This is a genomic window from Rhizobium sp. FY34 (assembly GCF_005222845.1).
Classification (GTDB): domain Bacteria; phylum Pseudomonadota; class Alphaproteobacteria; order Rhizobiales; family Rhizobiaceae; genus Neorhizobium.
The window spans coordinates 230,687-288,357 of sequence record NZ_STFZ01000005.1; the positions used below are offsets into that span (position 1 = coordinate 230,687).

Genomic DNA, 57,671 nt, shown 5'->3' on the forward strand with positions numbered 1-57,671 from the left:
CGAAACTCGATGCCCGCACCGGGGCCTGTGGTGACAGGATCGATCGGCTGGGTCGCTCCAAGCGCTGCAAAGCCGCGACCGGCGCGCATGACGATCCATTTGCCGAAGCGCTCGACCGTGTCGAAGGCCGATGTCTCGACATAGGCATGGGTGAAGCCAATGCGCGGATTGTCACCCAGATCATATAGCATCAGGCCGGTGTTTTCATATTGCGCGGCCCGCGGCATGGAACCATTGCCCGCCCAATAGGATGGTCGCTGGCTGCCCCAGGGATCATCCTCGCCCGGATGGTTCACCCAGGCGCGGGCAAAGGGATCGGCGGCAAGACGCAGATCGATCACATGCTGCTGATGGCCACGCCCGCCGGGCTTACCGTCCATCATAGAAGACAGCTGTACCGCTGCCGTCTTGTAGAGCACCAGCCGCGCTGCCTCGTCATGGCCCTGCACGTAATGCGCCGTCAGCGCCTTGCCCGGTTCCGGCTTCACGACGGCTGCCGCCTTCGCAGGCGGCACATAGGAGCCGGCCGCCAACATGGTCAGCGATGCAACGCCATCGTTCAGCCAGCCTTCACCGAAAGCAACCGTCGCAAAAGGCGCAAGCTCGGTCAGCGGCCCGGCGCGCAATTCCTTGTCATAGGCACGCCCCATCGTGCCGGCTGGAACACCGGCCAGCGTGTGCAGGCCGATCATCAGGAACAGGCGATCGACAAGCGCACGGGCGCGCGTCTGGATAACGCCCTCGCCCAATTGCTCGAGCGCCAGAAGACCGATGAAATCCACCGGGTAATAGGCAGCCGAATTCCATTCCGCCAATCCGTGGTGCTCGACACTGTCGAACCATTTCAACAGCCGCTCTTCGCCCAGCCGCGCCTGTTCTTCACCGATACGGCCCGAGCAGGTGAAGCCGGCACGCGGCAACAGGCGGCCCGCCAGATATTGCGAAACGTGGAAGCACAGAACATGGTTCTCGCTCCAGAACCACATCACGTCATTGCCCGGCTCATCCACCCAGTAACGATAGCTGAGGATTGCCTCGCGGATCTCACTCTGCATGTCGTCCGGCAGCCGGTCCTTGTATTGCGCATAGAGCCAGAGCAGCGGCACGAGAACGAAATCCGAGCAGTCGCGCCGCTCGTTGATCGCCCCCAGCGTATTGGCGATAATCTCGCGGAACACGGTATCCACCGGCAGGCCGGCCGCCATCATCGCAATCGCCTTGCCGGCGCGCTGTTCGCCATTCTGGGCAGCGAAGGCAATGGCCTCAGCCTTGCGCTGCGCCAGCGACAGGCCGGAAAGATCACGCAGCGGCTCGGACAGCGTGGCAAAACCGATATGGCGGGCAAGCCGCGTCTCGCCGATCGAGAAGGTCAGGTTGAGCGCATGGAAGCCATCGGGAAGATGCTCGGCTCCCGAAAGGCTGACGCTGGTTTCACCAGCCTTCAACAGGCCCGTCACGTCGAGCAGCGGCGGCTTGTCGCGCATATGCACGCTCGGCAGGATCTTTGCCGAAACACTCACATCCACATCGACCGGTCGCTCGACGGCAAGCGTCAGCCGCCCGTCGCGCACATGCAAGGGAGTGGGGCGCACGGCAATGGCCAGATCCTTGAGGATAGCCAGTGTGGCATCCGAGACATCGACCGGCAGTTCGATGCGAAGCGGCTGATCGTCCAGTAGGCTCAGTTCGAAATACCAGAGCGCATCGCGCTCGGCGAGTTCTTCCGTCAGCACCACCACATCGCTGCCGCCGGCCTTCAGCTGCAACGTAATCTCGGTCGTGGATTCGCGGTTGCGACGGAAGGGCTCGAACACCGCCTGTTCCACGCCGTCCACCCAGATGCGCACGCCACCGCAGGTGGTCAGCCGAAACCTAAAGGCGCCTGCCCGTTCAGGCACCAGCCGCGTCTTCAGCCAGCGGGAAAGCCGCGTCGGCCGGTGCCAGAAGCCGGAAAATTCCACACGACGGTTGAAGCCCGGCAGGTAGAGACCCTCAACGGCAAAATCAGCCTGGAGCGTGACCTGTCGCGTCTTGATCTCGTTCCACAAAGCGACCCGGCAGGGCAGATCGCCCACATCGACAAAGCCGTTGATGAAGCGATAATTCACCCGGTCTTCAGCCAGCGCCGACTGGCCGGGGTAAAGCACGGCACTGACCGGTGACATGGCCCAGGCGGTGATCGACTGACCCTGCTCGACCGGAAAGCCACCCTGGCTTTCGCTGATCTCGATGCTGGAAAGGGAGGATGCACGCATTGTGTCAGTCTTTCGGTTCGGCAGAGATAGACGCCACAGGCAGGGGCAGGCTGAGCTCGATCTGCTCCAGCAAAGCAGGCAGTTTCCAGATATGCGAAATGGAAAGCAGCGGTCGCTCGCGGCGAAGCCGGTGCTTGTGGCTGCGGCGCGTGGACCAGGCGAGGAATATGCTGATAAGGCCGAAACGGTTGGCGCCCAGAATGTCGCGCTGGAGATTGTTGCCGACCATGACCGTGCGTGCGAGGTCTTGGCCCGTCAGCTGAAGCGCCTCACAGGCCGTGGCAAACATCTTCGCCGAAGGCTTCAGCTCCCCGACATCGCCGGAAATCACATGCGCCTCAAAGCAGTCCCAGAGCCCGCGGGGCTTCAGGATGTTTTCAAAGGTCGCGCGCGGGCCATCTGCCACCAGTGCCAGCCGATAGCCGCTCTTGACCAGCTGGTGCAGCATGTCGCTGGCACCGGGGATCATCTCGGCCTTCACCACCACCTCGGTGCCGGGGATCTTTTCCTCGGTCGCCTCGTCGGCCAGCGTATCACCGCAATCGAGAAACACGGCGGCCAGATGCGGAACGGTGGAGGGCAGATCCTTTACCAGCCGTGCGACACGCTGCGGTATCCAGGCTTCCAGCTGCACCCAGGGCACCAGCGTGATCCCCTGCCCTTCATCACCGGTGCGGGTAAACTCAAAACACGGACCAAAGGCCGCACGCTTCATCTTGAGCCGCGCCAGGCGAATGTCGAGCTGGGATGCCGAGATCAGGCCACGGTCGGAAAAACGGTTGGAGAGATGAATGCCCTGCTCGCCGGCAAAGGCTCCACACATGGCCTCGATCAGCGTGCCGGATTTCACATGCATTTCGCCATTATCGGCCCAATGCGCATGCTTGCCGGGCTCAACGAAGAGGACCGGTCTGCCCTCCTCCACCGGCACGGAACCATCCGGGCGGCGCATGACAAGCCGCTTGCCATGGCGGGAGGCTTCCACCTTCACCACCTGCTCGTCAGCATCCAGATGCACCCAGACATGCTCCAGATCATAGAGATGCTGGATATCCCAGTCATACCAGATTGCATATTCCACCACCGTGCCGGCCATGGGGCGGATGGTGAACTTCGACGATACCGACGGCGATTCCTGGCCGTAGACGGCAAAGCCAGCCGCAAGCGGCAGAAAGGGCTCGCAGCCATCAAGCCGCAGAAGTGGCAGATGGCGGGCGGCAAGCTGCGTATCGGCATCGCCCTTGACGGCCATCAGCTCACGCAGGTCACCGGATCGGATCGTCATGCTGTTCATTGGGCTGTAACCCCCACGAGATCGAGGCTTTCCGCATGGTGACAGCGCACCTGCCTTCCGCCTTCGACGACGCGCAAGGCGGGCGTTTCGGCCCGGCATTTGTCATCGGCATAGGCGCAGCGCGGGTGGAAAGGGCAACCGGTCGGGATATTCATCGCATCGGCGATTTCGCCCTTCAGGGCCACGCGCTTGCGGGTGCGGTTGCCACGCGGATCAGGCTGCGGAACGGCGGCCAGCAGCGCTTCCGTATAGGGGTGCTTGGGCTTGGCAAACAGCTCATCGGTCGGCCCGACTTCCATCAACCGGCCAAGATACATCACGCCGACGCGGTCCGAAATATGCTCGACCATGCCCAGATCATGGGTGATGAACAGATAGGTCAACCCGAGCTTTTCCTGCAGGTCCTGCATCAGGTTGATGTTCTGCGCCGCGACCGACACATCCAGTGCCGAGACAGCCTCGTCGGCGGCGATGAAGCTCGGATTAAGCGCGAGCGCACGGGCAATGCCAATGCGCTGGCGCTGGCCACCGGAAAAGGCGTGCGGATAGCGCATCACATATTCCGGCCGCAGGCCCACAAGCCCCAGCAGTTCCGACACCCGGTCCTTGATCTCCGCCGGCGTGCCCATGCCATGGATCACCAGAGGTTCGCCCACCAGTTCCAGCAGCGTCATACGCGGATTGAGCGAGGAATAGGGATCCTGGAAGATCATCTGCATTTCGCGGCGGATTTCGCGCATGTCGCGATCGCCCAATGTGGTGATGTCCACAACATCGCCGCTCGTGCGGCGAAACAGGATTTCGCCCTCCGTCAGATCATAGGCGCGCAGGATGAGGCGGGCGATCGAGGATTTGCCCGAACCGCTTTCACCGACCAGACCAAAGGTCTCGCCCTTGCGGATATCGAAGCTGATATCGTCCACCGCCTTGATGGTCGCCACCTGCCGGTTGAACCAGCCTTCGGTCACCGGAAAATACTTCTTGGCACCGCGTACGGAAATCAGCGTCTCGGCATCCATGGATTTCTGCTGGAAAGTGCTCATTGGGCGGCCTCCGAGATTGCGACCTCTCCGGCGAAATGACAGCGCGCACGCTGCCCGCTCGCAAACACGACATCTTCCGGCGTCTTGACATCACAGACCCCGCGCACGCCATGCAGACAGCGTGGATGGAAGGAGCAGCCGGTCGGCACATTGTAGGGGTCCGGCACCATGCCGGAAATGGTGCGCAACCGCCGTCCATGGCTCTTGCCCAGACGCGGGATCGATTGCAGCAGCGCTTGCGTATAGGGATGCTTCGGCTCGTAGAAAATTTCATCCACCGTGCCGGTTTCCACCACGCGTCCGAGATACATCACGGCGACACGGTCTGCGATATCCGCCACCACGCCGAAATTATGGGTGATGAAGACGATCGCCATATTGAGTTCCTGCTGCAGCGATTTCAGCAGTTCGAGGATCTGCGCCTCGGTGGTGACATCGAGCGCCGTAGTCGGTTCATCGGCAATCAGGAGAGCCGGATCACAGGCCAACGCCAGAGCGATCATGGCGCGCTGACGCATGCCGCCGGAAAGATGGTGCGGAAAGCGGTCCACGATATCGTTCGGGCGTGGCATCTGCACGCGCGTCAGAAGTGCGATCGCCTGGGCACGGGCTTCCGCCTTGGAAACCTTCCGGTGCAGCATGACCGTGCGGATAATCTGGGTGCCAATCGTATGCACCGGCGAGAGCGCCGTCATCGGCTCCTGGAAAACCATGCCAATCTCGCCGCCGCGCAATTGCCGCATGGTGCGTGATTGCCGGTCCTGCGCTGAAATCAGCACTTCTTCACCGCTTGCCCGGCGAAAGCGGATCGTGCCGCTGGCATCGAGCGCAGTCTTCGGCTGCAGGCGCATGATGGAACGCGCAGTGACCGACTTGCCCGAGCCGCTTTCGCCGACAATCCCGAGCACCTCGCCGCGATTGACGTGATAGGAAACGCCGTTCACGGCGCGTACCAATCCATCGCGCGTGGGGAAATGCACACCGACATTGTCGAGTTCGAGCAGGCGTTCCGGCGGCATGGGTGCCAAGGGGGCATGTGTGGATTTTGTCATGTTGATCATTCCGTTCAACTGCCCCTCACTGGCCATAGGGATCGGCTGCATCGCGCAAGCCGTCGCCGATGAAGTTGAAGGCCAGTACCACCAGCACCACGGCAACGCCGGGTGCCAGAAGCCAGGGAGCAAGAGAAATACTGCGCAGGTTCTGGGCATCCTGCAAAAGCACGCCCCAGCTGACGACAGGCGGGCGAAGTCCCAGACCCAAGAAGCTGAGCGCCGTTTCACCGAGGATCATTTCCGGCACGGCAAGGGTCAGCGATGCGATGATGTAGCTGGTCATGGCCGGCAGCATATGCTTCGTGACGATACGGTATTCGGAAGCACCGGAAAGCCTTGCGGCCAGCACATAGTCCTCCGTCTTCAGCGAGAAGAAGCGGCCGCGCACGACGCGGGCAAGATGCGTCCAGCCGATCAGCGACAGGATGACAGTGATCAGCACGTAGACGAAGAGCGGATCCCAGGCGATGGGAAGTGCTGCTGCCAGCCCCATCCACAGCGGGATTGTGGGGATGGAGCGGATGAATTCCATCAGGCGCTGGATGCCTGAATCCAGCCAGCCGCCGTAATAACCGGAGACGGCACCGAGCGCGAGGCCAAGCACGAAGGAGAAGGCAACACCCACGAGACCGGCCGACAGCGTGACCCGTGCGCCATAGAGAAGGCGGCTAAAAAGATCACGACCAAGCGAATCCGTGCCGAGCAGGTTGATCTGCTGACGGCGATCATCCACCCCGAAGAAATGGGTCTTCGTCTCGACAAGGCCGAGCAGGTTATAGGTCTCGCCCTCTACGAAGAACCGCACCGGCAGAACCTTGGTACGATCCTCCTGATAGATGACGCGGGCCGTTTCCATGTCGCGGGTGCGCTTCATCGGATAGATGAACGGCCGCTGCAACTGGCCATCATGGATAACGCGCACCACGGAGGGCGGCGCAAAGGTGTTCAGCTTGTTGAACGTGCCGGGAAGATAGGGCGACATGAAATCGGCAAAGATCGCCAGCAAGGTAAGCGTGATCATGAAGCCCAGCGAGACCACAGCAAGCTTGTGCTTGCGGAAGCGCCACCAAATCAGCGTCCAGGGCTTTGCGGTATAGACGTTCTCGTCGCGGGCCGCTTCCTTTGGCGCCAGTGGTGGGGTGGCGGGAAGTGCGCTCAGGCGATCAAAGGTTTGAATATCGGTCATGGCGCTCCTCACGAGAACCGGATGCGCGGATCAGACAGCGCAAGAAGGATGTCGGACAACACCGTGCCAATGACGGTGAAGACGCTGAGAATGAGAATGAAGCTGCCGGCCAGATACATGTCCTGCATCTTCAAGGCCTGCAGCAGAAGCGGGCCCGTGGTCGGCAGGTTCAGGACGACGGCGGTGATGACATCGCCGGAAAACAGCGCCGGCAGCGCCCAGCCAACGGTGGAAATGAACGGGTTCAGCGCCACGCGCACCGGATAGCGCCAGACGACCGTGCGTTCACCAAATCCCTGCGCATAGGCGGTTTCCACATAAGGCTTGCGCAACTCGTCCAGCATGTTGGCGCGCATCACACGAATGAGGCCGGCTGCACCGCCGGTTGCCAGAACCACCAGCGGGATCCAGATATGCGAGAGCATGTTGACGATCTTGTCGAAATCCCAGGGCTTGCCTTCGAACTGCGGCGAGACAAGCCCACCGACATCGAGATTCATCCAGATAAAGGCAACCCACATCAGGATCAGGGCCAGCAGAAAATCGGGAATGCCTTTGCCGAGAAAGCCGAACACGGTGAAAATATAGTCGAAGGCCGAATATTGCCGCGTAGCGGAATAGACGCCGACGGGGATGGCAATGATCCATGTGAAGACGAGACTAATCGTCGACAGCACCAGCGTCAGCGCCAGGCGCTCCCAGATCAGCTCGCTGACCGGCGCGTTCCACTCGAGCGAGCGACCAAAATCACCATAAAACAGGATATTGGAAATCCAGCGCCAATATTGCACCAGCAGCGGGTCGTTCAACCCGTAATCCTCGCGCAACAAGGCTTCCTGCATGTCCGTGATATATTCGCCGCCGTTGCGCAACTGGGCGACATAGGCGGTCACGAAGTCGCCGGGCGGCAACTGGATGATCACGAAGGAAATGAAGGATACGAAGGCCAGCGTGGGAATGGCCCACATCAAGCGTCGGACTATATAGCCGAGCATGGTTACTCCTTCCGCTTCACAGCGGCAAAGTTCTTAAAGTCGCAGAGGCGCTCACGCCGCTGTCGTCATAGTTGATCCGGAATGGAAGGGTTCGCCCGCGCATCCGCGTCTGGTTGCGAGCGCGGGAGAACCCCAGCTGGTGTCTGGCCTACTTCTTCATCCACATCTGCTGTGTCTGGCCAAGGCCCTCGCCACGGGTGGTATCGTCTTCGATCAAGCCGTCACGGAAGTTCTTAAAATTGGTCTTGACGACGGAAATTGCCGGCACTTCGCCCACGACACCAATCACCCAACCCTCAGTCACGAAGGTCTTGATCAGATCAGTGAGCGCCGCATCGGCTTCTTCACGGCTGGCGGCCTTTGCGGCCTTGTCCCAATCACTGAAGACGCGACGAATGGCATGGTTTGCCGGCGGCTCGATGCCCGATGCGCCCTTTGTCGAATACCAGACATAATACTGATGCGCGTAGCTGTCATTGCCCATCATGATGCGCGGATCAGCCGCGACCACCGAGAGACGGTCGAACGGATACCACTGCATCTGGAAGTCATTGTTGTCGCGGCTGGCATCCCACTGGGTGCGGTCAATCAGACGCGGAAGCAACTCGATACCGACTTCCTTATAGTTGTCGGCAATGATTTCAACGGTCTTTGGACCATTGGGATGCTGCATTTCCACGACGATCGAGAGTCGCTTGCCATCCGGGCGCAGGCGATAACCCGCGCTGTCACGCTTGGCAAGACCGACCTTGTCGAGCAGCTGGTTTGCCTTGTCCGGGTCAAATTCCGCCCAGTGCGTTTCCAGTTCCGGGTCGAAGTTCGGCGAACCGGTAACAGGCGATGCCTGACGGGCTTCGGCCAGACCGGAAAAGACCAGTTCATTCACGGTCTGGCGATCGATCGCGACATTGAGCGCCTGACGGAAATCGGGGGTCTCGTAGAGCGCGCGCAGCACGTCATCCTTGACGTTGAGGTTCGGCACCAGCGACCAGGTCTGCGCCTGCGTCCAGCGGGTTACCTTATAGTCACCCTTGCTCTGGTTTTCCTTGTAGAATGTAAAGTCCTGCGGCTCGACATAGCGCATCTGCATGTCGATCTGCCCCTGCACAACCATCAGGTTGAAGGCTTCCTGATCGCTGAACAACCGGTGCGAGATCCGGTCGATATAGGGCAGCTGGTTGCCGGCCTGGTCCACGGCATAGTAATAGGGATTGCGCACCATGGTCACGACATCGGCCGGCGCCGGCTTTTCGATCTTCCAGGCGGTGATGACCGGCAGATCCGGGTTCTGCCACCAGGCGGTTGCCGCACCCTTGGAACCCCAGAGATCTTGCCACTTTGCTACGCCAAACTTGGCGGTCGCCGCCTGCAACTGTTCAGGCGTCGCATATTTGTTGTTGAACTGCTTCAGATAGTGCTTTGGGAAAATGAAGCTCGGGCGGTCAAGGCTCGGCTCGCCGGTGGAATCCTTGGCGAGGATTTCAAGGAAATAGACGTAAGGCTCATCAAAGCTCACCTTGAAGGTCTGGGCATCGATAACCGTCAGCTTCATCGGCTTGCCGCGCGGCGCCAAGGTCTGATCAATCGACTTCAGGAGATCTTTGTTCAAGAAGACATCATTGTACCAGAAGTCCACATCTTCGGTCGTGACCGGATGGCCGTCGGACCATTTCAGGCCCTTGAGCAACGTGAAGGTAAACTCCCTGGAATCCTCGCTGACCGAGTAGGACGAGATATAGCCGGGAATGAGACCGAGTTTGCCATCGGCATTCTGCGACCATTTCACCACACGCTCTTCCATCAGTTTCGTCGGTCCCCAGCGATCGCCTGGCCCCTTGAAAGCGCGCTGCCAGTTACCGCCATACTGACCAACTTCAACCGCCGTGATGACAGTCGGCTTTTCCGGGAGCCGCTGATCGACAGGCGGCAGCTTGCCGGCCTTCACCTGCTCGGCGAGCATCGGAGATTCCTGAAAAGCAAGCGCGGATCCTGCCAAACATGTCGCCAGCAGAATACCGACAGATGCGGTGAAAATATTTTTATGAATTACCATGCTATCCTCCCAGATTAGCGATGAACTGGCTTCTTACCTAAAATAATCCCTACAGAAGCGCTGAAACGGACGATCTGGTAAAGAAGCTCAAAAATCAAGCTCTAAAAAAATTTTCACTACTGGCGCTGTGCAAAGACCGAACCGCCACTCTCTCGCTCCACCAACTGGCAGCCAAGCTCCACCCGGCAGGCGGGATTGCCGAAGCCGGACACCGAGAGGCGTCTCTCGAGAACCTGCACGGTGTTGGAAGCGAGCGCCTCCAGAGGCACCCGCACAGTGGTCAGCGACGGCACGGTCAGATCGCCAGGCGCCACACCATCAAAGCCAACCACGGCGATATCCTTCGGAATATGAAAGCCTTGCGCCTGCAATTCGCTGAGCGCGCCGATGGCCAGATTGTCAGCCGCACAGAACACCGCCGTGAAGCCATCCAACCCGCCACGCTCAGCGATGAAGGTCTTCAAGGCGTCGCGCGCATGGGCGGGCTCATAGCCCTTGGCATAGAGCACCTCCGCCATATCCTGCGGCAGGTCGCGCTCGGCATAGGCATCATGGAAACCGTCGACACGGCGCATGATGGTGCTACGCCCCCGCCAAGTCAGGTGCAGAATGCGCCGATGCCCCTGCGACAGCAGCCATTCCGTGGCAAGCCGTGCGCCGTAGCGATTGGCTGGCGCGACCGTGTCGATATTCATCGTCGGATCTTCGCCATTCAAAAGCACGACACCGAGATCGGAAGCGGCAAGCGCGCGCAGCAAGGCCGGGTTATCGTCGAACACCAGGGCGATACCTTCCGCGCCGACGGCGCGTGCGCCTGAAATGATCTCTGCGGCATTGAGTTCCGGCGCGCCGGTATGGGCGACGACACGGATGCCGCGCCGCTCGCATTCGCGTGAAAGCGCCGTCAGCAGGGTCCAGGACACCAAGTTGATATCATTATGCGGCAGGTTACCGGGCGGCACGGCGAGATAAAGCGTCGTCAGTGATGCTATCACACCCTTTTGCTGGCGCTTGGCGAGATAGCCAAGCCTGCGGGCAACCTCAAGCACCCGCACCCGCACCTCCTGCGAGATCGGTGCGGTTCCATTCAACACATGGGAGACGGTGCTAAGCGCGACGCCGGCCTCGCGGGAGACATCCTTGATGCCGACTTTGCGGTCCAACCGTCTGTCCAAGCCAAGACTCCTATTCTGCGTAGAAGGGATTTGTGAAGAGCCTCGGTTCCTTACCATGCCAGACCTCGTAACGCACGAATGCTCCTGCAAATGGCTGATGAAGGCACAGCGTGCCCTTTGGCGGCGATTGCACATCGACCGTGCCTGCCTCCGTCACCGTGCGGATCTCGTCGCCGGCCACCAGACCTGTGAAAGTGACGCCGACTTCAGCGCCCGCCGCCACCTGCGTGCCGAACATCGGCAAGTCTTCATCAGAAGGCTTCGCCATGGTCTCATCCGGCGAGAAAGTCACGACATTACGCCCTTTTCGCACCGCCTCCAGGATGCCGCGGATCGAGGTGGTTTCCACCTGCATCCGGTTGGCGGGCCGCCCATGCCGGCGACGGTTCTTCAGATGGAAATCGCTGCCGCCAGTGGCCGGAATGCGCCGGCCGGAAACGAGAAGTTCCTGCCAGAAGGCCAGCCCCTGCTCGTTCATCACCGACCAATTGCCGTTCCAGATCTCATAGGCATCGAAGGCAACATCGAAGCCGGACTGCCAGCGCCCGCCGGCCGAATTCTGGAAGGGATGATTGATGACGATGGTGGCACCCTTGGCGCGCGCTTCTTCCATCTTTTCCGCGACATCCTGCGGCGAACGGCAGCGCCAGTCTTCGACCGGCCGTTCGACACCCAGAAAATTCGTGTGGCCGTAATAGGAGGTGAGTTCCATGGCCGGAATGACGAGGATATCAGGATCATCCGGCCGGATGATGTTCTGCGAGACGGTGTTGTGATCGGTGATCGCCACGAAATCCAGTCGGGCAGCGCGTGCCCGTTGAATGGCATCAAGCACCGTCACGCCGCCATCGGAATGTTCCGAATGGCTATGCAACTCGCCGGCCAGCCAGCGCTGGGTCTTGGCAATCAGCCGGATCTGCAGATCGACCTTGCAGGCCGGACCGATCTTCACGATGCCGAGCACGACATGCCAGCGACCGGCAATCGGTCCAAGATCATAGCCCGGCGTGGCGCGATCCTCTTCCAGCGTGATATGGCCACGCTCAGCGCCCGTCCAGCCGCGCATGCGACCATTCTGGGCGACGCCCAGATCAATGACGCTGCCGCCACCGCCAAACGGGAAGTGGTAGCTGACCTCGATGCGCTCGATCTGTGGCCCCACCTCGAAAGGAACCTCGACAAAGGATTTTTCGCCATCCGGAAAGCTGTCGATGACATAGGTGAATGTCTGGTCGCGTTCCGTCATTTCGTTTCGTCTTTCAGCTTCAGCGTGATGATTTCAAAGGGCTTGAAGGCAAGCGTCAGCTCGGCCCCGTCAAGCGCCAGGGGCATGGCACTCTCTTCGAGAAGGTCGGTCATCTCGACGGCGCGCACATCTGGATGAAGGGCCACGCGGGCATGGCGCCGCGTGCCGGTCGTCTCCCAGAGACGCAGGATCACGCCGTCGCCGGCCTCCGCCTGCTTGACCGCTTCCAGCGCAATACCCGGTGTGATGATGGAGGCGAGCGGCGAGACAGATGCTTTCGCCTCTCCGCGCACCACCGTCAGCGGCAGGTTGAAATCTTCTGCGGCCTCATGCACGGCCACCTTGTCGCCACTATGCGGCATCAGCGCATAGCGCATGCGGTGTTCGCCCTGGTCTGCCTCGGCCCAGGGATAGGTCGGCGAGCGCAACAGCGTCAGGCGAATATCGCTGCCCTTGGCATCGTAGCCGTATTTGCAATCATTCAGCAAAGCGACGCCGAAATCCTCTTCGCTGACATTGACCCAGCGCTGCATGGAGCATTCAAATCGGGCGCGATCCCAGGATGTATTGCGATGGCTTGCGCGGCGCACATGGCCGAACTGGATTTCCGCCTCCACAGCCGCTGCATTGACGGCAACCGGAAACGCCGCCTTGACCAGCGTATTATGTTCACGCCAGTCAATGAAACAATCGACCTCCACCCGCTCGGCACCCGCGGCAAGCGAGACGATCTGCACCAGGGTGGAGGCCTCATAGCGCCATTCGAAACGGATCGCGGCCCGTAACGGACCGGTTTCCACCACCTTGGCGCTCACCAGATCATCGATCTCATAGGACTGGTCCTCGAAATCCGCATCGATATCCCAGGCATCATATTGCGCCGGCATATCGCGGAACGCCTGCAGGCGATTGCCCAGCGCACCCGGTGGCAGGATCTCGCGATCGCGCTTGCGATCATGGATCGAGACCATGCGACCGGCCTTGTCGAAGCGGATCGACAGGTTCTCGTTTTCCAGATGCTCCGGCGAAACCTGAAGTGCATTTGCTGAAGGTGCGATGCTGCACTGTTCCACAAAACTGAAGGATAGAGGCACTAGGTTTTCAACCGCCACCACGCATGCCATCGTGCCATCGGCCTGGTGGATTGCCTGCCCTTCGCCTTCCAGCCCGAAGGCCAGGCCGGAACGATGCCGCCCCGTGGCATTGAAGATCGAAAGGCCGGAGGCCGGCGCAAGCTTTTGCATCAGCTTCCGGCGCAAGGCATCACTGCGTGCAAAGAAGTCCGCATAGTCCCGGTCGCTGTCGTCATAGACGGCGCCGATCGACGAGCCCGGCAGGATGTCATGGAACTGGTTGAGCATGACGATATCCCAGAGGCTGCGGATCTCGCCTGCCGGATAAGCGTGACCCGTTTGGCGCTCGGCCAGAACCGCCAGCATTTCGATCTCGCGCAGTGCGATCTCCGCCAGCCGGTTGGACCGCTTGTTCTTGGCAACCGAGGTCAGTGTTCCGCGATGGAACTCGGCATAAAGCTCGCCCACCCAGACCGGATAACGCTCCGGCTCGGCGCGCATGCGGGAAATCAGCCGATCGAAGAAGGGCCGCATCGTCTCGTGGCTGACCTTCGGGCAGCCGGGAATGCCGCGTTCCATGCGCCGGATGTTCTGCAACATCTCACGCGTTGGGCCGCCGCCGCCATCGCCAAAGCCATAAACGAGAAATAGTTCGGAATTCAGTGCCTGCTGGCCGTGCCGCCGCCAGGTACCCATCACATGCGTGGGCTTCAGGTTGGGGCAATAGGTCGTGCCAAGGCTGGTCGAATCATAGGGCTGCGTCGTCAAGAAATAGGCAACCACCTTGGTGCCATCGATACCCTGCCAGAACATGGTTTCGTCCGGCATGCGGTTGGTATCGTTCCAGGACAGCTTGTGGGTGACGAAACTATCGAGGCCAGATTTTTCCATCAATTGCGGTAGCGAGGCGGAATAGCCAAACGTATCCGGCAGCCAGATCATCCGCGGGCGCACGCCAAATGTCTTCTGATGATAATCGACTCCGTAGAGAATATGGCGCACCAGCGCTTCACCGCCGGCAATATTGACATCCGGCTCCAGCCACAGCGCGCCTTCGATTTCAAAGCGGCCGGTCTTCACCTCGGCTTCGATCCGCTGGAACAGTTCCGGATAGTCCTCGTTCAGGTGATCGAGAAGGACACACTGGTTGTACATGAAACGGTAATCGGGAAAATCCTCCATCAGCGACAGCGCTGTCGCCATGGAGCGGGCCATCTTCTGGCGCGTTTCGCGCACCCGCCATAGCCATGCGACATCGATATGCGTGTGGCCGGTGGCAACCACCGTCGGCTTATCCTCGAAATCCTGCGCCTCATAGATCGGCTGAACGGCCGCACGCGCCTTAGCCATGGAGGCACGGAAACGCGCGTCATTGCCGGGCCGCAGATCGATGTGGTCGATAGCTGCTTCCACATGGTTGAGAATGAAATGCCGGCGCGGATCGTCCAAGGCCAGCAGGCGCGCCACATCCAGCGGCACGCGCAGATCGTAATAGAGATCATCGACCTCCAGATCATGCAGCTTCAGGGCACAGCCGAATCCCAGCTGCCGGCGATCCTCAATGGTCCCGGCTTCGATGAGAATATCGAAGCTTTCGCCTGCCTTCGCCTCGGCGGTCAGCATAAATTCGCGATGATTGCCATCGACGCCCTGGCGGATCGCGCCATTGACACGAACCAGACATTGCGGATCGCTGCGCCCCATGACGCTGCCGAAGGCGGCATCCACGGCGACGACCACGCGCTGGCCGTCTGCCTGCGGCGGGACCGTCACCTGTCCGCCGAACCAATAATAGCCGTCCGGCTCGCCCCAGATGAGGTCGCGGCTGACCGGTGTCCAGCCTGTCCGATCGGAGGTGACCATGGCTGCCCGCCCGTCTGCGGCAGCCGGCGCATAGACGAGGGGAACCTGCACGCCGAGCGGCAGGAAAATCCGTTCCTGCAGGCGCGAGAGCAGGTGGTCGATTTTGCGGATACGCTTCATGAACGAGGCCCCTCCTCCGAGGCCATGGAATGGATTTCCCTCAGGACCAGACGCTTGGCTGGTCCTGACTGATCACGATCGCCTGCGTATTCCAGCCGGACGGTAGCGGCGACGGTCTGTCGAAGGAAATGTCCTCCAGCGCCAGACCCGAGACATTCAGCGCAAAGAGCGATGGCATGCCGCCGGGATAGGCCACAAGCCCGATGACCTGGCCATTTTCATCCTTCACCCAGGCATTGGCGCGGCCTGCCGCATCCGGCGATGGCGCCAGATCGAAATGGGTGGGACGCACATCATAGCGATGCCCCTTGAAAGGCCCGTCCACCTGCCGGATGGCAATGCGGCTGAGGCGCAGATTGGCAATGCCAGACGCACTGTCGGCGATCAGGTTGACGGCCCCCTCCATGGACCCATCGATGTCCTCGAAGGTGACATTCTCAACACGGCCAGCCGGTATTCCGGGATTGCGATCGACGACGGTGATGGTGATTGCCTCGCCAGAACCCCAGAAGCCCTCCGGCGTTTCATGGGCATCCAGCGTGATGCGCTGGCTCAGCACATTGCTGATGCGCCCGCCATCACGCGAGAAGATGCCGATGGCACGGTTGGACCGCAGGATCTGGCAGTCGCGGAAGGTGATATTGGTGACGTCGCCATGCGTTTCCGTGCCGACCTTCAGGGCGCAGCTGCGGCTTTCGATACGCGAATGCTCGACGAGGATATTGCGGCAGACGCCGACGGCCTTGCCATCAGGCCCCTTGCTCGTCTTCAGCACCACGCCATCATCAGCCGTTGCAATATCGCAATGGCGGATAGTCACGCCATCGCAGGCATCGATGACAATGCCATCGGTATTGGGCATTTCGCGATCGTTGTCGATGTTCAAGCCTTCGACGGAGACGTTGCGGCAGGCAATCAGATGCACCGTCCACATGGGCGAAGAGCGGATGGAAAAGCCCGAAAGCGTTACATTTTCACAACCCTGCATGACCAGCACGCGCGGGCGCAAGGCAGCCGGAATATGGGTTCCCATGTCTTCAAGCCGGCCTGTGATGAAATCAGGACCCGGCGCCTCGATCAATCCCTTGCCGGTGATGCGGATATTGGCGGCATTCTTTGCCGTCATCATGGCCGTATCGGAGGATTCGGCGATCACATCGACGCGGTTACCGGCATAGGCGGCATAATCGCTGGAAAAGCGCAGCACGGCACCTTCGGCCAGATGAAAATCAAGCCCGGCCGGAAGTTTCAATGCGCCGCAGAGGTGAAGACCCTCCGACAGCACAAGCCGAACACCATTGGTAGCCGCCTCCACCATCGCCTGCTGAAGCACAGCGGTACAATCACCCGGCATAGCGGAAAAAATATTTTCATTATTTGACAAGGCCAGCGCCTCCCGTTCGCAAGCTTTCACACTATGCGACGGAGTTTTAGCTAGAAAAATGCGTCAATCAAGCCTGGAAAGACGACAGGGGCATAAAAACCACGAAGCTTTCAGCAGAATGTTCATGCAAATATTTTCATATCCGAGCATGGCATCCGATCGAGACCTATTCGGCGGCCTTGAGCCGGCTTTCGATGAGAAGCCCGCTTTCATCCAGAATGGGATGCGCCACGGAGACGATATGTGCGTTGATGCGCTTCAGATCCCGCAGCATATCGAGATGCAGGGAACTGGTCTGCAGGCTTTCGATGCGCCCATCCTGCAACCGCTTGATATGCCGCTCGGCGGATTCCTTTTCCATCCGGCGCACCTCAACCTTGACCTCCATCATCTGGCGGGCAAGCCCGAAATCTCGGGTCACGAAAATGGTCTGGGCAACGCGCAGGTTGTCGATGGTGAGGTTCATCAGCCGCGTCAATTCCTCATACCCATCATCGGAAAACTTCAGACCAAGCGAGATCTTCTTGGTCACCTGCGGCAGCAGGCCCTTCTCGATGATATCGCCGATATGTTCGAGATTAATGGCATAATCGATGATGTGGATCGACCGCCTGCTGTTTTCATCGCTCAGGCCCACGCGTGACAGCATGGCAAGATAGACTTTGACCTCCTGCTGGAGTTTATCCACCCGCGCCTCCAGTTGCGCAATCTCGGCCAATTGCGCCATGTCGCTGCCGCGGAAAGCTTCCGCCGTCTTGAGCAACATCCGTTCGATGAGATCGCCAACGCCGAGCACCTCGCGCGTGGCACTGGCAAGCGCCACCACCGGCGTGGAAAGCTCTGTCCGATCCAGGAATTTCGGTGCCATGTCCGGCTGCTCTTCGTCTGCAATCAGCCCTGCCATGCGGTTGGAGAGCAAAGAGGAGAAAGGCCAGGCGACCAGGGTCAGCAACAGGTTAAAGGCCAGATGCGCATCGACCGGCAGCATGGCCGGCGGGGTGGGGATGAGGTCGAGAGCCATTCCGCCATAGCCGGCCACCGGCAGAACCAGCATGCAGCCGACACCACGCACGATAAGATTGCCAAGCGTAACGCGGCGGGCAGAGGCAGCACCACCCAGGGAGGCCATGAAGGGTGGGATCGCGCCGCCGAAATTGGCGCCCAGAACCAGAACCAGAATGAGGCCGGACGGCACGGCACCGGTTGCCGCCACCGAAAGGATCAGCACAACGGCCGCCAGACTGGAGGAAGAGACGAATGCGATAAAGGCTGAAAAGGCAAAGGCCACCGGCCAGGCCTGATCGAGCAACCCGATAAAGGCAATCAGCGCATCGGAATGGCGCAGCGGTTCAGTCGCGGCACTCATCAGATGCAGGGACAGCAGCATCAGGCCGATGCCGATCAGAGCGCCGCCAAGCCCCTGGCGGCTTGCCGATTTGCTGCGGTAAAAGCCGATGCCGATGAGGATGAGCAGTGGCGACAGCCAGCCAATGCCCAGCCCGACGATCCAGGCGGTGACCGCCGTGCCAACATTGGCACCGAGCAGAACGATCTGCGCCATACGTGGCTTGATCAGTTCACGCTCCACGAAGGAGGCGGTCATCAGGGCCGTGGCGGTGGAGCTTTGCAGAGCGATTGTGGCAAAGAAGCCGGAGGCAAACGAGCGAATGCCATTGCGGGTACCAGTCGCAAGCCCCGTGCGCAAACGGGCACCAAAGGCGCGCGACACGCCATTCTTAACCTGCGACAGCCCGAACAGCAGCAGGGCCACCGCGCCGAACAGGTTGATCATGATGGCCGTAGAACCCATGGCTGAAAATCTCCCGCGGCATCCTCCCCAATAGCGGAAGGTTCATCGGCAAAGTCGATGGGAATTCTCTCATCGTGTACTGAAACGCTCAAAAAACAGTTTCAGCATGGCCGAATATGGCCATGCCGTGCAAGTGTGCGCTCCTGATCGCGCCTTTCATGCCGCCATAGGCGACGCAGCATGAGAATCCCGCTCAGGCGCCGGTGATCCTCTGGCCGTCCGAGCCAAAGGCATGGATGTCCTTCAGATCTGCCGCAATCACCATCTGGTCACCCGGCTCGATCCTGGAACGGCCGGAGACGCGAAAGACGATGTCCTGGCCCGAAGCGAGCCTGCCATAAACGTAGCTTTCGGCGCCGACCAGTTCCACGGCACCCACGGTCACATCGGCCCGGAAGGCCTGATCCTGCGCGGAACCTTCGGGCACAAGCCGCAGATCTTCCGGCCGGATGCCGACAGTTGCGGCCTGCCCGCCGCCCGCCAAGTGAAATCCACCCTTGGCCTGATCCAGAAGGTTCATCGAGGGCGAACCGATAAAGGTCGCGACGAATGTCGTTGCCGGACGCTCGTAAAGCTCGATCGGCGTTCCGACCTGCTCGATCTTGCCGGCATTGAGCACCACCAGCCGGTCGGCAAGCGTCATGGCCTCCATCTGGTCATGGGTGACGTAAACGCTTGTCGTGCCCAGCGCCCGCTGCAGCCGCTTGATCTCGACGCGCATCTGCACGCGCAGTTTCGCATCGAGGTTGGACAGCGGCTCGTCAAACAGGAAGGCGGAAGGTTCGCGCACAATGGCGCGGCCCATGGCGACGCGCTGGCGCTGGCCACCGGAGAGCTGGCGCGGCTTGCGCTCCAGATACTGCTCGATTTCCAGCGTCGTTGCCGCCTTCTGGATACGCTGCTCGATGACATCGGCCGGCGTATTGCGGTTCTTCAATCCGTAAGCGAGGTTCTGGCGCACCGTCATATGCGGATAGAGCGCATAATTCTGGAACACCATGGCGATATCGCGCTCGGATGGTTCCAGCGTGTTGACCACGCGGTCGCCGATCGAGATTTCACCGGAGCTGATGCCTTCAAGACCGGCAATCATGCGCAACAGCGTGGACTTGCCGCAGCCAGATGGGCCGACCAGCACCAGAAGCTCACCATCGGCGATATCGAGTGAGACGCCCTTGATGGTTTCTACCGCGCCGGCATAGGTCTTGCGGATATTGTTGAGGGTTATCTTGGCCATTACTTTTCAGTCTCCACAAGGCCTTTCACGAACCAGCGCTGCATCAGAACAACCACGAGAATGGGCGGGATGATGGCGAGGATCGCGGTGACCATGACATAATTCCAGGGGGTAGACGCGTCGGCAAAATCCACCATCTTGCGCAGACCGATGATGATGGTTGCCATCTGCGCATCATTCGTCACCAGAAGCGGCCACAGATACTGCGTCCAGCCATAGATGAAGAGAATAACGAAGAGGGCCGCGATATTCGTTCGCGAGAGCGGCAGAAGGATATCCTTCATGAAGCGGAAGGGACCGGCATTGTCGATACGCGCCGCTTCCACCAGCTCTCCCGGTATCGTCAGAAAGAACTGACGGAACAGGAAGGTGGCGGTTGCCGAAGCCATCAGCGGCAAGGTCAGCCCGGTATAGCTATCGATCAGCCCGAGATCGACGATCACCTTGTAGGTGGGCAGGATACGCACTTCCACCGGCAGCATCAGCGTCACGAAGATCATCCAGAAGAAGACCATACGCAGCGGAAACTGGAAGAAGACAATGGCATAGGCCGAAACGAAGGAGATGACGATCTTGCCGATGGCGATCGCCATGGCCACCACGAACGTGTTCCACAGCATGCGCTCCAGACTGACGCCGGAGACACGCTCGACACCGCCATCAATGGCGCTCGCGTAGTTTTCAACCAGATGACTGCCCGGCACGAGAGAAATCGGCGGGCGCAGGATCTCGGCCGATGACAGACTGGAGGCCACGAAGGTGTAGTAGATCGGGAAGGCAACAATGATGATGCCAATGATCAGCATCAGGTGCCCGATGAGGCCGGCGATGGGACGTCTTTCAATCATGATCTGGCCTCACGCATAATGCACGCGCTTCTCGACGAAGCGGAACTGGAAGGCGGTCAGGGCAATGACGATGACCATCAGGATGACCGATTGCGCCGCTGACGAACCAAGATCGAGGTTCACGAAGCCATCATTATACACCTTGTAGACCAGCGTCTCGGTGGCCTTGGCAGGCCCACCGCCCGTCACCGCATGGATGATGCCGAACGTATCGAAGAAGGCGTAGACGGTGTTGACCACAAGCAGGAAGAAGGTCGTCGGCGCCAGAAGCGGGAATACAATCGTCCAGAAGCGGCGGGCACCGCGTGCGCCATCAATAGCTGCCGCCTCGATGAGCGATTTCGGAATGGCCTGAAGGCCGGCCACGAAGAACAGGAAGTTATAAGAGATCTGCTTCCAGGCGGCTGCCACGACGACAAGTCCCATGGCCTGATCGCCATTCAGAAGTGGGTCCCAATCCACACCATTGCGGCGCAGAATATAGGCAAAGGTGCCCATGGACGGGTTGAACATGAACAGCCACAGCATGCCGGCAACAGCCGGCGCCACGGCATAGGGCCAGATCAGCATGGTGCGGTAAAAGCCCTTGCCCTTGACGACACGATCGGCGGCCGTTGCCAGCATCAGCGCCACAACCATGGCAAGCACGGCTGTTGCCGCACTGAAGATCAGCGTCACCTGCAGCGAATGCAGGTAATTCTCGTCCGTCAGCACGAAGCGGAAATTATCAAGACCGACAAAGCCGCTCGACAATCCGAACGGATCTTCCCGTTGCAGCGACTGATAGAGTGCCTGGCTTGCCGGCCAGAAGAAGAAAATCACCGTCAGGATGATTTGTGGCGCAACCAGAAGATAGGGAAGCACCTTATTGGGAAACACAACGCGTTGCACGGCGATTGTCCTGTTCTGACATCAGCCCGCGATGGCTCGCATCACGGGCTGATGGTAAGGGTGGATTAACGCTGGGCCTGCTTGATGGCGGCATTGCCGCGCTCGACGATCTTGTCCATCGTGGCCTTTGCGTCCTGCTTTCCGGCCAGCAGCGACTCATATTCTTCGTTCATGATGTCGCGAACCTGCGGCAGGTTCACGAGACGCACGCCCTTGGAATTTTCCGTCGGCGCCTTGCCCATCATCTGCAGGATCGGCGTTTCGCGGGCCGGGTTCTTGTCGTAGAAACCAGACTTCTTGGTATCTTCGTAAGCTGCCATGGTGACCGGCAGATAGCCGGAAACCTGGTGCAGACGGGCCTGGATCGGCGTCTGCGACAGGAAGTTGAAGAACTGCGCAATGCCCTTGTACTCGGCATCCGACTTGCCGCCGAAGACCCAGAGGCTGGCGCCACCCGGAATGGTGTTCTGCGGACGACCCTCGCCCGGATAATAGGGCAGCTGGCCGATACCGTAATTCATGCCGGACTTGATGATGTCGCCAAGGCCGCCGGAGGATTCGGTGAGAATTCCGCATTCATTCGAGGTGAAGAGCTGCTTGGCTTCCGAGGTGCGGCCGCCATAGCGGAAAGTGCCGTCCTTGGCGAGATCGGCCAGCGTCTGAAAATGCTTGACGAATTCCGGTGAATTCACCTTCAGTTCGACCTTCGTGCCGGCAAGGCCGTTCTCGTTGCTGCCATAGGAAACATTGTTCCAGGCGGCAAAGTTTTCGGTCTGGATCCAGGTGAGCCAGGTGGATGTCAGGCCGCAGGGGCTTGCACCGCTTGCCTTGATCTTTTTGGCGGCTTCGAACACTTCAGGCCAGGTCTTCGGCGCCTCGTCCGGATTAAGGCCTGCCTTCTTGAACGTGTCCTTGTTGTAGTACATCACCGGAGACGAAGAGTTGTACGGGAAGGACAGCATGGTGCCGTCGGGCTTTGAATAATAGGCAACAATGCCGGCCAGATAGTCGGCCTTGTTGAAGGTAAAGCCGCCCTTCTTCAATACGTCGGCCACGGGCATGACGGCGCCTTCGGCACCCATCATCACGCCGCTGCCGGCATCAAAAACCTGCAGGATAGCCGGCGATTGCTTGGCGCGGAAAGCCGCGATGCCGGCATTCAGCGTTTCCGGATAGCTGCCCTTGAACACAGGCACGATCTTGTATTCGCTCTGGCTGGCGTTGAATTCCTTGGCCAGATTGTCGACGACCTCGTTATTGGCCCCCGACATGGCATGCCACCATTGCAGTTCGGTTGCCGCAAGCGACACGGAGGCGCTGGCAAGCATGGCGATGGATGCAACAGTGCTGCCCAGAATGATGCGTAAAGACATGAATTCCTCCCATTATGATTGGCCGATGTGGCGATGATCACGCCTATGCGGCGATCCTCCCCGACCACCAGCTGGATGTTTTAGACATTCGAGAGCTTGAGGAGAAGAGGAAGATTGCAAAGCTGTGCAAAATTCCTTGGATAAGGTTGAAGCCTCAAACAGGATGGCGTGGCACGGCTGAAAAAATGGGTGCAAGCGGGCACCTGAAACCAGCTTCAACTGAAACATGAACCGGGCGAACACAGCGCATTTTAAATTCGCTTGACGCGATGTTATCGATAACATAGCGTTACGTCATTCGATGCTTTGGGAGGAGCTGATGGATCAGAACACGCTTCTGGAATTTCGTGGAGTGTCGAAGGTCTTCGGCGGCACAAAGGCGCTGACCGACGTTTCGGTCGACCTGAAACGCGGCGAGATCCTGGCGCTGCTGGGCGAGAATGGTGCCGGAAAATCCACGCTCATTAAGACACTCGCCGGCATCTTCAAGCCGGATGCCGGTGAAATCCGCTTTCGCGGAACGCCCTATAGCCATCGCCCGCCCAAACCCAATGAGCGCCAGCCGGTCGCCTTCATCCACCAGGATCTCGGCCTCATCGAATGGATGACGGTGGGTGAAAATGTCGGCCTCGCCCAGGGCTTTTCCATGCGCGCCAAGCTCATTGACTGGCGCCAGACGGAGCGCCGTACCGCCGAGGCGCTAAAGCTGGTCGGCTGCCATTTTGATCCCTCCACCCGCGTGCAGGACCTGACACGCACCGAAAAGTCGCTTGTCGCCATTGCCCGCGCCCTGGCCGTCGAAGCCGATGTTCTGGTGCTGGATGAGCCGACCGCCAGCCTTCCCGCCGATGAGGTGGAGCGCCTGTTTGCCGCCATCCGTCCGCTGAAAGAGCGCGGCGTGGCGATGATCTATGTGTCGCACCGGCTGGATGAGATTTTCCGCATTGCAGACCGCGTCGCCGTGCTGCGCGATGGCCGGCTTGTCGGCCAGACGCCGGTTGCCGATACCAATCCCGACGAACTGATCCGCATGATTGTCGGGCGCAAGGCCGACCAGCTGTTTGCCAAGGCAAGCCGGCCTGTCGGTGATGTCATCGTCTCCGTCAAGAACCTGACCTGCCGGGGCGCCGGTCCCGTCAGCTTTGATCTGCGCGAGGGAGAATTGCTGGGTCTTGTCGGCTTGCGCGGTGCCGGCCAGGAGCTGATCGGCCGCGCCCTTTTCGGTTGCGAGCCGGCAAGTGGCGATGTGACGATCCACGGCGAGACACCGGATCTTCGCGATCCTGTCAGCGCGATTGCCTCCGGCATCGGCCTGATTGCCCGTGATCGCACCGAGGAATCCGTCGCCATGTCGCTGTCGCTGCGGGAAAACACCTTTCTCAACCCCTCGGCATCCGGCCGCAGGCTGGGCCATTTTCTCACACCGGCCAACGAGGCAGGTCTTGCCGCCGAAATCGGCGATCGGGTCGGATTACGGCCCAATGACCAGTCGCTTGCCATCGAAGCCCTGTCGGGCGGCAACCAGCAGAAGGTCGTTGTCGGCCGCTGGCTTGCCACCGGCCGCAAGCTGCTGATCTGCGAAGATCCAACCGCCGGCGTCGATGTCGGCGCCAAGGCCGATATCTACCGGCTGATTGCTCAGGCGGTGGTGAACGGCCTTGCCGTGCTGGTCATATCGACGGATTTCGAGGAAATCGCCCATATCTGCCACCGCGCCATGATCTTTTCCCGCGGACAGATCGTCCGCGAACTGGGTGGCGCCGATCTTACAACCACTGCCGTCATCGCCGCGGCCTCTGCGTCCGAAGCAGCCTGATCCGGGAGTTCAGCCATGCAATCCATCCGCTCAACCGCGCTCGAACCAACCAAAGCCGAACTGGCTGGCCTCAACCGGCTTGAAAAATGGCAGCGCCTCGTGCCTGTCTATGGCCTGGTAATCCTCACCGTGCTGCTGATCCTGCTGTTTTCGGCTCTCCTGCCGGATACGTTTCCGACGGTTCTGAACCTGAAATCTATCATTGCAGCAAAGACCATCATCGCCATCCTTTCACTTGCGGCAATGATCCCGATGGCCTGCGGGCGCATTGACCTCACCATCGGCTATGGCATCGTGCTCTGGCACATCCTGGCGATCAGCCTGCAGACCATGTACGGCTTTCCCTGGCCGGTGGCGGTTCTCGTTGTTCTGGTGCTGGGCGCACTGACCGGGCTCCTCAACGGTCTTCTGGTGGAAGTCGCCAAGATCGACAGCTTCATCGCAACGCTTGGCACCGGCACCGTCATCTATGCGCTTGCGCTTTGGCATACCGGCGGCCGGCAGATGATCGGCGTCCTGCCGGATGGCTTTTATGCCTTGAACAGCACCATGCTGTTTGGACTGCCGATCACCGGTTTCTACGTGCTGATACTCGCCATCGCCATGTGGATCGTGCTCGAATACCTGCCGATCGGCCGCTATCTCTATGCGATCGGCGCCAATCCGAAGGCTGCCGCCCTCAACGGCATTCCCGTTCGCCGCTTCGTCATGGGCGCCTTCATCGCCTCCGGCACGCTGTCTGCCGTGGCTGGCGTGCTTCTCGCCTCCAAGCTGCGCATCGGCCAGGCCAGTGTCGGGCTTGAATATCTTTTGCCGGCACTCGTCGGCGCCTTTCTCGGCTCCACGACCATCAAGCCCGGCCGCGTTAATGTTTGGGGCACGATGATCGGCGTCATCATCCTTGCCGTCGGCATTGCCGGCATCCAGCAATTCGGCGGCTCCTTCTTTGTCGAGCCGCTGTTCAACGGCGTCACGCTGCTGGTGGCCATCGGCATTGCCGGCTATGCGCAGCGCCGCCGCGGCATCGTCAAGAAACCGGTCCCGGCCGCATCCGAAACCGGTTCAATATCCAGCTAGTTTGCCATTTTCAGTCGCTCTCAGGGAGGAGAACATCATGAAACGCAGGAATTTTCTCACCGCAACGGTTGCCCTTGGCTCCGTTTTCATCTCGGCACCCGCCTTTGCCGATGCCATGGCGGATGCAAAGGCCATCGTCGAGAAATACGCAAGCAAGGTCGAGAAATGGGATGGCCCGACGACAGGCCCGAAGGCCGCGACGGGCAAGAGCATCGTCGTCGTGGCCGCCGACATGAAGAATGGCGGCATTCTGGGCGTCACAACCGGCATCGAGGAAGCTGCGAAGGCCGTGGGCTGGAAGGTCACGGTTCTCGATAGCGCAGGTTCCATCGACGGGCGCACCGCAGCCTTCGGCCAGGCGATGACCCTGAAGCCGGACGGCATCATCATCAACGGCTTTGATGCCGTGGAGCAGAAGCCGGCCATGGAAGCTGCCAAGGCGGCGAAAATCCCGATGGTTGCCTGGCATGCGGCGCCCAATGTTGGCCCGGTTCCGGATGTCGGCGTTTTCGCCAATGTCACGACCGATGCCATGGAAGTCTCCAAGGCCGCCGCCAACTGGGCCTATGTCGATGCGGGCGGCAAGCCCGGCGTCGTGATCTTCACGGATTCCACCTATGCAATCGCCATCGCCAAGGCCGACCGGATGAAGCAGGAGATCGAAAAGCTCGGCGGCACCGTGCTGGAATATGTCGATACGCCGATTGCCGAGACCTCGCAGCGCATGCCGCAGTTGACCACGACGCTTCTGCAAAAATACGGCGCGAAATGGACGTACTCGCTGGCCATCAATGACATCTACTTCGACTTCATGGGCCCATCGCTTGCCGCTGTCGGCATTGCCGGCGATGGAGCGCCGAAGAGCGTGGCCGCCGGCGATGGTTCGGAAGGTGCCTACCAGCGCATTCGCGCCAAGCAATATCAGGTCGTGACAGTAGCCGAACCGCTCAACCTTCAGGGCTGGCAGCTGATCGATGAGCTGAACCGCGCCTTTGCCGGCCAGAACTGGTCCGGTTACGTCTCGCCGCTGCATGTGGTCACCAGTGCCAATGTCGAATTCGACGGCGGTCCGAAGAACAGTTTCGACCCCGGCAATGGCTACCGCGACGCCTACAAGAAGATTTGGGGCAAATAAGACACGCAAAGGACGGAACGCTCCAGCCAGGGGCGTTCCGTTGCCAACTCTGGTAGGCGGCCTCTCGGCAGGTTAGGTTTGTGCCGGGTTATGCGAGCAGGAGATTTCAAAGCCATGTCGTTTTTCGAAGCCATCGATCCGGTCTTTTCAACCTTCGTTCTGGGCAATGCGCCGATAAAGGAAATCGCCTCCGGTTTCGATTGGGTGGAAGGTCCCGTCTGGTTCGGCGATCTGGATTGCCTGCTGTTTTCCGACATTCCCAACAACCGCATCCTGCGCTGGATACCGGGTGCTGGCACCAGCACATTTCGCGCACCCTCCAATTTCTCGAATGGCCATACCCGCGACCGACAGGGGCGGCTGGTCTCTTGCGAACACGGCACGCGGCGTGTGACCCGCACCGAGCAGGACGGTTCGATCACCGTGATCGCGGACAGTTTTGGCGGCAAAGCTCTGAACTCCCCCAATGACGTAATTGTCGCCTCGGACGGGGCGATCTGGTTCACCGATCCGCATTACGGCATCATGAGCGATTACGAAGGCAAGCGATCCGCGCAGGAACTGAACTGCAATGTCTACCGCGTCGATCCATCCGGCACGATGGAAGCCGTACTGACAGACTTCAACTGCCCGAACGGACTTGCCTTCAGCCCGGATGAGAAGAGGCTTTATGTGGCCGATACGGGCCGGATGTTTTCAAGCGATCCGCAGCATATCCGCGTCTTTGATGTCGGCCCCGACTGGCATTTGTCGGGCGGCGAGGTGTTTCACACCATCGAGCCGGGCTGCGCCGATGGCATACGCGTCGACGAGCACGGCAATCTCTGGTCCTCGGCAAGCGATGGCGTGCATTGTATCGCACCGGATGGCCATCTGATGGGCAAGATTTTCGTGCCGCAGACGGTCTCCAATATCTGCTTTGGCGGTCGCCACAAGCATCAGCTGTTCATCACCGCCACCACCAGCATCTACAGCATATCGCTTGCAATTCGCGGTGCGTGACGCTGGCAGGCCACCGCTTGGCTCAGGCATTCTTGATCAGCGACAGGCGGTGGCTGCGATGCGCCCGCTTCTGCTCATACATCATGGCATCGGCACGCCGCAGCACATTCTCGATCTTTTCGCCATCTTCGCTCGTGGCAAAGCCGAGTGAGATGCTGAGCGGCGCGTGGGAATAGAACTGGTTGTTGATCTTTAGCAGTTCCTGGATTGTATCAGCCATGGCAAGGGCGGCCTGCCGGTCGGCACCCGGCATCAGCACGGCAAATTCATCGCCACCAATGCGGGCAGCATGGTTCGGGCGCGATACGGCACCGCCCAGCACCTCCCCCAGGCGGCGCAACAGCGCATCGCCGGCATCATGACCCAGCGTGTCATTGGTATCCTTCAAGCCGTTAAGATCGATGACAAGCGCCGATACAGGCCGCAGGGGCTTGCGCTCCAGCCGGTTCATTTCATCGATATAGAAGGCGCGGTTATAGAGCTTGGTCAGCACATCATGCCGGCCGAGATATTCCAGATAGGCCTCGGCCTTCTTGCGCGCGGTAATATCGGTCAGTGCCACCTGCACCAGCGACCAGTCGTCTTCATGGCCGGGCAGCACGGAAAACTGCAGAAGCACATAGCGTTCCGAGCCATCGAGCGCATAATTCACAACTTCGCGCTGGTGGAACAGGTTGTTGTTCCAAAGGTCGATCAACTGTTCGCGGAAGTGCTTTTCCATTTCATCGCGGAAAATATCACCCAGCCGATGCAACAGCATCTGGCTGTTCTCGGCGCAGAACAGGTCAAGCGTCGCCTGGTTGATGTCAATGACGCGGATTTCGCTCATGCAATGGCGCACGAATTCCGGATGCACATCGGTAAAGATGCGCAGGTCCACGATGCCTTGGCGGCGCACCTCCTCCAGCATCGTCTTGATGCGGCTGAAATCCTCGACCCAGAGCGATACCGGCGAATGCTGGAAGATGCCTTCGGCATAGCGGCGGTTTTCGATTTCCGCTCTGCGAGCCGATTCGCGCTCCGTCACATCTTCCGTGGTCAACAGCAGCCGCTCGAGGCTTGCCTCATAGCCGGGCATGACCGAACCGCGCAGCTGGATATCCAGACGGCGACCCGACAGGGTATAGTTGACCGCATTGCCCACGAATTCGCTCTTGCCGTCAAACAGAGCGGACAATTCGTTGATATGGCTTTCCAGCATGTCATCGCGGAAAACCTGATCGATATTGGCAATCAGATGTTCCTTGCTGTCTGCTTCAAACAGCGACAAGGTTTTGGCATTCACATCCAGCACGCGGATCATGGCCGCGCATTGCGCGACGCGCGACAGATCTTCACACAGAAAGGCGCGAATATCGGTAATGCCTTGCGCGCGCCAAATGGCAAACTGCTTCTGGACGCTGCTGAAATCCTCGATCCACATGGCAACGGGCGCGAGATTGAAAATGTCGGAATTCAAATATTCGGTCATCAGTCTAAACCCGTCGAAACAAAAAGGCCTGAGCCGGCAGGGCTCTGCAGGCAGATGCGAATCAGCATCAGAAATTTAATCATGAATGAAGGCGCTACGCCGCAGGATTGTGTGCGCAGGGCCCATTATTCGTCATACGCGAGTCACACAACCGGCGGACCTCAGCCGGCAGTGGACCTTTTCTCGGCCACAAGCCTGTCTATAAGAGCGGCGGTCTGGCGCGCGCCGTCCAGCGAAAGCGCAAGCGCCGGGCGAGCCTTACCCGGCTCTGTCGCACGCCGGATGGCCAAAGCCAGGCTTTCACCGGTCAGCTCGTCCTCAGTCACCATTTCGGCAAAACCGAGTGCCTGCAGCTTTTCAGCGCGAACGGTCTGTTCTGTCTCTCCCCCGGAGGAGAAGGGCAGGAGCACGCAGGCGCAGCGCGCCCGCAAAAGATCGCCAACCGTATTATAGCCGGCCTGCGAGATGGACACTTGCGCATTCATCAGCAGGTTGGAGAAATCGCGGCGGAACCGTACAATGGTCACCGTTTCCGGGGCATCAGCATTCAGCCGCTCGAAATCCTCTGCCGGCATGTTCGGCCCGGCAATCAGCAGCCAGCTGCGGCGATCGGCAAGAATTTTGCAGGCCTCGAGCGACGCTTGCAAAACGGAGGCCCCGACCGCACCGCCGCCAGCCGAGACCACCACATCGAAGTGATCGGTAGCGGGCGCCGGTTCATCCGGCGCAACAAGACCGGTGTAATGCACGCGCTCGGCAATCTCACGTGCCAGCGGAAAGGTCTCTTCCAGCCGCACGAAGCTCTCATCGCCATGCACCAGAACGCCATCAAAATAGCGCTTGGCGAGCGTCACAGTCTCCTCGTCGCGGCCAGCCTTGCGATTTTCCTGCAGAATGTCGCGGACAGAGCTGAACAGAAGCGGACGCGGGTTTGACGCCTCGATCGCTTCCATCAGCGGCAGGAGTTCGAAATGCATCTGGCGGCGACCGAAGGGAAAGGCCTCGATCAGCACGGCATCGGGGGCAGCCTTTTCGAACGCCTCCAGCAGGCGCGCCTTGCGCATGGCCTTGAAAGCATCGTCGATCTTGTGTCCCTGCTCATCGGCAAGACCCGAAAATCCGCTGCTGGCGGCAAAGACCGGCGGAAGCTGCACATGGCGGACATTGGCGGCCGGAAATCCGTCGATCTTGTTGCCACCGGTCACCAGCGTCACATCCATGCCGGCCTCATTTAGGGCATTTGCAATGCGGCTTGCCCGCACCAAATGGCCGATGCCGAGCAGATGCTGCACGTAGAAGAATACCCGCTTTGGCCGAGCGCCGAGATGGCCTGATGTTTCACCCATATCCGTCATTCCTTCGTCCAGCTTGCGGTGAACAACCGATCCAGATCGCGGATACTGGCGTGATGATCGAAATCGCGGCGCACCCTGTCTTCCGCCCTGTCAGCAAGGCGATGGCGCAAAGCCGGATCGCGGATCATTCTGTTCAACGCGCCCGCCAGCGCATCGGCATCTTCGGAAGGTACAAGCAGGCTGTTTTCCTCGTTCTCGAAAAGCTCGGTGATGCCGGATACGGTGGTCGAGACGACGGGCAAGCCCTGGCTTACCGCCTCCACCATCACATTGGGCAGCCCGTCCCGGTCGCCATCGGCGGTGATCCGGCAGGCCAGCGTGAAGAGGTCGCTGTCGCGATAATGCTGCAACACGTCGCGCTGGTCGAGCGCACCTTTCCAGCTGATGCGATCCTCAAGGCCGAGGGTTTTCGCCTGCGCGCGCAAGTCCTGCAGCTCGCTGCCGCCGCCGATATGGACGAACTGCCAGGAAAGCCCGGCGGGCAGCTTTGAAAGTGCTGCCAGCAGCACGTCATAGCCCTTCTTCGGCACGGCGCGGCCAACGCTCAAGATCCGAACCGGATCGGCTGGATCTGATCCGTCGCGCGGGGCGCGAAGCTGATCAAAATGCGGAAACCGGTCGAGATCGAGACCGTGATAGCTCAGATGCACATTATTGCGCCCGCGCGACAGGCGCGTCAGTTGGTCATAGCCGACACGGGTGCAGGTAACGGCCCATTCCGCATGGGAAAGCTTGTCCTCAAGTTCCCAGTCCGGCGAGGTCCAGATATCCTTGGCATGGGCCGAGACCGTCCAGGCAATGCCGCTCATCATGCTGGCATAGCGGGCGACGGAGGCCGGAGTGTGGATGAAATGCACATGCAGCCAGCCGGCATCCGCCGGCCATTCGGCCACCAGCACGGCGGCCTGGCCGAAGCGGCGAAACCGGTTGCGCGAGATATCGCGGCCAAGATCCTTGAAGAACGCCCGGCGGGCAGCGGAAAAACCGGCCAGACCTTTGACCTTCCAGAGCGCCTTCAGCACGCGCCAGGGCTCTTCATGCAGATATTCCGGCAGATACCAGACAGGCGCCTTGATCTCGTCATGCACCGGATGGCGCTTCTTGTCCGTCGGGCGGCGCATGGCAACCAGTTCAAGCGAGAAACCGGCGCGTTCCAGCCCGAGCAGTTCCTGCGCGATAAAGGTTTCCGACAGGCGGGGATAACCCTTCAGGAGCACGAGGATTTTCGTCTTGTCTGCCACGTGTTCAGCCCTGCGCGAGCGACAGGGCGTGGCCGCTCTTACGCTTCATCCAGTCATCCACGATGCGCGAAATATTCGGCAAGCCTTCCAGATGCATGCCGGGAGCACTGACTGATGGCGGGTCACGCTTCAGCACATCCTTGATGGCGCTTGCGAATTTCACGGCATCGGCAGAATCCTCACCGGAAAGCATGCTGATCAGGCCAAGTTCCGAGGCGCGTGTCGCGCGGATCAGTTGCTCTTCGCGCGGCTGCGTGCGCGGTACGATCAGCGCCGGCTTGTCGAAGGAGAGGATCTCGCAATAGGTATTGTAGCCACCCATGGCGACGACAGCCTTGGCGCCGGCAATGCGATCTTCCATGCGATTGTCGAATTCGATGATCTCCAGCCGCGGCCGGCTCTCACAGGCCTCGCGGAATTTCGACCGCTGGTCGGCCGACATATAGGGGCCGAGCACGATCACCGCCTTGTGGGTCAGCGTCGGATCAACGTCATAGGCGGCAATCACGTCGCGCACCAGATCGGCGCCGTCGCCACCGCCACCGGTCGTCACCAGCAGGTAATCTTCGCGCCCGGGCTGCGAGGTGCTGGGCTCCAGCGAGGCCTTGCGCTGCAGAAAGCCGACGAAATTCATCTTCGAGCGCACGGATTGGGGAATATCGATGCCGGTCAGCGGATCGTAGAAATCTGGCGGCCCGTAGACCCAGACATCATCATAGAGATTGCCAATCTTGCGCAGAACATCGTGGCGCTTCCACTCCGCTTCCAGAAGATGCGGGGCATCCATCACATCGCGCAGACCAAGGATCAGCGTCGTGCCGCGCGTCTTCAGATAGGCCAGCGTATCTTCCACCTCGCCACGCAGGCCCAGCGGTTCCTTGTCGATGATGAAGATATCCGGCTCGAAGGTCTCCGCCGTATGGCGGATGATCGATTGGCGCATCTTCATCGTTTCCTGCAGATCGATATGCCTATCCATCGACGTGTATTCGCCGTTCCTGAGCTTGATGACGCTCGGGATCTTCACGAAATCGACACGGGCGCGGTAATCGAAGGCACCGGCAATCGTGGCGCCAGATATGATCAGCACGTTCAGGCCGCGATAATCCTCGACCAGAGAATGGGCGATGGTGCGACAGCGTCTGAGATGGCCAAGGCCGAAAGTATCATGGCTATACATGAGGATACGCGCATTTCCCAGGCGTCTCGGCATGCTGTGTCTACTCCTAAGAATTTTAATGCCGGACACGCCTCCCCGCGCAATCCGAATGTCTCATTTGTACGGGTCGGCGGCATCTCTAAGACCATCGCCGAGGAAATTGAAGGCGAGGATGACGAAAATGACCGGGATGACGGGGAACAGAAGCCAAGGATAGAGCGCCAATACACTCACCGTTCGCGCTTCCGTGAGCAACACACCCCAACTGGTGATGGGCGGGCGAAGACCAAGGCCAAGGAAGCTCAGCGTGGTTTCACCCAGAATCATGCCGGGAATCGTCAGCGTGGCGCTGGCAATCAGATGCGACATGAAACCGGGCACCAGATGCCGTCCGATGATGCGCGCACTGCCGCCGCCCATCAGCTGGGCCGCCAGCACATAATCCTCTTCGCGCAGGGCCAGCAGCTTGGAACGCACGGCGCGGGCAAGACCCGTCCAGTCGAGAAGCCCTAGGATGAAAGTGATTCCGAGATAGACGAAGAGCGGGCTCCAATCGACCGGCATGATGGCGGCAAGCGCCAGCCAAAGCGGAATGGTGGGGATGGACTGAAGCACCTCGATGACGCGCTGGACAACCAGATCGAACCAGCCGCCCCAATAGCCGGCAAGACCGCCGATCACGATGCCGAGAACGAAGCTCGTCATGACGCCGAGAAGGCCGATGGTCAGCGAAATGCGGGCGCCATAGAGAATGCGCGAGAAGATGTCACGCCCCAGCCGGTCGGTTCCGAGCAGGAAGACATGGCCGTTTTCTGCCGGGCAGACGAGGTGCAGGCTGGCTTCCACCATGCCCCAGAAATGATAGGTCTCACCCTGACAGAAGAAGCGCAGGCGCTGCACGTCGTTTGTATTGTCGGTATAGACGCGCCGCAGCGTCTGCATGTCGAGGTTCATCGTCTGGCCGTAAACGAAAGGCCCGACAAAGGATCCCTCATGGAAGAGATGCACGGCTTGCGGCGGCGCATAGATGAAATCCATGTTGCGGGTATGCACCTTGTAGGGCGCGACGATCTCGACGATGGCGATCGTGATATAAGCGATCAGGAGCGCAATGCCCGAAATGAGTGCCAGCCTATGCCGCTTGAACCGCCACCACATGAGCTTGATCTGCGAGGCCTGGTCCAGCATCGCATTGCCGGAAGCGGCATCGTCGGCATAGGGATCGAAAGGCGCTTCGCGCACATAATGCGGCAGGTCGCTGCTACGATTGTTAAGGATACCGGTCACTTCGTGCTGCCTCCCTGAAGGCGGATGCGCGGGTCAAGCAAAGCAAGTGCGATATCAGACACGAGTACGCCGATGACGGTGAGGAAGGCGAGAAACATCAGGAAGGAGCCAGCCAGATACATGTCCTGGCTCTGCAGCGCCCGGATCAGCATGGGTCCTGTGGTTTCGAGCGACAGAACCACGGCAGTGATTTCAGCACCGGAAATGACGGCCGGCAGGATGGAGCCTATGTCAGAGATGAAGAAATTCAGCGACATGCGCAGTGGATATTTCATCAGCACCTTGAACGGGTGCAGGCCCTTGGCCTTGGCCGTCATGACATATTGCTTGTGCAACTCATCCAGCAGGTTGGCGCGCACGCGGCGCACCATGCCGGCTGTGCCCGCCGTACCGATGATGATGACCGGTATCCAGATATGCTCGAGGATCGACTTGAACTTCGCCCAACTCATCGGCTCGGTCATATATTGCTGGTCCATCAGATGGCCGATCGATGTGCCGAACCAGATATTGGCGAGATACATCAGGATCAGCGCCAGGACGAAATTGGGCACGGCAAGACCGATGAGCCCTAGAAGCGTCAGTCCGTAATCACCCCAGCTATACTGGTGAGTGGCCGAATAGATGCCGATGGGAAACGCCAGAAGCCAGGTGAGGATAATCGTCACCGTGGAAACGAGGATCGTCAGCCACAGGCGATCTCCCACCACGTCCGAGACCGGCAGCCGGTATTCGAAGGAATAGCCGAAATCGCCGACCATCATGCCGCCCACCCAGTTCAGGTAGCGGATCGGCATGGGCTGGTCGAAGCCATAGCGGGCGCGCAGATCCTCGATTTCCTGCAGGTCGGCCTTCTCGCCGATCGCCTTCAACTCCTCGACATAGCTTTCAAAGTAATCGCCCGGCGGCAGTTCGATGATGGTGAAGATCAGCATCGAGATCAGCACAAGTGTCGGGATCATCACCAGAAAGCGCCAGAGAATATAACGGATCAGCTCACGCATTGCGGTCATACCAGAAGGTGTCGGGCATATAGATGCCGAGATAGGACATGGGATCGAAGCCATAGAGCCCTTCACGCGGCAGGTTGCGCAGGTTGCGCGCCTGGACAAGCGGCTGCAGCGTGGCGTTGACGGTGCCGATGGTGAAGACCTGGTCGGTGAATAGGCTGAGCATCTCGTGCCAGATGCCCTCGCGCTGCGCGGTATTCTCGCTTGCCCGCCAGGCCAGCAGCAATTCATAAAGCGCAGCGGCTTCCGGCATGTCCGGCGCCTTGCCATCGCTGCCACCCGACAGGGCAAACAGCCCCCAGAGCGGCCATTGCAGCTGGTCGTCGGTGGTCGGCGCCAGCTCTTTCGGCGACATGTCGGCGGTTGCCACGCCATTGTCGATGCCCTGGCCGACGGTCATGATCGTATCGCCGCCCTTGACCCGGCGACGCACAAGTTCGCGTTGCGAGGTTCGCACATAGATGCGAAAGCCGATTTCCACCCAGTAGTCGCGGATGAGTTCCAGCACATCGCCTTCCACGCTGTTTTCGCCCATGGATTCGACGATCACCTTGGCCGGCCGGCCATCGGGCAAAAGCCGGATGCCTTCGGCATCCCGCCTGGCAAGGCCCGCCTCGTCCAGCAGCTGGTTTGCCCGCACCGGATCGAAGCCCGACCAGGCATTGCGGTAGCTATCCCGGTAAAGCGGACTTTCCGGCAAAAGCGCATTGCTGCTTTCCTGCGCAAGACCGAAGAACACTGCTTTGTTGATCTCACGGCGATTGATGGCCAGCGACAATGCCCGGCGCACCCGCACATCGCGCCACACGGCGCGCCAGCCATCATCCTTGCAATTGAGATTGGGGATCAGACAGACGCGCGAACCCTGGATGCGCTTCCACAGATCGACAGTCATGGGATAGCGCTGTTCGGCATTCTTCAGGAAGGTATAATCGGCAAAGTCGAGATTGGTGAATTGCAGATCGCTTTCGCCGGTGCCGGTCTTTGCGGCAATCAGGTCCGAGGAACTGACATCCAGCAGGACGCGATCGACATAGGGAAGCTGACGACCGTTTTCATCGACGCGGTGGTAATAGGGATTGCGCTCGAAGACGAAACGTCCCGCCGGCGGTGCGGTGCGGTTGCACCAAGCATCCAGCGTCGGCAGGTCCGGGTTTTCCGGCCGCACGCTGCGCGACATGCGCTGGTGAAGGGCAACCCAGTCCTCCACTTTTTCGCGCGCAATCAGCTCCGCCATCTTTTCCTTGGTCTGATAGTTGATGTGGAACTGCTTGAGATAGGCGGCAGGCTGCATCAGCCGCACAGGTGATGGCGAGGCAAGATCGGTGAGGAAATCCGGATTGGGATCGGCCCAGGTATAACGGACTGTCAGCCGATCAAGCACCTCAAAGCGCGGTCCCTCGCCATTGATCTTCAGGTTGGCGGGAATGCCGCCTTTGAACAGCTTCTTGTGATGGAACATATCGTCCCACACATAGCGAAAGTCGTCAGCCGTGAATTCGCTGCCATCCGACCAGCGATGCCCGTCACGCAGGCGGAAGGTGAAGACTCGCTCATCCTTCACCTCGTAGCTTTCGACGAGATCCGGCTGTATCTCCAGCTTCTCATTATAGCCGACAAGGCGCGCATAGGAGATCATCGGCATGTAGCGGATATCGCGCTGGCCGCCGATCAGCATGCGGATCGTGCCGCCATGGGCGCCCGGCAATCTGCCGGATGCGGCAAGGTTGACCACACGCGGGTTCTTCGGCAAACGCTCGGCCACCGGCGGCAGCGGCGACGCCGTTTCCATGGTTTCGATATAATCGGATTCGAGAAAGGCGGCGAACAGCTTTTGCGGCACAAGCGTGCCGGCCAAAAGTGCCAAGGCATGGCGGCGGGTCATCATGGCCGCAACTCCTTGATATCGACATTGCGACGCGCCAGCACGAAATGGCCGCCGCCGAGATCGGCATGCGACAGGTCGTCAGCCTCATCCGACTGGAACTGGCGTGCCCAATCCTTCTTCGACTGCGCGCTTGGCTTGCCGAGCATATCGAAATCAAGCGGGCGGTCGAGATTGGGAAGCGGCACGGCCGCCAGAAGCTTCTTCGTGTAGGGATGCACCGGATGGCGCATGATGACATCGCAAGGAGCGATCTCGACGATGCGGCCGGCATACATCACTGCCACACGGTCTGCCATGTAGTTCACAACGGCCAGATTGTGCGAGATGAACAGATAGGTGAGGCCAAGCTCCTTCTTCAGATCCTTCATCAGGTTGAGGATCTGCGCCTGGATGGACACATCCAGTGCCGAGACGGGTTCGTCGCAGATTAGAAGATCCGGCCCGAGTGCCAGCGCGCGGGCGATGCCGATACGCTGGCGCTGCCCGCCGGAAAAACTGTGCGGATAGCGGCTCATGGCGCTTTCCGGCAGGCCGATCGCCCGGATCAGACGACGGGTGGCCTCCAGACGTGCCTTTGCATCGCCACGGCGGTGAATCTCCAGAGGCTCGCCAATGATATTGCGCACGGTCATACGCGGCGATAGCGAGGAAACCGGGTCCTGGAACACCATCTGGATGCGGGTGCGCAGCGTCGTCAGTGCATCACCTTGCGCATGCAGTACATCGAGCGGGCCTTGCCCGCCATTGAAGGTGACGCTGCCGGCATCAGCCGTGACACCGCGCATCAGAATCTTGCTCAGCGTGGTCTTGCCGCAGCCGCTTTCGCCGACCAGACCCAGCGTCTCGCCACGCATGATATCGAAGCTCACATCATCGACGGCCAGCGTGACCGGTGCACGCGCCATGCCATAGCCACCGGAGCGCTTGGACGTGAAGGATTTTGAAACATTGCGCACGCTGAGCAATACGTCTGGCAAGTCGGTCGCCGCCTCATTGCGGTCCATCAGGCACGCCGCATTCACCTCGATTTCGCGCAAGGGCTTAAGCCGCGTCTCGCGCGGCTTGTCGAAATCCGGCACCGCCGCCATCAGGCCCTTCGTATAGGCATGGCCGGCATGGCGGAAAATCGCCTCGACCGGACCGGATTCCATCACCTCGCCGCGATAGACGACAACAACCTCGTCGGCCATGCTGGCGACAACCCCGAGATCATGGGTGATGAGAAGCATGGCCATGCCAAGCTTCTCCTGCAATTCCCGCAAAAGCCGCAGGATCTGCGCCTGGATCGTCACGTCGAGCGCAGTGGTCGGCTCGTCAGCAATCAACAAAGACGGCTTGCACACCAGCGCCATGGCGATCATCGCGCGCTGGCGCATGCCGCCCGACAATTCGAACGGATACATTTCAAACGCACGGACCGGATCGGCAAAACCGACAAGACCCAGCATTTCCTCGCAGCGTTCCCGACGTTCCGCAATCGTCAGCACCGTGTGAATCTTCAGCACTTCCTCGATCTGGTTGCCGATGGTGTGCATCGGCGAGAAAGAGGTCATCGGCTCCTGGAATATCATGCCAATACGGTTGCCGCGCACCGCACGCATGGCCCGTCCGTCCGGCGGTAATTTCAACAGATCCGTCTGCTCGCCCGTGTCCGGATCGGTAAACACAATGCTGCCCCGCGTGACTGCGCTCGGTGTTTCGATGCCGACGATCGCCCGACCGAGCACGGACTTGCCAGACCCGGATTCACCGACAAGCGCGGTGACCTTGCCCGGCCGAATTCGCATGCTGATGCTCTTGATGGCTTCAATGCTGCCTCCCCACAGGGGGAAGGAAACAGACAGTCCGTCAATACGGAGCAGATCTGCGCTTACGGTCATGCATTATGTTTCCCGGAGGCCTTTTTGCGCTTGGCGCAAACGGTAAGTTCCCATTGTTTTCGCAAACCGTATCTCAGCATATTGCCTCTGTCCATGACGAACACCTACAAGTCGGAAACGGCCTGTCGCGGGAAGGAGTGGACGAAATCCATTTCGAAAAGATGACATCATTCGGCTGGATGCCTGTGGTCTTGTCAGAAACCGCTGAATAACGCCCATCGATCGATCCAAACTGCAGGTAAACATGTCCGATACGTCCCCGCCATCCACGCCGCGCGAAATTCTTGTGGCTGCTCGCGAACTGATAGAGCAGGGATTTTGTTCCCAGGCGCGGGTTTTGCTGGATGAATTGGCGGCAGATGCGACTGCCCTTGCCGATCCGGCGCTCGGCGCAAAAACCAGTCTCGGCTATCCGCGCAAGCTGCATTCGACCTATCTGAAACTTGCCAAGCGCGAGGGCGCGCAGATCGAGCGGATCGGGCTGCAGCACACGCTGGTGCCACCGCCTTCGCTGTTGGCACCCCTCGTAACATTCAACAGCACCGAGCGGCGCGAGATGAACGCGTTCAATGCGCAGCCGGTGCCACGCATCCTGCATCAAATCTGGCTCGGCACCCTTCCGGTGCCGCCGGCCGTTGAAGCCTGGCGGGCGCATGCCAAGGCACATGGCTTCGACTACCAGCTCTGGCGGGAGGAGGATCTTGCAGCACTGGGCGTTGAAGCGCATCCCGCCTTCAAGCAGATGATGGAGCAGGGCGATTATCCGGGTGCCGTCGATATTGCCCGCTATTTCATTCTTCATGCGCAGGGAGGCATTTATCTCGATTGCGACTGGTATCCCGCCCGCGACGACCTGTCCTTTGCCGATCTTCTGCCACTTTGCGGCCTTTCGGCGCTGGCCGAAGATACACCGCGTGAGACAGGCATGGGCTCGCTGCTGCTCACCAATTCCTTCATCGCCACACCAGCCGGCCATCCGCTCTTTGCGCGGCTGCTCGCTATCCTGCCGCAAGCGACGCGGCTTCTGCCCGATGGTCCGGCCTGGTGGTCAACCGGGCCTCTCATCATGACGCTTCTGTTTCGCGGGACGAGTTTCAGCGTGCCGGACGCGCAGTTTGTGGCGACCATTCTCAAGCGCCGCGCGCCGATGGCCGATGTCGAGGCAGCCCGCGCCAAAGCGCTTGCCGAGGATGCCGGCCTGCTGATCGGCTGGAAGTCCTGGTAGATCAGTTGGCTCTGGCGCGCAGCATCTCTCCGGGCGCCACCCAGCGGCAGGCCGGGTGAGCAGCCGTCAGGGCAAAAAGCTGTTCGAGGAAGGCCCAGGCATTGTCGTCATGGACTAGGTGATGGGCCAGAACGCCAATCGACGGCACCGGCTTTTCGGCTATCATGCAGGCGAGAACTTCTGCAAACAGCTGATCCGCCGGCTTTCCGCCACCGGTTCCGCGCCAATCCATAAGATCCACATGCGTATTGAGCACGGAGAGCACCGCCTGTTTTTCGCGTCCGAACACCGAGAGGCTTTCAAAACCGAGAGCCGGGAGTGCATCGACGATTTCAGGCGCGATCCGGTTCCATGGCGGCACCAGCATCGGCTCAAACTGCAAACCATAGAGCGATTGCAGCTTGGCAAAGCCCGCCTGCAATTCAGCCAGCACCTCGGTTATTGGACGATCAAGGCCAAGCTCCTGCTTTTTTGCCGGCGGAATGCTGTAGCTGCAATGCGACCAGCCATGCACAGCCACCCGAACATGATCGAGCACCGACAGAAGATCCGCCAGCTCAACACCGGTCTCTTCGGGAATGACGGCCAGAACCAGCGGCACAGGATAGTGCGCAGTGAGCGCCAGAAGGCGCTGAAGGGCCGGCGTCGGCTGTACCGCATCGTCATCACGCAGCCAGAAGCGAATGGACTTGCCCTCACCCGCCAACCGGTCGAGATGCCGCTTCACCGCGTCGCTGTTCATCGTAGATCTCCCCTGCATGCCTGAAGGATTGAATGCAACCGGCTTGCCGCCGCCTCCAGCGATCGTTCCTCGCCCACAAATTCCCTTGCATTGCGGCCAAGGTGCTGGCGCAACGCCTCGTCGCTCAACAGCCGTGCAATCGCCTCCGCAAAGGCAAGGTCATCGTCCGGCGCGACCAGAAGCCCGGTTCTGAGATCTTCAACCACTTCCGGCACGCCCGCCACGCGCTGCGCGATGACCGGGATGCCGGCAGCCTGCGCCTCCAGATAGGCAAGCCCGTAAGCCTCGCCATGACCGGGCCAGACATAGACGGCGGAGGTGGAGAGAATGGCGGCAATCTCATCCTTGGTTTTCTGGCCAAGCCAGTTGACGCGCCCGAGTGGGATGGCAGAAAACGCCGCCTCGACTTCGGCACGTGCCGGGCCGTCGCCGACAATATCAAGGGTCCAGTCGACAGAGGTGAGCCTGGAAAGAGCCGCCGCCAGCGCTCGGTAACTCTCCAGCTTGTCGCCGGGTCGCATCATTGCCACGGTGACCAGCCGGTACTTTTGCGGCTGCGGTTCCAGCGCCAGAAAGGCCTGCGGATCGATGAAGGGCGGCAGATGTGCAAGCCTTGCCTGCGGTGCGACATCCTGAATGCCGCGCCGGTCACGATCCGTCAGGCAGATATTGACGGATGCCTGGCCGATGCCGGCGAGCACAAGATCCTGGGCCGCCTGCCAGTCGCCGATATTGCGGCGTCTCGAATAGGAAGTCTCCACCGTCACATAGGGACGTGAGAATTGCTGGCAGAGCGCCGGGCCGAGCAGATCCGGCGCCTTGTAATAGGGGTGGTAGCAGAACCACAGATCCGGTGCGCCGCGATCCGCCCAGTCCTTGGCAATCCGGCGGATTTCGCTCTCTGCCTTGACGCCACGCTCTTGCGGCACTTCGGGCGTGCCGCAATAGGCGCGAAAGCGGGAGGCGATGTCCACTTGATGGCCGGCCAGTTCCAGCGCCTGCAGCAATTGCTGCGCCATCAGCCGGTCGCCGGAGGGTACAGGATGGTCGGGAGATTTCAGCGGCGCATAGAAGGCGATTTTCATAGTGGCCAGATAGGACGCGGCTTGCGAAAAAATGCAAGACACCCCGCGTAGAAAGCCGCCCGCGCAAAGCCTCATCCAGGGTTTTGCGTAAACGTATTGACTGTGCGTGAGCGCGCGTGATCTTGACAGCGGGCCTTGCGCAACTCAACTGATGCACTTGAAATCCTGCTAAAATTTTCGGAGCACCGCACGTGGATCCACACCAGAACAGCCGGCCGGACCTTCTTGCCGCCCTTGAGGCGCGCACGGCAAAAGCCGGCGTGATCGGGCTCGGCTATGTCGGGCTGCCCCTTGCCATGAGCATAGCGCGCGCCGGCTTCACCGTGCTGGGTTTCGACATCGACCCGGACAAGATCAGCCATATCGACGCCCATAAAAGCTATATCGATGCCGTGCCGGATGCGGTGCTGGCACAGGAACATAGCGCCGGCCGGTTTGCCGCCACCTGCGATTTCGCAAGGCTTGCCGAATGCGATGTGATTGCCATCTGCGTGCCGACACCTTTGACGCGCCACCGCGATCCCGATCTCTCCTATGTGGAAAATACCTGCCGGCTGATTGCCGAGACCCTGCGACCCGGCCAGCTGATCGTGCTGGAATCGACCACCTATCCCGGCACCACGGAAGAGGTGATGAAGCCGATCCTCGAGGCAACAGGTCTTGTGGCGGGGCGCGATTTCTATCTCGGCTATTCGCCCGAGCGCGAAGATCCCGGCAATCGCGACTTCGAGACATCAACCATCCCCAAAGTGGTGGCCGGCGATGGCGAACAGGCATCCGAACTGATGAAGGCCTTTTACGGCGCGGTGGTAAAAACCATCGTGCCGGTCTCGGGCACGCGCACCGCCGAAGCCGTAAAGCTGACCGAAAACGTGTTTCGCGCCGTCAACATCGCTCTCGTCAACGAATTGAAGCTTGTCTATGACGCGATGGGCATCGATATCTGGGAGGTGATCGACGCGGCCAAGACGAAACCCTTCGGCTATATGCCCTTCTATCCCGGCCCCGGCCTTGGCGGCCACTGTATCCCGATCGACCCCTTTTATCTGACCTGGAAATCCCGCGAATTCGACCAGCCGACACGCTTCATCGAGCTTGCCGGCGAAATCAACACGGCAATGCCCCGCCATATCATCGAGCGTCTGGCCGAGGCACTGGACCGCAAGTCGGGCGTGGCGCTCAGCCGCGCGCGCGTGTTGATCATCGGGCTTGCCTATAAGAAAAACGTGCCGGATATCCGCGAAAGCCCCTCGCTGCGCCTGATGGAAATCCTCTTGGAGCGCAGCGCCGAGGTCGCCTATCACGACGCCTTTATCGCCGAAGTGCCACGCACCCGCGAATATGGGCACTTGAAGGGCCGCCGGTCTGTGGACCTGACGCAGGCAATCGTCTCAGGCTTTGATGCGGTGGTCATCGCCACAGATCACGACCAGATCGATTATGCCGCCCTGGCTAGCTGGGCACCGCTTCTCATCGATACGCGCAACGCCTTTGCACGGCGCGACATTGTCAGCGAAAGGATCGTCAAGGCGTGAGCCTGGAAGACAAAATCAGGAATACCAGGAGCAGACGATGAGCCGGCTGGACAGTTTCATCAACCGCATGAGCGCCCAGCGCGATCTCATCAACCATGTACGCGGCCTTGTAGACCTGCCGGCCGAAGGCGTGGTGTTCGAGATCGGCCTTGGCAACGGGCGAACCTATAGTCATCTGCGGGAATGCTTTGACGGCAGGCGCATCATTGCATTTGACCGTAAGCTTGCCGCCCATGCATCAGCGACACCCGCCCCGGAGGATTTTGTCGAAGGTGAAATCAACCAGACGGGCCAAGCCTTCCTGGGCTGGAATTCCGCGCTGGTGCATGCCGATATTGGCACGGGCTATGACGACAAGGATGCGGTGACGCTGACCTGGCTGCCGCAAATGGTTGCCGGCATGCTGCAAAGCGGCGGCTATGCGGTGAGTGGTCTACCGCTGGCGCATCCCGAGCTGGAAGAACAGCCGCAACTGCCCACAATCCAGCCGGGCAGGTATTTTCACTACCGCAAGCGGTGATGAGAACGCACGCCCGGATTGAGATCAGTGCGTGGGCTCCGGCATGCGGACCGGTTGGCGATCGGCCAGAGCGGTGGCATCACGCAGTGATTCGGCGAGCGACCGGCTGATGTCCGACGTCATGCGAGGATTGTCGGCGATCACCTTCAGCAGGCATTCCTTGCCGATGCGGAGCGCTTCGATCGGCATGGTGGCCCGCACCGTTGCGGCACGTGGCGCATCGCAGAGCACGCACATCTCACCGAGAATTGAACCGGCACCGGCATCGCCGATCTTAATCTCGCCACAGCCGGCGCCCACGAAGAGACCCGCATTGCCGCGCAGGATGACATAGGCGGCATCGGCGACATCTCCTTGGTGAAACAGGATATCACCGGGCTCGTAACAGATACGCGCAGACGCAAAAGCGATAAGCTTCAGCTTGCAGGGGTCTACCCGGCTGAAGCATGGGACGTTACGTAGAAGCTGTACTTCGTCCTTAAGCAACATGGTGTCTTCCACCTCGTCTTTTTGCGCCATTGCGCTTGGTCACGCCACCAGCGATTTGTAGATATCACTTTCCTTGTCCAGGGCCTCGAATGCTCCATCCGCGACGACTGAACCCCGGTCGAATACGACAACTCGGTGAAACAATCGTGACAAAGATGTGTTCGAAAGAACCCATACAATAGATGGATCATTGTCCTGCTCGCGCAGGAAATCAATAACCGATGTGACAATTTCTTCCTGAACGCGTTTGTCGAGGCCCGGCAACGCACGGTTGAGGATGTAAAAATCCGACCGGCGCACCAGAGCACGAGCAAGGCTGAGCTTGTGGCGCTGGGCAAGCGTCAGGCGCCGGCCACTATTGCCCACATCAAAGTCAAGCCCCAGCGCGATGAAGCTTTCAAACAGACCATTTTCGTGCATGAGACGGCCGGCGACCTGACGGATCTTTGCCGGCGCATCAGCTACCCTGTTGGAAAGCTTACCGAAAAGCACGTTCTCCCGCAACGTTGCCGCCGCCATGTAACGGTGCGGGTCATAGCGCTCGATGCGATTGCGAAGCTCGGCGGGCAGGTTCAGGTAGAAGAGGTCGCGGGCGGATACCACGGCATCCATGATCTCCTGCGTCAGCACACCCAGGCGATAGCGCGGCTCGACATAATGCAGGCTGAGCCGCACGACGGCCCGCCTGTCTTCCTCTGTATCGGCCTGGCCTGCGCGCGCCTGCCGACGCTGCAAAATCTGTTGATAGAAGGCGATATCAGCGGCGGTAATGCGTTCAAGCTGCTGGTAGAAGGGATGTTCCGGCGGCAGATCGGCAAAGATTTCCACAAGATCTTCGGCAATCGTCAGGCCCATGCCGTAGAGCATGTCGAAAAGCTTGGCGACCTTCAGCACTTCGAAAACGTAATCGCTCTCGGTGATATCGTCATTGCCGAAAGTGGATGTGCGGGTGGCTGCAAACATAAGGTTCTCACCCACCGACGCTTCCGGATTATAGGCAGCCGGGTCGAAATGCGCGACGATATTGGCTAGCCCCTCTTCCTGCAGCGCCTGGCGCAGGGCGTGACGCATTTGCACGATCCGTTCGGCAAGGCCCGGATTGTCTTCCGGCTCAAGGAAGGAATGCAGCGCCAGTTCCATCACATCGGGCGTAAGCTGCACGACATCAAGCGCCCGCAGCATGGATTGCTTCAGGTCATCGGAAAAGCCGCGCAGGATGGATGTGGAACGCCGGTCGATCCAGTCAGCGTTGAGGTCAAGATGCGGATTGGCCGCCATCTGGGCCTCATGCATTTCCCAGCGGCGGTTGATGGCATCGCGTCCGGAATAGCTCACTGTTGTAGTGGGCGCATGTTTCAGGCCGTAGAGCAGGTTCTCCTTGACGCTGCCATGGAAGAAATAGCTGTCGGCAGAGACATAGGAGATACGCCGGCCCGTGACCGATTCGGGCAGTTCCAGGATGTCGACATCACCGAGTGTGATGCGCCCGGAGACCGGCCAGACCAGACGGCCGAACGCTTCGGCGAGCGCCTCGGCGCCGCTGCCCGAATTGTCGATGATGGCGACCGTCTCGCCCTTGTCGATGCGCACCGTGACGTTTTCAACCACCCGCGCGCCGCTGCCATCGGCAATCGTCACGTTCTGGGCGGACAGCGCGCCGCCCGGATTGGCAGGCGCCACCGGTGTCACCACTTGCAGCGCCGGCTCGATCAGCACGCCCGGATCAAACTGCTCAAGCAGCTGCTCGTATTTCACCTGCACGTCCTGCCGGGCCTGGTCCCAGTCGATCAACTCCTTCAGCGGACCTGGCAGATCCTTGTACGCGTTGATGACAGCCACCAGCTGGCCGACATCGAGCGAGCCGCGCAGAGCGAAATAGCCGCCAATCGAATAGAACAGGAAAGGCGTCAGCTGCGACAGGAAATTATTGACGAACTTGACGAGAAACTTCCAACGATAGAGGTCATAGCGGATCCTGTAGATCTGCCCCAACCGGTGGGCGATATCGGCACGCTCGTAATTGGAGGTGTCATAGGCATGGATTGTATCGATGCCATCGACGATTTCCCCCACCTTACCGGCCAGATGGCGAGCGGTAATCTGCCGCTGGCGTCCGAGTTCGATCAGACGACGACGCATCTTAGGGATAATGCCCACCTGAATGGCGACCATGACGCCGGCAATCATACCGAGCCAGACATTTTGTAGGAAAATGAAGAACAGCGCCGCGATGGCCTGACCGCCCAGCATCGCGGGCTGCACGAAGGCATCGCCGGTGAAGCCACCAAAGGGCTCCACCTCGTCCTTGACCATGGTCGAGACTTCCGCACCGCGCAATTGCTTGAGCGCGCTTGGCGGAAAGCGCAGCACCCGGTCGACAAGCTCGAAGCGGATACGCCGCAGCAAGCGTTCGCCAAGACGGCCCTTGTAGGTATTGATATAGAACTTGAAGAGCCCGTTTATGACAACCAGAAGCAGGAAGACGCCGCTCAGCGCCATCAGCATTGACATGCGATCCAGCGGAATGCCGTCGAAATTGATGTGCCAGTCGGTGAGCGGCATTACGAAATCGAAGGCCATGAAGGAGGCGGTGGTATCCGGCGTCTCGAAACCCTGCCCCTGGATCGGCCCATTGATGATCTGCTTGGGTAGGTCGAAGGCCGCAAAGTAGGGCACCATCGACAAGAGCACGATGAAGAGAACCCATACCTGCTGCGGACGAGTATGGTTCCAGATATATCGAAGCAGACTGTTTTCCATCACCAGCGTATCATCGGCATCCGCAAGCCGCGGCGGTTCCGGAACGGGCAGCCGAGGTCAATGTTTCATCATACAGGATGTCCGGTGCGCAGCGCAAACGGACAGGGAATCATAGCGTCCAGCCTTTAGACTAGTTTTGACCGGCTGGCTGTCACAATTCATTGCATTCGAATTTATTGATCCGACAGTGATGTGTCGAAATTTCGAACGGCTTGCATCCGGCGAATTTCCACACGCCAAGGATGCCCAAAAAACATACGTGCAAGAAATTTAAACAAGGCGATTGACAGCCATGGGGAGGCTGGCTCTATTTGTATAGTCAAAAGAGACCGGAGGAACCGGTCGGGGAACAGCACTGTCGGGCAAGACCTGCAAACGGGAGACTTTACACAATGCACAAGCGCACTTTTTTCAAAGCCGCCATCGGCGCCGCCATGCTTTTCGGCGCAACACTCTCTGCCCATGCGGAAGACGTGCTGGCCAAGGCCAAGGCTGCCGGCACGCTGAAAGTGGGAACGGAAACAGCATTCGCCCCCTTCGATTTCATCGACGCCGGCACGCATGCGGGCCTAAACGTCGATATGTTCGATGAAATCGGCAAGGAACTGGGCGTCAAGATCGAATGGGTCACGCTTCCCTGGGAGGGCGTCCTGCCGGGCCTTGAAGCCGGCAAGTTCGATGTCGTTGCCGGGCCCGCCACCATCACCAAGGCCCGCATGGAGCGCTATCGCTTCTCCGCACCGATTGCCGAAGCAACCGTCGCCATCCTCAAGAAGGCCGGCGCCCCGATCGCTAAGCCGGAAGACATTGCCGGCAAGGCCGTCGGCGTTGGCAAGGCAACCGCACAGCTGGCGCAGCTGACCGAATTCTCCGCCACCCTGCCGACCAAGGTCGATATCCGCGAATATCCCGCCTTCAACGATGCCTATGCAGATATGGCAGCCGGCCGCATCGTCGCCGTTGCCAATTCGCTCCCCAATATCGCCTTCGTTGCCAAGCAGCGCGCCGGCATGTTCGAAGTGGTGCAGCCGGCCTTCGGCAAGAAGACCTACTTTGCCTATGTTGGCCGTAAGGATGCCGACTACGCATCGCTGATGGATGCCGTGGATGCAGCCCTCATCAAGATGAAGGGCGATGGCCGCATGGCAAAGCTGCAGGAAAAGTGGTTCGGCACCAAGTTCGACACGCCGGATTCAGTCAAGGAACCGGCAATCTGAGCCATTGATCATTGCGGGCCGGATTGATGCCGGCCCGTCCCTCGCCCGCCCGCGCATCTTGCCCGGAGCCCTCCCCGCGATGGATCAACCATGTCGTTCAAGCTTTTCACCCTGCTGGTGCAGGCCTCCGTCTGGACGATCGGCATCAGCGCGATTTCGATTGCCATCGGCTTCCTGATCGCGATCGGCCTCTCAGCCGCGCTCCTGTCGGGACGACGCGCCTATCGCCGTCCGGCCGAATTCTTCATCAGCTTTTTTCGCGGCGTGCCGCTGCTGGTTCAACTGCTGCTGATCTACAATCTGCTGCCCTTTATCGGCCTCAACGTGCCAAGCATTGTCGCGGCCATCATCGGCATGTCGCTCTGCACGGCAGCCTATCAGGCAGAAAACCTGCGCGGCGGCTTTGAAAGCGTGCCGAAAGGTCTGGTCGAAGCCGCAGACATGGTGGGCTTTTCACCGCGCCAGGTGTTTGTGCGCATCAAGGTGCCGATTGCCATGCGGCTGACATTTCCAGCGCTGGTGAACGAGGCGATCATGATCCTCAAATCCTCCTCGCTCGTCTCCGTCGTCGGCATCGTGGAAATCACCCGCATGGCGCAGGATCTCGCCTCCTCCACCTATATGCCGATCGAAATCTTCTCGGCTGCCGCCCTCATCTACCTCGTCATCTGCTGGAGCGTCGCGCTGGCCGGTCGCTATGGCGAACGCGCGTTGCCAGGAGCCGTCAAATGATCTTTGATCCGAACGTCATCCTGAACCACCTGCCGGAAATCATCAGCGGCATTGGCGTAACCCTGGCACTCTGGATTGCCGGCATGGCGGTCGGCGTGGCACTCGGCTTTGTCGTGGCAACCGCCAGACGCTATGGCGGGCGCGTGATCGACTGGCCGCTGGGGCTTGCAGTGGAAGTGCTGCGCGGCACGCCTTTCCTCATCCAGATCTTCCTTGCCTATTATGGCGGGCCTTTCATCGGCATTTCGCTTGATCCCGTTCCTTGCGGGCTGATGTGCCTCAGCATCTATGCGGCGGCCTATTATTCGGAAGTGTTCCGCGCCGGCTATGGCGCCGTGCCGCATGGCCATGTGGAGGCCGGCGAATGCCTGGGGCTCAACCGCTTCCAGATCATCCGGCGCATTCTCCTGCCAGAAATGGCGCTGATCGTTTTACCGCCCTCCGTCAACCTTGCCGTCATCCTGCTGAAGGAATCGGCGGTCCTGTCGATCATCACCGTGCCGGAACTGACCACCACCGTCAGCGCCATTGGCTCGCAGGAATACGCCTTTCTGGAAGCGATCTTCCTGCTTGCCGTCATTTACTGGGTCATCGTGGAGGCTGCCGCTCGTCTCGGCCGGCTTGCCGAAACCCGTCTGTCCACTTTCAGGTTTGCCGCATCATGACGCTTCCCGCCATTTCCGTTTCCAAGCTCGTCAAGCGCTTCGGCACCACAACCGTGCTACAGGACATCGATCTTGAAATTCCAGAGGGCAAGGTCTCCTGCCTGATCGGCCCCTCCGGTTCCGGCAAGAGCACACTGTTGCGCTGCCTTGCCTTTTTGGAAGAAGCAAGCGAAGGCATGATCACCGTCAATGGCGAAGCGCTCGGATTCTTCGAAAACGCCAAGGGCGTGCGCGAACGCCTGCCGGCCGGCCAGATCCGCTCGGTGCGGGCGCAGATCGGCATGGTGTTCCAGCAATTCAATCTCTGGCCGCATATGACGGCGCTCGGCAATGTCTCGGAAGCCTTGAAGACCGTGCACAAGGTTGCAAAGACTGAGGCCGAAGACCGCGCCATGATCCAGCTGCGCAAAGTCGGCCTTGAAAACCGCGCCGGACATTATCCCTCGCAACTCTCCGGCGGCCAGCAACAGCGCGTGGCGATTGCGCGTGCACTGGCACTTTCGCCGAAAATCATGCTGTTTGACGAGCCGACTTCGGCGCTCGACCCGGAACTGACCGGTGAAGTGCTCAACGTCATGCGCGATCTGGCAGTTGAAGGCATGACCATGGTGGTCGTCAGCCATGAGATCGGCTTTGCCGCAACCGTTGGCCAGCAGATCAGTTTTCTCGATCAGGGCCGGCTCCTCTTCACCGGCGCGCCATCGGATGTGTTTGCCAAGCCGCGCCATCCGCGCCTTGAACAGTTCCTCGATACCTATCTGGATCGAGGCGCCTCCATGCTGGCCTAGGACCGAACGGTTGCACCAGATGGCAAAGCCTGTGGAAGGGATGAGACGCCCCGCCTCTGCCTCGCTTCACCAGCGCATCCTTGGCGATATCGAAGGGCATATCCTGTCGGGTCAATGGCCGCCGGGCCACAAGGTGCCTTCCGAACAGGCACTGACCGAGGCCTATGGCTGCTCACGCATGACGGTCAGCAAGGCGCTGAACCAACTGGCACGCGCAGGCCTTTTGATGCGGCGGCGCAAGACCGGCAGCGTGGTACTGCCGCAGCACACGCACAGCGCCATTCTCGACATATATGATGTCGGCGACGAGGTTCGCGCGCTCAATCTAGCCTATCGTTTCGAGGTGCGCTCGCGATCCTTGCGCCTGCCAACCCCGCTCGAGCGCGAGGCCTGCGCGCTTGGTGCGCGCCGAAAACTGCTATCGCTTACCGTGCTGCATCTGGCCGGCGATGAGCCCTTTTGCCTCGAGGAGCGGATCATCAATCTTGCCACCGTGCCGACCGCCGAAACAGCCGTGTTTGACGACCTCGCCCCCGGCCCATGGCTGTTGCAGCATGTGCCGTGGAATGCAGCACAGCACCGGATTTCCGCCGATGCGGCAACGCAAACCGTAGCCGAGGCGCTCGGCATCCGCCCCGGCGCACCGGTGTTGACAGTGGAGCGCCAGACCTGGCGGCTGGACGAGACCGTCACCCGCGTCCGCCTGACCTATCCTGGCAACCAGCATGCGCTGACGGCCCGCTTCACGCCGCTCAACCGGCTCGCATCCTCTCCCGATCGATCCTGAACCATCAGACCCAACAAGGAGGCCGCCATGGCGCGTCCCGATAAACTCAAGCTTGGAACCTTCGTCTATACGTTCGGCTTCAATCCGGCCGGCTGGCGGCATCCGGCTGCCGATGTCGAGGGTGCGAACAGGATCGACCACCTGCTGAATGTCGCGAAAATCTCGGAAGCGGCAAAATTCGATTTCATGTTCCTCGCCGATTCTCCAGCCGCCGCCATCGGTGATGCCGATGCACTTGCCCGCTCGCCCACCAAAATGAACCGTTTCGAGCCGCTATCGCTGATTTCGGCTTTGTCGGTTCTGACGGAGAATCTCGGCTTTGTGGCCACCGCCTCCACCAGTTTCTACGAGCCGTTCAATCTGGCGCGTATCTTTGCCTCCATCGATCATTTGAGCGGCGGGCGTGCCTGCTGGAACGTCGTCACCTCGGATCATGACGAGACCGGCTATAACTATAATTTCGATGGCCTTCCGCCGCACAGCTGGCGCTATGAGCGCGGCGCGGAATTCGTCGATGTCGTCTTCGGCCTCTGGGATAGTTTCGAGCCGGACGCATTGATCCTCGACAAGGCGGCAGGACTCTATCACGACAAGGACAAGCTGCATACGCTGGACCACAAGGGGACGCATTTCCAGGTGCGCGGGCCGCTCAATATCGCCGCCTCGCCGCAGGGGCGCCCGGTGATTGCCCAGGCCGGCGGCTCGGAGCCCGGCATGGAACTGGCGGCCCGCACGGCGGAAATCGTCTTCAGCCTTGCCTCCAACCTTCAGCGCAACAAGGCCTTTGCCGACAATGTGAAGGGCAGGATGGCCAAATATGGCCGCCAGACGAGCGACCTGAAGATGATGCCGGGCCTCGTCGTCAATGTCGGCGAGACCAAGGCCGAAGCCCAGGCCAAGGTGGATTTCCTCATCAACAACCTGCACCCGGATGTCGGGCGCTGGATGCTCGGCGAATTTCTTGAAACCGATCTTTCCGGCGCCGCCCTCGACCAGCCCTTCCCGATGGAACGGCTTCCCGCCGAGCCCAAGGGCTCCAAGGCGCTGTTTGAGGAGTTGACGGACTACATCCGTCAGGGCCACACGCTGGGCCATCTCATCCGCCACTATGCCGAGAAAAGCACCGGCAATGGCATTACCGGCACGCCTACCGAAATCGCCGATTTTATGGAGGAATGGTTTGAAGCCGGTGCCGCCGACGGCTTCATCCTGATGTTCCCGACGCTCCCGGCAAGCCTTTCCGATTTCGTCGAGCTTGTGCTGCCGGAGCTTCGCCGTCGCGGCCTGTTCCGCGACGAATATGAGGGCGCGACGCTGCGCGAAAACCTCGGCCTGTCGCTGCCGGTCAACCGCTATGTGGCTGCCCGGCAGAAGGATTGATGATCAGTCGTCGCTTGGCGAACCGCCGCCGCCCTTGCCGGAAATGATCTCGCGCTTGCCGACATGGTTTGCCGGGCCGACAAGGCCTTCCTGTTCCATGCGCTCCACCAGCGAGGCGGCGCGGTTATAGCCAATCGAGAGGCGCCGCTGGATATAGGAGGTCGAGCATTTGCGATCCTTCATGACGACCTTGACGGCCTTGTCATAGAGATCGTCGCCATCTTCGGCGCCCATGCCGGTGCGGTCAAACACCGATGCGTCCGTGTCCGGCTCGTCATCGACGTCGTTTTCGTCTTCAGTGACGGTGCCGAGATAATCGGGGCGACCCTGCGCTTTCAGATGCGTGACGACATGCTCGACTTCGGCATCCGAGACAAACGGGCCGTGGACGCGGGAAATACGTCCGCCGCCGGCCATATGCAGCATATCGCCCTGGCCGAGCAGATGTTCGGCACCCTGCTCGCCAAGTATAGTGCGGCTGTCGATCTTCGATGTCACCTGGAAGGAGATGCGTGTCGGGAAGTTCGCCTTGATCGTGCCGGTGATGACATCGACGGACGGGCGCTGCGTCGCCATGATCAGGTGGATGCCGGCCGCACGCGCCATCTGCGCCAGACGCTGGATGGCGCCTTCGATTTCCTTGCCGGCCACCATCATCAGATCGGCCATTTCATCGACGACGACGACGATATAGGGCATCGGCGAGAGGTCCAATTCCTGGTCCTCATAGATGATTTCGCCGGTATTGCGGTCAAAGCCGTTCTGTACGCTGACGGTAATCGTCTCGCCCTTTTCGCGCGCCTGGGCGGCACGGGCATTATAGCCATCGATATTGCGCACGCCGAGCCGCGACATCTTGCGATAGCGATCTTCCATCTCGCGCACGGCCCATTTCAGCGCCAGAACCGCCTTCTTCGGGTCCGTCACGACGGGGGTCAGCAAATGCGGAATGCCATCATAGACGGACAGTTCCAGCATTTTCGGGTCGATCATGATCATGCGGCATTCTTCCGGGCGCAACCGGTAGAGCAGCGACAGGATCATCGTATTGATGGCAACTGACTTGCCCGAACCGGTGGTGCCAGCAACAAGAAGATGCGGCATCTTGGCAAGCTCGGCAATCACCGGTTCGCCGCCGATGGTCTTGCCGAGGCAAAGCGCCAGCCGGTGCTTGGTTTCCCAATAGTCTTCGCATTCCACCAGTTCGCGCAGGAACACGGTTTCGCGCACGATATTCGGCAGCTCGATGCCGATGACATTGCGGCCGGGCACGACGGCGACGCGGGCCGACAGTGCCGACATGGAACGGGCGATATCATCGGCCAGACCAATGACGCGCGAGGATTTGACGCCGGGTGCCGGCTCGAATTCATAGAGTGTCACGACGGGGCCGGGGCGCACGTCGATGATCTCGCCCTTCACGCCGAAATCTTCGAGAATGCTTTCCAGAAGCCCGGCGCTCTGCTGCAAGGCATCCGGCTGTACAGCTTCCGCCTGCTGGCCGAATGGCTGCTGCAAGAGCGAGATGGGCGGGAATTCATAGGCATCGTCGCTTTCGCGCACGGTCATGGCACCGGCGAGACCCGGCAGGCCCTGCGGCTGCCGGCGCGAGACCTGAACGACAGAGCGCACCGGCGCCGGCGGCGCAACGGGTGCAGCCACCGGCTCGATGACCGGCTCCGGTGCGACGACAACCGGTTCGACTGACGAGGCCAGCACGACTGTCACCGTTTCGACCTGCTGGAACGAGGCCTGATGGGCCACAGGCCGGGCAGCGGCAAATTGCGAGGCGAAGAAGCGCTGAACATCAAAGACCGGTGCGACAGGTGCCACAACCGGGGCCGGAGCAACGGGTACGGGGGCATGAGGCATGGGCGCCGGCGTTGGTGCTGCTTGATGAAAGCGCGTGCCGGGCCGCACTTCGCGATAAAGCGAGGTGACCGAATTGGGAACGAGCGGATAGGACAGACGTACGACCTCTGCCGGACGGCGCGCTGGCATGGGAGTTGCGACATGGTTGACGCGTTGGGCGGAGGGCTGAAACGGCTTCGGCATGGCTGCTGTGACCGGCATATCGCCGCCGAGATCTATACCGGACTCGAAGATCGCAAAATCGGAAAGCCAGAGTTCAGGCGTTTTGGCAGCGGCAACGGCCATCGTTTCAGGTGCGGGTGCGGGTGCGGAAACCAAAGCCTCCTGTACATCCGGCGCAACCATCTGCACTTCGACCGTCGGCGCAATTACTGGCGGCTCAATGACGGCAGCGACCGGTTCCGGCGGCTTGGCACGTTTGAAGATCAGCGCGCGCGGCGAAGGCTGCGGCTTTACCTTGGGCAGGGCCGGCAGGTCGGCAGCCGGCATCTGCTGCATGGCGGATGCCACGCCCTGCAGGGCATTGACCAGCAGTTCAGGCGCAAGCGTGGCATTCTCATTGACGGCGGAGCCCGGCATATCGACCGGCTCCATCAGCCGACCGGCGGCGGCCGGCACGCGCTCATCGGGCGCAACGGGCAGGACCTGACCGCCACGCGGGCGGGCAAGCACCGCCTCGGGCGTGCGGGTAAATCGTACATTCGGCGCCAGCTTGAAAGCGGCCTGCCAGGGGGCCTGCGCGATGGTCGCCTGGTTGGGATCAACGGTCGGCTGGGTGGCATTCTGACCCGGCTTTCCCGTCTGCGCCGAACCCTCTTCGGATTGCTCAGTCTGGGAGGCTTGGTTGAAGTTGGTTCTGGGAAATTGCATGACACCGACCGCGTACAAAATTGGCAGTTCTATGAAGTAGAAAATAAAGGTTAATGGGTCCTTTCGATCGGGCTACCGAGCCCGTGAAAAACACAGCGCCATAGGGCATGCGGCAGCGCAAAAATGAATGCTATCCTTATGATTTAATTGGTCAATAAGCGGAATTTCATGGAAATAAAGAAGATTGACGGCAAAGGCTAGACGCTGGCTCACCTCAGCCCCAGGGACTGTCGGCCATCAACTCTTCCGCCTCTTCCAGATCCATGGCGAAAACACGGTTTGCAAGCTCATATCCGAACCCCTGGCGGACAAAGGCCGAGAGCTCCTTCGCCTTCTGTTTCTCGTCCAGTTCTGCCCGCCGAAAGGGGCCGAAGGCCCGGCGCCTTGCATAGATGACCGCCGAGCGCAGGTCATCCGTTTCACTGACCGCTTGTGTGACGATCTGCCGGTCGACGCCCTTCTGGGCCAGCGTCTGGGCGATCACCTTTTTCGACTTGCCGGCGCGCGCCGAAGAGCGCGTGCGGATTTCCGCATAGGCCACGTCATCGAGCGCCTTCACATCGAGCCCGAAAGCCACGGCAGAAGCGGCCAGCGCCTGGATCTGCGCCAGCGAAATGCCGTCGAATTTCTGCTTTGCCTTGCGGATGATGGCATCCGACAGCTGCTTTTCCGTCATCATGCGTTTTGACAGCCGATAGGCCGCAGAATTGCGTGCCCAGGCAAGCATGCGCGGGGTCGGAACATCCTCTTCGGGCGGGGCATCATCGTCTGTCATCGCTTCCCGTCATAAGCGCGAACGCAAAGCGAGACCAGATGCCTCCTGCCCTGAAAAGCCAGTCACGCCTGCAGGATCGCCTCGATCCGCGCCATGCCGCCAATGGTCTCGGCCATATCCTGCCAGACCCCACGAGCACCGGCCTGCCACGCGTCCATATCCTCTGCCGCCAGAACCTTGCCGCCATGCGACTTAGCGGTTTCCACAGAGGCCGCCTCGTCTGCAACGATCAAGCGGTTGAAATAGACGGCACCCTCGCCCGCCGCAGCCCTCAAAACCGCCTGTTCTTCGGGCGTCAGCCCCTTCCAGAAGCTTGCGGCGAAATAAACGATGCCCGAGGCGCGGATATGGCCCGTCTCTGTCATGAAAGGCACGACTTCATAGAGCTTGAAGCCGGCATAGGCGGATTTGGTGAGATCCATGGCGTCGGCCACGCCGGTGGACAGCGCATTATAGGTCTCGGTGATCGGAATGCCGATCGGGGCTGCACCATAGGCGCTCCACAGTTTCGTATGCAGCGGGCTCTGGATGACGCGGATGCGCTTGCCTTTCATCTGTTCCGGCCGTGTCACCGCTTCCTTGGTGAGCAGATGTCTGGCGCCATAATCGATGAAACCGCAGGCGATGAACTTCTGCGCTTCCAGTTGGCGGGCAAGGTTTTGGCCCGTATCGCCCTCAACCACATGCCGCAAATGCTGCGCATCGCGATAGAGGAAGGGTAGATCGAGGATCTGCAGCTGCGGCACCCAGCCGGATAGGGCCGAGACGGTGGAAAGGCTTGCCTGCACCGAGCCCAGCCGTGTTGCCTCCGCCACTTCCTTTTCGCCACCCAGCGCACCGCTGGTGACCACATTGAAGCGGAAGCGGCCGGGCAGCTTTTCCTCGACGCTGGCGGCGATGTAACGCCAGATCTTCGTTTCCGGCTTGTCCTCGGACAGAAGCGAGGCCGTGGTGATCGTCGTCACCTTGGCAAGCGCCGGGCGTGCAATGAAGGGGCTAGCAAGAAG

Annotated in this window: 44 protein-coding genes (2 of these 44 running past the window's edge); 13 read left to right on the plus strand and 31 right to left on the minus strand. The window is 60.1% G+C overall.

Annotation, left to right across the window (positions count from 1 at the left end):
- From E8M77_RS03030 to ugpB, 16 genes are all read right to left on the minus strand, one after another.
- Positions 1-2,255: the 5' portion of a hypothetical protein gene (locus E8M77_RS03030; RefSeq protein ID WP_205910451.1), read on the minus strand. 259 nt of this gene lie to the left of the window's left edge; 2,255 of the gene's 2,514 nt are visible here — the first part of the coding sequence; it begins with the start codon at positions 2,253-2,255; its stop codon lies off the left edge, out of view.
- A gap of 4 nt (positions 2,256-2,259) precedes the next feature.
- A complete protein-coding gene (locus E8M77_RS03035; protein ID WP_137129124.1) occupies positions 2,260-3,549 on the minus strand; it encodes an HAD family hydrolase in 1,290 nt (429 codons plus the stop codon).
- Positions 3,546-4,592 (minus strand): oligopeptide/dipeptide ABC transporter ATP-binding protein, encoded by a 1,047-nt coding sequence (locus E8M77_RS03040; RefSeq protein ID WP_137129125.1) that lies wholly within the window; start codon positions 4,590-4,592, stop codon positions 3,546-3,548. Before E8M77_RS03040 ends, E8M77_RS03035 begins: the two co-directional genes overlap by 4 nt.
- Positions 4,589-5,644, minus strand: coding sequence for an ABC transporter ATP-binding protein (locus E8M77_RS03045; protein ID WP_205910452.1), 1,056 nt, complete (start codon positions 5,642-5,644; stop codon positions 4,589-4,591). Before E8M77_RS03045 ends, E8M77_RS03040 begins: the two co-directional genes overlap by 4 nt.
- Before the next feature lie 25 nt (positions 5,645-5,669).
- Entirely contained in the window at positions 5,670-6,833 is a 1,164-nt protein-coding gene (locus tag E8M77_RS03050; RefSeq protein WP_137129126.1) for an ABC transporter permease, read from the minus strand.
- Positions 6,834-6,841: 8 nt separating this feature from the next.
- Positions 6,842-7,828, minus strand: coding sequence for an ABC transporter permease (locus E8M77_RS03055; protein ID WP_137129127.1), 987 nt, complete (start codon positions 7,826-7,828; stop codon positions 6,842-6,844).
- A gap of 148 nt (positions 7,829-7,976) precedes the next feature.
- Entirely contained in the window at positions 7,977-9,788 is a 1,812-nt protein-coding gene (locus E8M77_RS03060; RefSeq protein WP_246659105.1) for an ABC transporter substrate-binding protein, read from the minus strand.
- A 209-nt stretch (positions 9,789-9,997) separates the two neighbouring features.
- Positions 9,998-11,056 (minus strand): LacI family DNA-binding transcriptional regulator, encoded by a 1,059-nt coding sequence (locus E8M77_RS03065; protein ID WP_246659106.1) that lies wholly within the window; start codon positions 11,054-11,056, stop codon positions 9,998-10,000.
- A 10-nt stretch (positions 11,057-11,066) separates the two neighbouring features.
- The gene (locus E8M77_RS03070; protein WP_137129130.1) at positions 11,067-12,302 is read right to left on the minus strand and encodes a CehA/McbA family metallohydrolase; all 1,236 of its coding nucleotides are present in this window, start codon (positions 12,300-12,302) and stop codon (positions 11,067-11,069) included.
- On the minus strand, positions 12,299-15,358 hold the full coding sequence (locus tag E8M77_RS03075) for a glycoside hydrolase family 38 C-terminal domain-containing protein (protein ID WP_137129131.1): 3,060 nt from the start codon (positions 15,356-15,358) through the stop codon (positions 12,299-12,301). The genes E8M77_RS03070 and E8M77_RS03075 overlap by 4 nt, the downstream gene beginning before the upstream one ends.
- 40 nt (positions 15,359-15,398) lie before the next feature.
- Positions 15,399-16,742: a glycoside hydrolase family 28 protein gene (locus tag E8M77_RS03080; RefSeq protein WP_246659107.1), complete on the minus strand. Its 1,344-nt coding sequence runs from the start codon at positions 16,740-16,742 to the stop codon at positions 15,399-15,401.
- Positions 16,743-16,908: 166 nt separating this feature from the next.
- Positions 16,909-18,552 (minus strand): Na/Pi cotransporter family protein, encoded by a 1,644-nt coding sequence (locus tag E8M77_RS03085; protein ID WP_137129132.1) that lies wholly within the window; start codon positions 18,550-18,552, stop codon positions 16,909-16,911.
- Between the two features lie 193 nt (positions 18,553-18,745).
- Positions 18,746-19,789: a sn-glycerol-3-phosphate import ATP-binding protein UgpC gene (locus tag E8M77_RS03090; protein WP_137129133.1), complete on the minus strand. Its 1,044-nt coding sequence runs from the start codon at positions 19,787-19,789 to the stop codon at positions 18,746-18,748.
- Entirely contained in the window at positions 19,789-20,637 is an 849-nt protein-coding gene (ugpE, locus tag E8M77_RS03095) for a sn-glycerol-3-phosphate ABC transporter permease UgpE (protein ID WP_137129134.1), read from the minus strand. Before ugpE ends, E8M77_RS03090 begins: the two co-directional genes overlap by 1 nt.
- 9 nt (positions 20,638-20,646) lie before the next feature.
- On the minus strand, positions 20,647-21,528 hold the full coding sequence (gene ugpA, locus E8M77_RS03100; protein WP_137129135.1) for a sn-glycerol-3-phosphate ABC transporter permease UgpA: 882 nt from the start codon (positions 21,526-21,528) through the stop codon (positions 20,647-20,649).
- Between the two features lie 65 nt (positions 21,529-21,593).
- Positions 21,594-22,901 carry a sn-glycerol-3-phosphate ABC transporter substrate-binding protein UgpB gene (ugpB, locus tag E8M77_RS03105; RefSeq protein WP_170975722.1) on the minus strand — a complete coding sequence of 436 codons (1,308 nt, stop codon included), beginning with the start codon at positions 22,899-22,901 and terminating at the stop codon, positions 21,594-21,596.
- 319 nt (positions 22,902-23,220) lie between these two features.
- Here ugpB and E8M77_RS03110 point away from each other — a divergent pair, with 319 nt between their 5' ends.
- From E8M77_RS03110 to E8M77_RS03125, 4 genes are all read left to right on the plus strand, one after another.
- Positions 23,221-24,717, plus strand: coding sequence for a sugar ABC transporter ATP-binding protein (locus E8M77_RS03110; RefSeq protein WP_137129136.1), 1,497 nt, complete (start codon positions 23,221-23,223; stop codon positions 24,715-24,717).
- 15 nt (positions 24,718-24,732) lie between these two features.
- Positions 24,733-25,794: an ABC transporter permease gene (locus E8M77_RS03115; protein ID WP_137129137.1), complete on the plus strand. Its 1,062-nt coding sequence runs from the start codon at positions 24,733-24,735 to the stop codon at positions 25,792-25,794.
- Between the two features lie 37 nt (positions 25,795-25,831).
- Positions 25,832-26,929 (plus strand): substrate-binding domain-containing protein, encoded by a 1,098-nt coding sequence (locus tag E8M77_RS03120; protein ID WP_137129138.1) that lies wholly within the window; start codon positions 25,832-25,834, stop codon positions 26,927-26,929.
- Positions 26,930-27,043: 114 nt separating this feature from the next.
- Positions 27,044-27,931: an SMP-30/gluconolactonase/LRE family protein gene (locus E8M77_RS03125; RefSeq protein ID WP_137129139.1), complete on the plus strand. Its 888-nt coding sequence runs from the start codon at positions 27,044-27,046 to the stop codon at positions 27,929-27,931.
- Positions 27,932-27,953: 22 nt separating this feature from the next.
- On the opposite strand, the gene E8M77_RS03130 is transcribed toward E8M77_RS03125, so the two are convergent.
- From E8M77_RS03130 to E8M77_RS03165, 8 genes are all read right to left on the minus strand, one after another.
- Positions 27,954-29,402 carry a sensor domain-containing diguanylate cyclase gene (locus E8M77_RS03130; RefSeq protein WP_137129140.1) on the minus strand — a complete coding sequence of 483 codons (1,449 nt, stop codon included), beginning with the start codon at positions 29,400-29,402 and terminating at the stop codon, positions 27,954-27,956.
- Between the two features lie 161 nt (positions 29,403-29,563).
- Positions 29,564-30,748 (minus strand): glycosyltransferase, encoded by a 1,185-nt coding sequence (locus E8M77_RS03135; protein WP_137129141.1) that lies wholly within the window; start codon positions 30,746-30,748, stop codon positions 29,564-29,566.
- 5 nt (positions 30,749-30,753) lie between these two features.
- A complete protein-coding gene (locus E8M77_RS03140) occupies positions 30,754-31,998 on the minus strand; it encodes a glycosyltransferase family 4 protein (RefSeq protein ID WP_137129142.1) in 1,245 nt (414 codons plus the stop codon).
- A gap of 4 nt (positions 31,999-32,002) precedes the next feature.
- Entirely contained in the window at positions 32,003-33,211 is a 1,209-nt protein-coding gene (locus tag E8M77_RS03145) for a glycosyltransferase family protein (RefSeq protein ID WP_137129143.1), read from the minus strand.
- Between the two features lie 60 nt (positions 33,212-33,271).
- Entirely contained in the window at positions 33,272-34,435 is a 1,164-nt protein-coding gene (locus E8M77_RS03150; RefSeq protein ID WP_170975727.1) for an ABC transporter permease, read from the minus strand.
- Positions 34,436-34,440: 5 nt separating this feature from the next.
- Positions 34,441-35,439 (minus strand): ABC transporter permease, encoded by a 999-nt coding sequence (locus E8M77_RS03155; RefSeq protein WP_137129197.1) that lies wholly within the window; start codon positions 35,437-35,439, stop codon positions 34,441-34,443.
- Between the two features lies 1 nt (position 35,440).
- Complete coding sequence (locus tag E8M77_RS03160; protein WP_137129145.1) at positions 35,441-37,342, minus strand: ABC transporter substrate-binding protein; 1,902 nt, start codon at positions 37,340-37,342, stop codon at positions 35,441-35,443.
- The gene (locus E8M77_RS03165; RefSeq protein ID WP_137129146.1) at positions 37,339-39,222 is read right to left on the minus strand and encodes an ABC transporter ATP-binding protein; all 1,884 of its coding nucleotides are present in this window, start codon (positions 39,220-39,222) and stop codon (positions 37,339-37,341) included. Before E8M77_RS03165 ends, E8M77_RS03160 begins: the two co-directional genes overlap by 4 nt.
- Before the next feature lie 244 nt (positions 39,223-39,466).
- Here E8M77_RS03165 and E8M77_RS03170 point away from each other — a divergent pair, with 244 nt between their 5' ends.
- Positions 39,467-40,447 carry a glycosyltransferase gene (locus E8M77_RS03170; protein ID WP_137129147.1) on the plus strand — a complete coding sequence of 327 codons (981 nt, stop codon included), beginning with the start codon at positions 39,467-39,469 and terminating at the stop codon, positions 40,445-40,447.
- 1 nt (position 40,448) lies between these two features.
- On the opposite strand, the gene E8M77_RS03175 is transcribed toward E8M77_RS03170, so the two are convergent.
- Positions 40,449-41,189 carry a polysaccharide deacetylase family protein gene (locus E8M77_RS03175; protein WP_137129148.1) on the minus strand — a complete coding sequence of 247 codons (741 nt, stop codon included), beginning with the start codon at positions 41,187-41,189 and terminating at the stop codon, positions 40,449-40,451.
- Positions 41,186-42,274, minus strand: a complete 1,089-nt coding sequence (locus tag E8M77_RS03180) for a glycosyltransferase family 4 protein (RefSeq protein WP_137129149.1) — start codon at positions 42,272-42,274, stop codon at positions 41,186-41,188. The genes E8M77_RS03175 and E8M77_RS03180 overlap by 4 nt, the downstream gene beginning before the upstream one ends.
- Before the next feature lie 191 nt (positions 42,275-42,465).
- On the opposite strand from E8M77_RS03180, the gene E8M77_RS03185 reads away from it, so the two are divergent.
- A complete protein-coding gene (locus E8M77_RS03185) occupies positions 42,466-43,809 on the plus strand; it encodes a nucleotide sugar dehydrogenase (protein WP_246659108.1) in 1,344 nt (447 codons plus the stop codon).
- Positions 43,810-43,846: 37 nt separating this feature from the next.
- Positions 43,847-44,329 (plus strand): class I SAM-dependent methyltransferase, encoded by a 483-nt coding sequence (locus tag E8M77_RS03190; RefSeq protein WP_137129150.1) that lies wholly within the window; start codon positions 43,847-43,849, stop codon positions 44,327-44,329.
- Between the two features lie 24 nt (positions 44,330-44,353).
- Here the strand turns inward: E8M77_RS03190 and E8M77_RS03195 are convergent, their stop codons facing one another.
- Together E8M77_RS03195 and E8M77_RS03200 are read right to left on the minus strand one after the other, a co-directional pair.
- Entirely contained in the window at positions 44,354-44,818 is a 465-nt protein-coding gene (locus tag E8M77_RS03195; protein ID WP_137129151.1) for a cyclic nucleotide-binding domain-containing protein, read from the minus strand.
- Between the two features lie 39 nt (positions 44,819-44,857).
- Positions 44,858-47,578: an ABC transporter transmembrane domain-containing protein gene (locus E8M77_RS03200; protein ID WP_137129152.1), complete on the minus strand. Its 2,721-nt coding sequence runs from the start codon at positions 47,576-47,578 to the stop codon at positions 44,858-44,860.
- 392 nt (positions 47,579-47,970) lie between these two features.
- Between E8M77_RS03200 and E8M77_RS03205 the strand changes: the two genes are divergently transcribed.
- The 6 genes from E8M77_RS03205 to E8M77_RS03230 all read left to right on the plus strand — a co-directional run bounded on the left by E8M77_RS03205 (position 47,971) and on the right by E8M77_RS03230 (position 53,147).
- Positions 47,971-48,795, plus strand: coding sequence for a transporter substrate-binding domain-containing protein (locus tag E8M77_RS03205; protein ID WP_137129153.1), 825 nt, complete (start codon positions 47,971-47,973; stop codon positions 48,793-48,795).
- A gap of 90 nt (positions 48,796-48,885) precedes the next feature.
- Positions 48,886-49,527, plus strand: coding sequence for an amino acid ABC transporter permease (locus E8M77_RS03210; RefSeq protein WP_137129154.1), 642 nt, complete (start codon positions 48,886-48,888; stop codon positions 49,525-49,527).
- Positions 49,524-50,192 (plus strand): amino acid ABC transporter permease, encoded by a 669-nt coding sequence (locus E8M77_RS03215; protein WP_137129155.1) that lies wholly within the window; start codon positions 49,524-49,526, stop codon positions 50,190-50,192. Before E8M77_RS03210 ends, E8M77_RS03215 begins: the two co-directional genes overlap by 4 nt.
- Positions 50,189-50,980 carry an amino acid ABC transporter ATP-binding protein gene (locus E8M77_RS03220; RefSeq protein WP_137129156.1) on the plus strand — a complete coding sequence of 264 codons (792 nt, stop codon included), beginning with the start codon at positions 50,189-50,191 and terminating at the stop codon, positions 50,978-50,980. Before E8M77_RS03215 ends, E8M77_RS03220 begins: the two co-directional genes overlap by 4 nt.
- 40 nt (positions 50,981-51,020) lie before the next feature.
- Positions 51,021-51,767 carry a histidine utilization repressor gene (gene hutC, locus E8M77_RS03225; protein WP_137129157.1) on the plus strand — a complete coding sequence of 249 codons (747 nt, stop codon included), beginning with the start codon at positions 51,021-51,023 and terminating at the stop codon, positions 51,765-51,767.
- A 27-nt stretch (positions 51,768-51,794) separates the two neighbouring features.
- Positions 51,795-53,147 (plus strand): LLM class flavin-dependent oxidoreductase, encoded by a 1,353-nt coding sequence (locus tag E8M77_RS03230; protein WP_137129158.1) that lies wholly within the window; start codon positions 51,795-51,797, stop codon positions 53,145-53,147.
- A 3-nt stretch (positions 53,148-53,150) separates the two neighbouring features.
- Here the strand turns inward: E8M77_RS03230 and E8M77_RS03235 are convergent, their stop codons facing one another.
- From E8M77_RS03235 to E8M77_RS03245, 3 genes are all read right to left on the minus strand, one after another.
- Complete coding sequence (locus E8M77_RS03235; RefSeq protein WP_137129159.1) at positions 53,151-55,889, minus strand: DNA translocase FtsK; 2,739 nt, start codon at positions 55,887-55,889, stop codon at positions 53,151-53,153.
- Positions 55,890-56,103: 214 nt separating this feature from the next.
- Positions 56,104-56,664, minus strand: a complete 561-nt coding sequence (gene recX / locus E8M77_RS03240; RefSeq protein WP_137129160.1) for a recombination regulator RecX — start codon at positions 56,662-56,664, stop codon at positions 56,104-56,106.
- Between the two features lie 62 nt (positions 56,665-56,726).
- On the minus strand, positions 56,727-57,671 hold the 3' portion of the coding sequence (locus tag E8M77_RS03245; RefSeq protein ID WP_137129161.1) for a TRAP transporter substrate-binding protein. 42 nt of this gene lie beyond the right edge of the window; the window shows 945 of its 987 coding nt (coding positions 43-987); its start codon lies beyond the right edge, outside the window — the gene reads right to left on this strand; it ends in the stop codon at positions 56,727-56,729.

What these genes read in the sequence shown, in the direction of transcription:
- E8M77_RS03035 (WP_137129124.1), bottom strand. Translation starts at nt 3,549, where the DNA reads ATGAACAGCATGACGATCCGATCCGGTGACCTGCGTGAGCTGATGGCC.
- E8M77_RS03040 (WP_137129125.1), bottom strand. Translation starts at nt 4,592, where the DNA reads ATGAGCACTTTCCAGCAGAAATCCATGGATGCCGAGACGCTGATTTCC.
- E8M77_RS03045 (WP_205910452.1), bottom strand. Translation starts at nt 5,644, where the DNA reads ATGACAAAATCCACACATGCCCCCTTGGCACCCATGCCGCCGGAACGC.
- E8M77_RS03050 (WP_137129126.1), bottom strand. Translation starts at nt 6,833, where the DNA reads ATGACCGATATTCAAACCTTTGATCGCCTGAGCGCACTTCCCGCCACC.
- E8M77_RS03055 (WP_137129127.1), bottom strand. Translation starts at nt 7,828, where the DNA reads ATGCTCGGCTATATAGTCCGACGCTTGATGTGGGCCATTCCCACGCTG.
- E8M77_RS03060 (WP_246659105.1), bottom strand. Translation starts at nt 9,788, where the DNA reads ATGCTCGCCGAGCAGGTGAAGGCCGGCAAGCTGCCGCCTGTCGATCAG.
- E8M77_RS03070 (WP_137129130.1), bottom strand. Translation starts at nt 12,302, where the DNA reads ATGACGGAACGCGACCAGACATTCACCTATGTCATCGACAGCTTTCCG.
- E8M77_RS03075 (WP_137129131.1), bottom strand. Translation starts at nt 15,358, where the DNA reads ATGAAGCGTATCCGCAAAATCGACCACCTGCTCTCGCGCCTGCAGGAA.
- E8M77_RS03085 (WP_137129132.1), bottom strand. Translation starts at nt 18,552, where the DNA reads ATGGGTTCTACGGCCATCATGATCAACCTGTTCGGCGCGGTGGCCCTG.
- E8M77_RS03090 (WP_137129133.1), bottom strand. Translation starts at nt 19,789, where the DNA reads ATGGCCAAGATAACCCTCAACAATATCCGCAAGACCTATGCCGGCGCG.
- ugpE (WP_137129134.1), bottom strand. Translation starts at nt 20,637, where the DNA reads ATGATTGAAAGACGTCCCATCGCCGGCCTCATCGGGCACCTGATGCTG.
- ugpB (WP_170975722.1), bottom strand. Translation starts at nt 22,901, where the DNA reads ATGTCTTTACGCATCATTCTGGGCAGCACTGTTGCATCCATCGCCATG.
- E8M77_RS03110 (WP_137129136.1), top strand. Translation starts at nt 23,221, where the DNA reads ATGGATCAGAACACGCTTCTGGAATTTCGTGGAGTGTCGAAGGTCTTC.
- E8M77_RS03115 (WP_137129137.1), top strand. Translation starts at nt 24,733, where the DNA reads ATGCAATCCATCCGCTCAACCGCGCTCGAACCAACCAAAGCCGAACTG.
- E8M77_RS03120 (WP_137129138.1), top strand. Translation starts at nt 25,832, where the DNA reads ATGAAACGCAGGAATTTTCTCACCGCAACGGTTGCCCTTGGCTCCGTT.
- E8M77_RS03125 (WP_137129139.1), top strand. Translation starts at nt 27,044, where the DNA reads ATGTCGTTTTTCGAAGCCATCGATCCGGTCTTTTCAACCTTCGTTCTG.
- E8M77_RS03130 (WP_137129140.1), bottom strand. Translation starts at nt 29,402, where the DNA reads ATGACCGAATATTTGAATTCCGACATTTTCAATCTCGCGCCCGTTGCC.
- E8M77_RS03135 (WP_137129141.1), bottom strand. Translation starts at nt 30,748, where the DNA reads ATGGGTGAAACATCAGGCCATCTCGGCGCTCGGCCAAAGCGGGTATTC.
- E8M77_RS03145 (WP_137129143.1), bottom strand. Translation starts at nt 33,211, where the DNA reads ATGCCGAGACGCCTGGGAAATGCGCGTATCCTCATGTATAGCCATGAT.
- E8M77_RS03160 (WP_137129145.1), bottom strand. Translation starts at nt 37,342, where the DNA reads ATGATGACCCGCCGCCATGCCTTGGCACTTTTGGCCGGCACGCTTGTG.
- E8M77_RS03165 (WP_137129146.1), bottom strand. Translation starts at nt 39,222, where the DNA reads ATGACCGTAAGCGCAGATCTGCTCCGTATTGACGGACTGTCTGTTTCC.
- E8M77_RS03170 (WP_137129147.1), top strand. Translation starts at nt 39,467, where the DNA reads ATGTCCGATACGTCCCCGCCATCCACGCCGCGCGAAATTCTTGTGGCT.
- E8M77_RS03175 (WP_137129148.1), bottom strand. Translation starts at nt 41,189, where the DNA reads ATGAACAGCGACGCGGTGAAGCGGCATCTCGACCGGTTGGCGGGTGAG.
- E8M77_RS03180 (WP_137129149.1), bottom strand. Translation starts at nt 42,274, where the DNA reads ATGAAAATCGCCTTCTATGCGCCGCTGAAATCTCCCGACCATCCTGTA.
- E8M77_RS03190 (WP_137129150.1), top strand. Translation starts at nt 43,847, where the DNA reads ATGAGCCGGCTGGACAGTTTCATCAACCGCATGAGCGCCCAGCGCGAT.
- E8M77_RS03195 (WP_137129151.1), bottom strand. Translation starts at nt 44,818, where the DNA reads ATGTTGCTTAAGGACGAAGTACAGCTTCTACGTAACGTCCCATGCTTC.
- E8M77_RS03200 (WP_137129152.1), bottom strand. Translation starts at nt 47,578, where the DNA reads ATGGAAAACAGTCTGCTTCGATATATCTGGAACCATACTCGTCCGCAG.
- E8M77_RS03205 (WP_137129153.1), top strand. Translation starts at nt 47,971, where the DNA reads ATGCACAAGCGCACTTTTTTCAAAGCCGCCATCGGCGCCGCCATGCTT.
- E8M77_RS03210 (WP_137129154.1), top strand. Translation starts at nt 48,886, where the DNA reads ATGTCGTTCAAGCTTTTCACCCTGCTGGTGCAGGCCTCCGTCTGGACG.
- E8M77_RS03215 (WP_137129155.1), top strand. Translation starts at nt 49,524, where the DNA reads ATGATCTTTGATCCGAACGTCATCCTGAACCACCTGCCGGAAATCATC.
- E8M77_RS03220 (WP_137129156.1), top strand. Translation starts at nt 50,189, where the DNA reads ATGACGCTTCCCGCCATTTCCGTTTCCAAGCTCGTCAAGCGCTTCGGC.
- hutC (WP_137129157.1), top strand. Translation starts at nt 51,021, where the DNA reads ATGAGACGCCCCGCCTCTGCCTCGCTTCACCAGCGCATCCTTGGCGAT.
- E8M77_RS03230 (WP_137129158.1), top strand. Translation starts at nt 51,795, where the DNA reads ATGGCGCGTCCCGATAAACTCAAGCTTGGAACCTTCGTCTATACGTTC.
- E8M77_RS03235 (WP_137129159.1), bottom strand. Translation starts at nt 55,889, where the DNA reads ATGCAATTTCCCAGAACCAACTTCAACCAAGCCTCCCAGACTGAGCAA.
- recX (WP_137129160.1), bottom strand. Translation starts at nt 56,664, where the DNA reads ATGACAGACGATGATGCCCCGCCCGAAGAGGATGTTCCGACCCCGCGC.